Source organism: Pseudoflavonifractor sp. An187 (assembly GCF_002160275.1).
Taxonomy (GTDB): Bacteria; Bacillota; Clostridia; order Oscillospirales; family Oscillospiraceae; genus Enterenecus; species Enterenecus faecium.
The window spans coordinates 1-54,332 of record NZ_NFKG01000008.1; the positions used below are offsets into that span (position 1 = coordinate 1).

The window sequence follows — 54,332 nt, forward strand, 5'->3', positions numbered from 1 at the left end:
AGTTGTGTATAAGAGACTGGTTGAGGGGTAGGGGCTGGCGTGGGGGTTGGTGCAGGGGTCGCCGTTGCCTCCGGTTCCCCCTCTGTGGCCCCACCGTGACCACTTATGTAGGACTGCCCCAGGTCCTGCTGCTGGCTCAGAAGGGTCACCTGCTGACCGGCTGCGTTCCCGCTCCCCTGGTCGGTTCCCTCCACCAGCTGCTCCAGCCACGCCGCTCCAGGCAATTTCTCCCCTGCCCAGGCCGCTGCCTGCTGCATCCAGCCCCCCAGGTCCATGTCCGCTTGCAGCATCTGGCGCACCGCCTCCACCTGGCCGGGAAACACCCCTCGCCCGATAAACACCAACAAAAACAGCATGCCGCTGGCCACCAGCTGAATCCCCCAGCGGGCCGCTCCCGGCGCGGCCGCAGGCTTTCCCCGCCGCGCCCCCGCCGGAGTGGAACGCCGTCTCACCCCTGTGTCCATACGCTCCCTCCCTTGTCCAAATCAACCTAATGCACCCTATGCTCCGGCGAGCTGGAATATTCCCCCGGTGAATTTGTCGATTTTGTGAACTTTTTGAAAAGCCATTGACAACCGGGACTGACGCGCCTATAATTCCTTATGTTTCTTAATTATGTTACTTAACCTTTTTGAGGGTTCAGTATCAAGATGGGAGGTTATAACATTGAAGGATCAGCAACACCCACGTGCGCTGGAGCTGCTGCGGGAGATGGACCTGCTGCGCCGCACCTGGAAGCTGGCCATCCCCAACACCGGAATCAACAAGTCGGAATTTTTCACCCTGTACACCCTGCGCTGTCCCAATGGCCAGGCTCTGTCCTGGGGTGAGGGCTGCTCCCAAGAGCCCGCCCCCATGACCCTGTCCACCCTGGCCAAGGCCATGAAGCAGAGTATGCCGGCGGTGAGTCAGCGCATCACCAAGTTGGAGGAACTGGGCTATGTCCGGCGGGAGCCAGACCAGCGGGACCGCCGCACCGTGTGGATTCACCTGACGAGCGCAGGCAACGAACTGCTCCAGACCACCGGCTCTGAGATGTTGGGGAAGTTGGAGCGGGTACTCCACCGGCTGGACACCCAGGACGGGGTCAACGCCCAGCTGCTCATCCAAGCCTTCCACTGCCTGGCCCTGGCAGTGCAAGAGGAATTTTCCCAGGGCAAACCGTAACTTCTAGGAGGGAACCAGATTTTATGCTGAAACTCAAGCGTTATTTGAAGCCGTATGCCGTTCTGTTGCTGATGGGCATTGTGTTTCTCTTTGGCCAGGCCATGCTGGAGCTGTCCCTGCCCAACTACATGAGCGACATCGTCAATGTGGGCCTGCAACAGGGAGGCATCACCTCCCCCGCTCCCCAGGTGATCTCCGCCGACGCCTTTGGCCTCATGGAGCAGTTTATGTCCCAGGAGGACCGGGATGTGGTGGAGGAGGCCTACGTGGCCCTGGCAGACCACCCGGACTATGAGGACCTGTCTGCCACCTTTCCCAAGGCCGCAGACACCGACCTGGCTCTGAACACCCAGGACACCCAGGCCGTGGAGACCGCCTTTGGCCGGGCCAGCTACGCCTTGACCCAGGTCATGAGCCAGGCCTCTGGCTCCAGCGAGGACGACCAGGCCTCCATGGCCGAGGGATTCCAGGCCCTGGGCCAGATGTTGGCCCAGCCTCAGGCTCAGGCGCTCATCCAGCAAGCCATTGACGTGGCGGCTCAGACCCCTGACACCATGCTGGAGCAGACAGGTGTGGCCATGGTCAAGGCCTTCTATCAGCAGCTGGGCGCTGACACCGATGCCATTCAGACCCACTACATTCTCACCACTGGTGGACGTATGGCCGTGTTGGCGGTGCTGCTCACCCTGTGCGCCGTGGCCGCTGGCTACTGCATGGCCCGGATGGGCGCCGGGGTCGCTCGGGACCTGCGCCGGGATGTGTTCACCAAGGTCACCTACTTCAACAACGATGAGATGGACCGTTTCTCCGGGGCCACCCTCATCACCCGTTCCACCAACGACATCACCCAGGTGCAGAATTTCCTGAGTATGGGTCTTCGGCTGCTGTGCTTTGCCCCCATCATGGGCATTGGTGGCCTCATCATGGGCCTGTCCACCTGCGTCAATCTGGCCTGGGTGCTGGCTCTGGCCCTCATCGTCATGCTGGGCCTGCTGCTGGTGCTCTTTGCCGTGGCCATGCCCCGCTTTAAGAAGATGCAGGCCCTGGTGGACCGCCTCAACCTGGTCAGCCGGGAAGAGATCGGCGGCCTGATGGTGGTTCGGGCCTTCTCCAACCAGAAGTTCATGCAGGACCGGTTTGAAAAGGCCAATGACGACCTCACCTCCAACACCCTCTTCGTCAACCGGGCCATGGCCACTATGATGCCCGCCATGACCCTGGTGATGAATGGCCTGTCCCTGCTCATCGTGTGGTTCGGTGGCAAGCAGATCGCCGCCAGCAACTTGCAGGTGGGCGACATGATGGCCTTTATCCAGTACGCCATGCACGTCATCATGAGCTTCTTGTTCATCAGCATGATGTTTATCATGGTGCCCCGGGCCTCCGTGTCCGCCGAGCGTATCAACGAGATTCTCCAGACGGAGGCGCAGGTCAAGGACAGCGACCACCCCACCCACCTGAGCCAGCCTGTGAAAGGCGTGGTGGAATTCCGGGATGTGTCCTTCCGCTACCCCGGCGCCGACGCCGACGTGCTGGAGCACGTGAGCTTTGTGGCCCGGCCCGGACAGACCACCGCTTTCATTGGCTCCACCGGCTCGGGCAAATCCACCCTCATCAACCTCATCCCCCGCTTCCACGACGTCAGCGAGGGCAGCATCACCATGGACGGGGTGGACATCCGAGATCTGCCCCAGAAGGAACTGCGGGACGCCATCGGCTACGTGCCCCAGAAGGGCCTGCTGCTCCGGGGCACCGTGGAAAGCAACCTGCGGTACGGCAATCCCGACGCCTCCCAGGACACCATCGACACCAGCGCCCGCATCGCCCAGGCCTCGGAGTTCATCTCCCACCTGGACCAGGGCATGCAGACCCCCATCAGCCAGGGCGGCACCAACGTCTCCGGCGGACAGCGGCAGCGTCTGTCCATTGCCCGGGCTCTTGCTAAAGAGGCCCCGGTGTATATCTTCGACGACACCTTCTCCGCTCTGGACTTTAAGACCGACGCCCAGCTCCGGGCCGCCCTGAAGGAGTACACCACCCAGGCCACCGTCCTCATCGTGGCCCAGCGGGTATCCACCATTCTGGACGCCGACCAGATTCTGGTGCTGGACCAGGGCAAGGTGGTGGGCTGCGGCACCCATCAGGAGCTGATGCGCACCTGCAAGACCTATCAGGAGATTGCCCAAAGTCAGCTTTCAAAGGAGGAATTGGCATAATGGCAGGACCTATGAGACACGGCCCCATGGGCGGCCGTAACCCGATGGGAGAAAAGGCAGCCGATTTCAAGGGCACCATGATCAAGCTGCTGGGCTACATGAAGCGCTATCTCCCCATGCTCATCATCGCTCTGGTGTGCGCCATTGCGGGCACCGCATTTTCCATCCTCGGTCCTAAGATTCTGGGCCAAGCCACCACCAAGCTGTTTGAAGGCTTGATGGCTATGATTGCCGGCACGGGCTCCATTGACTTTGACGCTCTGGCCCAGATTTTGCTGTTCCTGGGCGGCCTGTACCTGTTCAGCGCCCTACTCAACTACGTCCAGGGCTGGCTCATGGCTGGTATCGCCACCAAAGTCAGCTACACCATGCGCACGGACATCAGCCAGAAGATCGACCGTCTGCCCATGTCTTACTTTGACAAGGTGTCCCACGGCGAAGTGCTCAGCCGTATCACCAATGACGTGGATTCCGTCACCCAGACTCTGAACCAGAGCCTGTCCCAGGTGGTCACCCAGGTTACCCTGCTGCTGGGCGTGCTCATCATGATGCTGTCCATCAGCCCCTGGATGACCCTGGTTGCCCTGTGCATCCTCCCAGTGTGCCTGATCATCGTCACCAGCGTCATTCGCCACAGCCAGAAGTTCTTCCGCAGCCAGCAGGAATATCTGGGCCATGTCAACGGCCACGTGGAGGAGATGTACGGCGCCCATGTGGTGGTCACCGCCTTCAACGGCCAGGAGGACTCCATCCGAGACTTCAACGAGATGAACGAGAAGCTCTACCACAGCGCATGGAAGAGCCAGTTCCTCAGCGGTCTAATGATGCCTTTGATGAACTTTGCCAGCAACCTGGGCTATGTTGCCATCTGCGTGCTGGGCGGCTTCCTAGCCCTGAACCAGGCCATCACCGTGGGTGACATTCAGGCCTTCATCCAGTACGTGCGCCAGTTCACTCAGCCCATCAACCAGCTGGCCAACATCTCCAACCAGCTCCAGCTCACCGCTGCCGCCGCCGAGCGGGTGTTCCTCTTCCTGGAGGAGCCGGAAGAGGAGGCCGACCCGGTGCCTGCTGTAGACCCTGAATCCATCGACGGCTCGGTGCAGTTTGCCCACGTAAACTTTGGCTATCTGCCGGATAAGACCATCATCCACGACTTCTCCGCCTCCATTCAGCCTGGCACCAAGGTGGCCATCGTAGGCCCCACCGGAGCCGGTAAGACCACCATCGTCAAGCTGCTTATGCGCTTCTATGACGTCAATCAGGGAGCCATTCTCCTCAGCGGCTACGACGTGCGCCAGTTCGCCCGGGGCGAGATGCGGGACGCCTTCGGTATGGTGCTTCAGGACACCTGGCTGTACAACGACACCATCATGGAGAACATCCGCTTCGGCCGTCTGTCCGCCACCGATGAAGAGGTGCTCCAGGCCGCCAAAGCCGCCCAGGTGGACCACTTTGTGCGCACCCTCCCCCATGGCTACGACACGGTGCTCAACGAGGACGCCAGCAACATCAGCCAGGGCCAGAAGCAGCTGCTCACCATCGCCCGCACCATCCTCTCGGACCCCAAGATTCTCATTTTGGACGAGGCTACGTCCAGTGTGGACACCCGCACCGAGGTGGCCATCCAGACCGCTATGGACCGCCTCACCCAGGGCCGCACCAGCTTCATCATCGCCCATCGGCTGTCCACCATCCGCAACGCCGACGTCATCCTGGTGATGAAGGACGGTGACATCGTGGAGACTGGTACCCACCAGCAACTGCTGGATCAGAACGGCTTCTACGCCAATCTGTACAACAGCCAGTTTGCCACCACCTAACCCAAGCAAAAAAGAACGGCACAGGTTTTCTCAAAGAAACCTGTGCCATTCTTTGTATCCATCAATATCCCAGTTCCTCGCCCACCAGAATCACCTTGATGCGGCCGGGCACCCGCTGCTGGCGGTGAATCACCGTGGTGCAGCAGATGCGGTCCGGGCTGTGGCAGTCCTCACAGCGTCCGGTGACGGTGCAGGGGGTCTTTCTGTGCAGCCGTACCGCGTTGGCCGGAGCGGCCACCTGCTCCACCCGGGCCACTGCAGCCTCCAGGTTGGGCACGATCTTGTTGTAACCCACCACACAGATGACGCTCTTGGGACCATAGGTCATGGCGGCTACCCGGTTGGCGTTGCCGTCCACATTGTACAGCTCTCCCTGCTCGGTTACGGCGTTACAGCTGGTGAGATAACAGTCGGCAAAAAAGGCCTTACGCAGAACCAGGTCGATTTCCTCCTGAGGCACGGCCTCCCGGTCATAGAACTCGTAGTCACCGCTGCGCAGAAGGTCCATGATCCCCGCCTCACTCAAGGTCATGCTGCCTCCACAGGCAACCGTGCACCCCTTGGGCAACAGCTCCTGCACCAGCTTTCGGGCGTCCTCCAGGGTAGGCGCATAGTAGGCAGTCATCTGGTTCTCTTCCAGCTTCTTGGCGGTGCGCTCAATGAGCTTTCTCCGCACCAGAGCCATAGGTTCGTGATTGGTCATGGCGGCCTCTCTCCTTTTTGTCAAATAGATAGTTCTATTGTACTCCATTTCCCCCAGGGTGTACAGGGTCTTTTCTTCTCCGCTCGTCTTTCAAAATTCTTAATAAAACCTTGATGATATTCTCAATCCCCCATGGTATACTCAGGGAGAATTTGATAAACCTGCATTCTTTTTGGAGGTGGGTACATTGACTGATTCCTTCACCTTTTCTCTCTCCCCCCTGGACACCGAAGCCCTGCTCCCCCAGCTCGCCGCGGCGCTGGAAAAGCGAGTGGAGCTTTACTCCCGCCAGCGACTCCCCGGCCTGTGGCAGGTCACCGACAAGCTCTCGAACGCAGAGCGTGGCTCCCAGCCTGTGGCAAACCATCGCAAACGTCTGCGCCAGTTTTTAGGGCTCCTACTCTGGGTGCTGGGCCTACTGATGTTGGCCCCCGGGTTCATCGACCCCCAGGAACTGTTTGTCCCGCTGATAGCAGGAGCCTGTGCCTTCTTCTTGGGCCAGCTGACCCTCTGGCTCTACCAGCGCACCCTGCTGGCCATTCTGGACCTGGCCTGCGGTCTCTTCCTGTGCATGTCTGCCCTGGGCGCTCCCAATCAGATGTTGGGCCTGCTGTGGGCAGCGGTTCCCTGCCTGCTGGTGAGTGTCGCCGTCCTGCCCTCTCGGCGGCGTCAACGCACCACCCTCTTTGAGAAAGAGGCACGGAACCTTCTTGCCAAGTACCAGGACTTCAAGCCCCACACCATCCAAGCGGTGTTTGACCACCAGGGCCTCACCGTGTCTCAGCCAGAGGGCAACCCCAGCGTATACCCCTATTCCACTGTGTCCTTCTTTGTGGAGACCCCCGATCTGCTTCTCCCCTTTTTCCAGGATACGGTGCTTCTCCTGCCCAAGTACGATCTGACCACTGGGACCATGGACCAGCTGCGCACCCTGCTGGCCCAACAGGCCCCCTATGAAATTCTGGAATAATCCCTGGATTTTTGGTTCTCTCCCTAGAGCAATTGGAGCAAGGACACGCAGAGCCATCCATGGACTATGCATATTACTTTTCCGTGGTCTTCTCATAATACTATCATATACGTTTTCAAGCCACCTGCCCTTCTCTCTGGGGCAGGTGGCTCATTCTATTTTTCTATCTACTCTCTCCCCTGATACTCGCTTTTCACGATTTCAAACATCTCCTCTGGGGTCTCCTGGCATCCCCCTTCCAGCCACAGCTTGATGATACTGGTCAGACCGCTTTTGAAAAACTCCATGTGATAGCGAATAAAGCGGTTTTGGAAATGTCTTTTTGCCAGCTCCATATCATAGGCAATGATTTTATAGTTGTTGTCATACCCCAGTTTAAAATAGGTACGGTAGAAAATCTGGTTGGCCTGAATGTGGCGGAACAGTTTGAGATAGTCGTTGCTGTTGACGCCTGAGGTAATCTCCTCTTGATATAACTCGGCCAAGTTGGTCTCCAGTTTGTCCCGGATGGAGTCCGCCAGAGCGTAGATATCCGCAAAGTTGGCATAGAAGGTAGTGCGGTTCACCTCCGCCCGCTTGCACAGCTCAGAGACGGTGATCTGACCCAGTTCCTTGGTCTGTAACAGGTCCAGGAACACCTTCTCCATGCGTTCCACCGACTCCCGCCTGCGCTTATTGTTGGGTGTATTCATATGCCCTCCTTTATCTCAACACTTGTTGTGACATTGATGATTGTTTTCTCCTCTGGCGGAAATTATACTACACTTAGACCAAGGCAACAACTGTTGTGTTAATGAATTTTGGAGGTGTAAATCATGAAGAAAAGTACGTTTGTGGCCATGCTGCTGGGAACCATAAGCGGCGTACTCTTTGCCCTTGGCATGTGCATGGCGCTCATTCCCGACTGGTATTCCTTTGGCCCCGGTGTGGCGCTGGGTTGTGCCGGCATCGTGCTTGGACTGGTCACCGTGGCGGTATGGCGGCACATGGAGCACAAGCAGCCCATCCAGATTTCCCGAAAAGCGGTGGCATCCGTGGTCGTGGGCATTGTGGGGGCCTTGACCCTGGGGGTGGGCATGTGCTTTACCATGGTATGGAATCAGCTGGTTCTGGGGATTGGCATCGGCCTTGTGGGGATTGTGGTACTGCTCTGCTTGGTCCCCCTGACCAAGGGCATCCGGGCTTGAGACCCCTACGTCATCGTTTCTATACGGCCCCCTTTTTTCGTTCCGCCGTGCTCCCTCTGGTGGGAAACTGCCTGTATGCCCTGTACCACGGTCTCTTGGGCTTTGTCTATGCCTCCCTGTGGTATCGGTCAATGTGTATCTTCTACAGCATCTTGGCTGTGGCTCGGTTCTGTGCTCTGTTAACCGGACGGGCAAGTGCAAGAAGAAATTGCATCGTATCCTGGCGATTTGTGATGGTGGTATGCGGTATTCTGCTCCTTGTACTCAGTGGCAGCCTGACCTGGATCATAGAGATCAGCCTCTCTCGGCACATTGCCACCGCCTATGACACGGTGACGATGATCACCATAGCCACCTATACCTTCTATAAAATTACGGTGGCCGCGGTCCAAAGAGTTCGGCATTGGGACACCTCTCCCCTGTCGGTGGTCATCCGCAACATCCGATATGCGGAGGTGGCGGCTTCGGTATTGACGTTGCAGCGGTCCATGTTGGCCTCTGTGAAGTTCCATTAGAGAACACAAAGCAAATACCCTCATATCCGAAGATGCAAGGGTATGCTTAACGGTCATGGGTTTAGGTATTTCTTCATCTCTGCCTTTATCTTTTCTCTGGCGGCAGTTACAGCACGACCTACGGATTGTTGGCTGCAATGCTCGATTCTCCCTATCTCCTTATAAGTCATCTCATACTCATAGTGGAGCAGGAAACGCCGCCTTTGCATTTCTGGCAGGTTGCTGATAATTCTCTGGAGCAGTTCTGCCCGTTCTTCCTCAAGAATAATCTCCTCAATACTTTTGGGCTGTCTTACTGCCCGCCAGTTCAAGGTTTCCTCCATAATCTCCGAAAACTCTCTGTGACGGTAATCCCAACCTTCTAATTTCCGTTCATCAAGTTCCAGTCTCCGAAACGCCATGTAAAAGTCATAGGAGACGCACAGTTTTTGGATTTTTCCCTGCCCGTCACGAAAACTGATATGATAGCTTGTTCCTGCCTCTGTCACTACCTCCCGAAGCCAGTATGACCGTTTAGGTATCGCCATTGCCTTTTCCTCCTGCTAAAAAATGGGTGAGAGGGGTTGTCCTCTCACCCAGTAGCCCGTAGGAAACAGCAGGGCTTTAGATACTACAAGAGTTTTCTCAGCTTTTTCCGCAGATGGTCTAACCTCGCATAGACAGCACCCGCCGATAAATCAACCATCGGCGCAATCTCCTTTAGGGAATATCCCTGCATTTTCAGCAGGACAATTTGCAGGGTACGCTTGTCCACCGTAAGCAATGCACGGTACAGTTTTTCGTCCTCGATTTCATTCAGCATATCCCAGACTGTGTTGACCTCCATAGGCGGCTCCTGCATGGCAGTTTCTGCTATGTATTCCCCAACATCATTCAGGCGTGTGTAAAACCGTCTGTCGGAATTAAATTCTTCCCTATCAAAAGTGCGGATTTCCTCAATCGTTTCTTCATCAATGCCGCACTCCCGTAAAATCTTTTCTTCTTTCTCTTTCCAGAGCCGCCATCTGCGCTCTGCCTTTCCGTGGTTGTATGCCACTGTTCTTTACCTCCAATCTGAATTTTTTGAAAATCCAGATTGGCAGGCGGGGAACGACACCCAACACCTAAAACAGGCTTGTCCTGTGTCCTGACAAAAAACGACAAAAGAAAAACCGCAAAGGCTGTCAGACCATTGCGGCTATCAGAAGTAAAAGCTCTTTTATGTAGATATTTGTCCTCTGCTTTTAGCGCATAAAAGAGCCATATCAGAACAAGGATTTTTTAACAGATTATCCTCGTTTCTGTCTGGCAATATGTAGAACGCCGCACGGATCAGCGGCAGAATAGAAAGTGAAAAAAGACGCAAAAAATCCCTTCAAACTCAAAACGGGTTTAGAGGGAGCGTTAGGGCATAACAATACAGTCCGTCAAAACTCCGTTTTTTTATATGGCGGACTGATTAGCACTATCCGAAAAAGAAAGAGCCGATGATCCGTGAGGTAACTCACAAGTTCATCGGCTCTGCGTCTGTGCGTCTGGCTCTTTGATAATTATCATTTTTTGATTCTGTATATCAATTAGTGTTTCTTGTTTGCATTTTGGGCAATACAACGGAAAATTTTTTAATATCGTGTCAAAGCATATTTGTATTCGGGTTTTATTACCACAAACAGGGCATAAAAGCCACTTCCTATCGTTCGTAACATCACCGCCTTTGATTTATTGATTAGTTGTGGACGATTTTTTCTTACAAATTGTGCTTGCTAAAATTTCCACAATTACTATTGTTCCGAGTATGCCCCACGGGATTATCCATGAAAGATTAGCGGGCATTTCAAAACGATAAAATGTCGCTATTCCAAGCATTATAGCTAATACCCCCATACCACTGCCCACAACTCTGCATAATCTTTTCTTATCATATCTTTGCTTTTTCTCTTTACTCGATGTATTGTAACCAGCGATTAAACAACTGCCTTTTCCAGCAAGTAAAAGTAGAGAAAATACAGCAAGCATAATAACAACAGCCCAGCATAACAATATTGGTGCATTCATTTTCATAACCTCCTATTCATCGTTCTCATGCTTGGCGTTATACTGTTTTTTTAGCTTATACACAACAAAAACAGATATAAACATTAACCCATAAATAATTCCCAAAGCGGTTTCTGTAATTTTACCATCGACAACTATACCAGACTTTCCAACTATCAAATCGTAAATACAATCTATGAGAGCCACAAAACCAAACAATCCCAAAAAATATATTAAATGTTTCTGCTTATTTTCTGTTAACGGATATATGTCATATAAAATAAATTCGATACTGCATAGAACAATGGTAAATAGAATAATTGTTAATTCAGCCCATTTCCCCGATGCCCATTCTATTCCTTGCGAATATAATAGTGTATTAAGTAGTAGTAAGCCTATAAGGCAAAACATACCATGTTTAAATATATTTCCTCTTTTTAATAATTGAAGTTCATCTAATTTCTTTATTTTTCTCACAATCTATTCCTCCCAAAATAACTCGTCTAATGTTTTCCCTAACACCTTACATATCTCTATACAGAGTTTTACAGACGGATAGTAGTCACCTTTTTCAATAGCATTCATAGTTTGACGGCTAACACCAATAGCCTCAGCTAAATCTTTTTGAGTCATATCCCGTGCAGCCCGTGCAGCCTTAAGTTTCAAATTTTTAGCCATAATACTTATCCTACTTTCATAAGTGCATATCCCACTCCTCATTCTACTTCACAATTAAGGTTAGCATAAATCGCCCTGAAAAGTCAAGTAACTTTGACTTTTATTCAAAATATATTTACATTCAATCTCGCTTATCTCAATGAAAAAATAATTTCCCTCTCCACAATCTCCCTTGCACACGCCCGTATGTTATTCATTCTCTGCACCCATTCTAAGGCGTTTTCCGCCTTTAGCTGCTCTGTGATACCCTGCGCCCGTTCCATCTGCTCCGTGAGCCTTTCCATGCGCTCCTGCGCCTGTCTGTCGATGTCGGCAAGGTAAGCGTTCAGCCTGCCGCTTGTGAGCAGGGTTATGTTCTCTAACAGAAGTTCACATCCTTCAGCACACCGGAACACACACCTTCCCAGTGGATGAATGCCCTGACCGGTGCTGCCGTATGTGCCTTCATTCTATCTCTAGGCATTTATCTAATCTGGAAATCGAGAAAGGAAGTTAAACCATGGCAAAATCCAAACTTGTAAACGCAAATGAAAAAATCGCAGAAAAAGTCACCGCCACCTTTGGCGCCATTCAAGACCGCGTGGTAGGTGGCTACACCAAAATGGAAGACGCCTTTGTGGACCGCTATCTCACCCGGGACGGGGAGAGCGTGGAGGAGGCAAAGGCACGGCTGAAACGGGAGCCGGAGGAGTCGAAGCGGTAAGTTGCCCCGCCCCCCTCTCCATTCCGCCTTCAAATTTAGGATGAAACCAGGGCCCTGATGTGGTACAATACCTGTATCCTGCAACAGAAGGGAAATCATTGAAATGACAAAGATCTTGTTTGTATGTCACGGCAACATCTGTCGAAGCCCCATGGCGGAATTCGTTATGAAACATCTGGTCAAAGAGGCCGGGGTGGCGGACCAGTTCTCCATTGCCTCCGCTGCCACCAGCACCGAAGAGATCGGCAACCCCGTCTATCCCCCTGCCGCCCGCACCCTGGCCGCCCACGGTGTCCCCTGCTCCGGCCACGCCGCCCGCCAATTGCGCAAAGCGGACTACGAGACCTACGACCTGCTCATTGGCATGGATGACGCCAACATCCGCAACATGCAGCGCATGTGTGGCGGCGATCCCCAGGGGAAAATCCACCAGCTTCTGGACTACACAGACCGTCCGGGAGAGGTGGCAGACCCCTGGTACACCGGCAACTTCGAGGCCACTTGGCGGGATGTGTGGGAGGGCTGCAACGGCCTTCTGGCACAGCTGCGCCAGCACTAATATCACCTAGGCAACATAAAACCGGCTGCGGAGAGTTCTCCGCAGCCGGTTAATTTCATCTTATGGGAGTTGGTTTAGCCCTCGTCCTCAATGAGGCCGTATCCGCCGTCGTTGCGCTGATACACCACGGAGAAGGCACCCGTGTCGTCATTCTTGAAGGCGAAGAAGGTGTGGCCCAGCAGATCCATCTGCAAGATGGCCTCGTCCACCGTCATGGGCTTGATGGGGAACTTCTTGGTGCGAACCACCTCGAACTTGCTCTCCTCCACCACGTCGGGTACAAAGGTGGACTGCTCCTCCTGGGGAATCACACGGGTGAAGGCGTCCTGACGCAGACGCTTCTCCAGACGGGTCTTATGCTTGCGCAGCTGACGCTCCATGGACGTGACGGCGGCATCCACCGATGCGAACATATCGGAGGTGCTCTCCGCCACACGCAGAATCGTGGCCCCGGAGCGGATGGTCAGCTCTACCTTGTTCCGGTCCTTCTCCACCGAGAAGACCAGATTGGCCTCGCTGTCCGTCTTGAAGTAACGCTCCAGCTTTCCCACCTTTTTCTCTGCATAGTTGTGCAGAGCCTTAGGCAGATGGACCTTCTTTTCCGTAAAGGTAAACTTCATGTGCTTCAGCTCCTTTCGCCCCCCACCAGGAGGGCGTATCATTGGGAGGTTCTCTCCTTGTTAAAGAGTATAACACATTTCCTTTGCGGACGCTATACCTTTATGAAAATTTCACAATTTCTTTTTCTCGTTACAGTGTGCCACAGGCATGGCGGGTGACATGACAGCCCAGGTTCACCACACAGGGCAACCCGGCAATGTGGGTGCCAAAGGGCTCGATGGCCACCGTGAGGGCGGTGGTGGAACCGCCCATACCCTGGGGCCCAATGCCCAGACGGTTGATGCGCTCCAGAAGACGCTGCTCCATCTCCCGATAGAAGGGGTCGGCATTCCACTCCCCCGCCGGGCGCAGCAGTGCCCGCTTGGCCAGAATAGCGGCCTTCTCCGAGGTGCCACCCAAGCCCACGCCCACCACCACAGGGGGACAGGGGTTGGACCCGGCCTGAGACACCGCCTCCGCAATGAAGTCCTCCACCTGCTCCTGGGTCACAGAAGGGTTAAACATCTTCATCTTCGTCATATTCTCGCTGCCAAAGCCCTTGGGCGCCACGGTGATCTCCACCTGGTCCCCGGGCACCATCTGCAAATGGAGGATAGCAGGGGTGTTGTTCTGGGTATTTACCCGGCGCAGGGGGTCTCCCACCACAGACAGGCGAAGGTGGCCTTGGACGTAGCCCTCCGCTACACCCTGGTTCACTGCCTCCTCCAGGCTGCCGCCTGTGAGGTGGCAGTCCTGGCCCCAGTTGACAAACACCACGGCCATGCCGGTGTCCTGGCAGATGGGCAGCCCCTTCTCCTGGGCGAACTCGTAGTTCTCCCGCAGGTCGCCCAGAATAGCCTGTCCCACGGGAGAGGCCTCCGCCTTGCACGCCTCACAGATGGCATTGCGCAAATCCTGGGGCAAAATGGTATTGGCCTGAATGCACAGCTCCCGCACCAACTGGGAGACCTGCTGGCTTGTAATTTCTTTCATCATCTCTCCACCTCTCGTCCGTCAATGAATACATGGGTTACATGGCTGCGCCAGTCCAGGGGAGGACCGTCCAGCACCACCAAATCCGCATCCTTGCCCTGGGTGATGGACCCCATGCGGTGGTCCACCCCGGCAATACAGGCAGCGTTGATGGTGATGGCCGCCAAAGCGTCCTCCTCTTCCATCCCGTGTCGGGCTGCCATAGCCGCACACAGCAGCAGCTGGGGCGCTGTGGTCTCTGGGTGGTCGGTGCAAATGGCCACCCGCACACCGGCACGGGTCAGCAGCGCCGCGTTCTCCAAGGTCATCTGGCGCAGCTCCCCCTTGGAGCGGTCGGTGAGGATGGGGCCGGTAATCACCGGCACCTCCTCCCGAGCCAGGTAGTCAGCAATCAAATACCCCTCGGTGCCGTGGACGATGGCATAGTCCAGCCCGAACTCCTTGGCAATGCGCACCGCCGTGGCGATGTCGTCGGCCCGGTGTACGTGGAAATGGGCAGGCACCTCCCCCGCCACCACCGGGCGCAGGGCGTCCAGACAGGGGTCGAAACTGGGCATCTCCTCCTGCGGGTCGGCCTGAGCCGTCGCCCACTTCAACTGATACTCGGATGCCCGGGCCAACAGCTCCCGAATCACTGCCGCCGTGCCCATACGGGTAGCTGGCCATCCGTCCCGCCCCTTGGGGTTTTCCCCCAGGGAGAATTTCATGGCCGCCGGGGCCTGCACCACCATCTCGTCCACAATGCGGCCCGCCGTCTTCATCAGCACCGCCTGGCCCGCAATGGGGTTGGTAGAACCGGGGTGCACCATCACGCAGGTCACCCCCGCCTCCCGGGCCTCCTTCACATAGGGGTCCATGGGGTTGACCCCGTCCAGCACCCGGATGTTGGGGGTACATACCTGGGAGGTCTCATTGAGGTCCTCCCCGTCGCACCCACATAGCCCCAAGTGGCAGTGGATGTCCATCAAGCCCGGCAAAACATGCCCTCCTCGGGCATCCACAGCGTTCTCCAGCTCGGCCCCATCGGGCAGCTGGTCCATACGCCCCACCTGCTGGATTTTTCCGTTCTCCACCCGGATATAGCCGCTGTCGATGGTCTTTCCCTCCATAGTGTGGATGACTCCGTTGAGAATCATCAAGGCGCATCCCTCCTCTCGACCGAATTCTTCCTCTGGGTTTGCTATACTCTCTTGTGCGGTATCACCGCAGCATGGGAACCCCCATGCAGTCATTCCATTCTCCCGCGCAACAAAACCTCTGGGCTTCCCCTCTCCGGGGAAGCCACTTTTTATGCAAAAAAACAGGGCGGGCTTTGGCGCCCGCCCCTATGAGAGCATGGAATCAGCGGCGGCCTCGACGGCTGCTGCGCTTTTCATTCATATGCAGCTCAGACAGCTTGCTGTCCGAACTGGCCATAAACTGTTTGAGCTGATCCTCAAAGCTCACGGGCCCCTTGGGCTGAGGCGGTGCTGCCTGGAAGCTGCTCACGCCAGGTCGGCGGCTGGGACGGCGCTCCCCACCGTTCTCACTCCGATGCCCCGCAGGCCGGGCATTGGGACGGCGCTCCGGACGGGCCGGAGGAGGAAGCACTTGCTTCATCGACAGGTTGATACGATTGTTTTCGTCAATGCCGATGACCTTCACCGTTACCGCCTGGCCCTCATTGAGATGCTCGTGAATGTCGTTGACATAGGTGTAAGCAATCTCAGAAATGTGGACGAGGCCGGAACGATTCTCCGGCAGCGAAACAAATGCGCCAAACTTGGTGATCCCAGTCACCTTTCCTTCCAGAATGGATCCAACTTCAAACCCCATAAACTTTTCTTTTCCCTCTCCCTGTGATTTCAGGACGCGGGTTTGCGCCCCGTTTTTATTTGGACGTATCCACAAAGCAGATCTCGCCCGGCTCCATCAGCCCCAACATGGCTCTGGCAATGTCCGCCAAGTAATTGGGGTCACTGCTGTGCTGAATGTCGTCGGTGAGCGCGGCGTTTTCCTCTTTCTGCTGCTGTACCTGCTGGGCCAGCTCGTCTCTTTTGTCCTGAGCTGCCATCAGCTGGCTTCTCATGGACAGCAGTCCGATGGCGCCAGCGACCAGGAGCACCAGCACCAACAGTTTTGTACCAATGCCTGCTCGTTTGACTTTCACTATGGTCGGCCTCCTTTTCTGCCTGTGCATCAACGTCATATACGATGTTTATTTTATACCATTTCAACCATTTTTGAAAGTCCTTTTTTTGATTTTTCAAAACTTTTTTTGTTTTCCCAGCCGCACACACGGCAGGTGTCAAAAAAAATCGAACAATCCCGTGAATCCACCGAAAACTTCGAACAAAAATGGGGAGCAAAATGCGGCTGGCCGTGGTCAGGTACACCACGCCGCCCAGCAAAAATGCCCCGCCATGGTAGATGCGCACCACCCCGTTGCCCAAAACCAGGGCGTGGACAAACACCGCCACCGCCGTCCCAATCCAGAATGTGACATCCAACAGAAACCACAGCCAGCGCCACGGACAGCTCCGGCGTATCCCCCGCATGGCGTCATATAATACACCCAGGCCCAGGCCCAACAAGAAACCTTGTCCGAGCACCTGGGCCTGGGTCATGACATTGATCCCCATACCTTATCGAAGCAGCCGGGAGAAAAAGCCTCCTACATTTCGCTCTGCCCGCTCCTCATAGCTCAAGGCGTCGATCTTCCCTTCCACCTTCAGATCGCCGCCGTCCAGGGACAGCTTTTCAATGTGAAGCCCTTCTCCACTGACCACCAACATCCCCTGGGTGGTGGAGAGCACGATGTTGGTGTCGTCAAACCGCTCCACATCCTCCACCCCGGACACCGTCAGGCCTCTGCGGTCCTCCATCGTCACGTGATGGCGGGCCGCTGCCGCTACCTCATATCCCATGCAACCACTCCTCTTTCCTTGGATGGTTCATGTATATGGGGTTTGTCCCGGGATTATGCCTCTCCAGACTCCTGAGGATCTTCCACTTCTTGCAGCTCCTTCCCCGGCAGACGCTGGCGCAGGTCGTACTTCAAAATGGTGTACACCACCGCCGTGAGGGGGACACTGATGACCAGGCCGATAAAGCCCAGCAGGCTGCTGCCCACCGTCACCGCGGCCAGCACCCAGATGCCGGGCAGGCCAAGAGAGGTACCCACCACCCGGGGATAGATGAGGTTTCCCTCCAACTGCTGGAGCACCGCCAGGAACACCAAAAACCAGAACGCCTTGATGGGGCTGATCATGGCCAGCAGCAGTGCTGCCAGTACAGCTCCGATGTAGGCGCCTGCCACCGGAATCAGCGCAGAGACGCCGATGATCACCGAAATCAGGGGGGCGTAGTCAAAGCGGAACACCACCATCCCGATAAAACACAAGCTGCCCAAAATACAAGCCTCAATGAGCTGACCGGAGACGTATTTGGTGAAGGTATCTGCCGTCAGACGCACCACGGCCAGCACACGCTTGGCAATGGATTCGGGCAGGTACACCACCACCAGGCGGCGGCACTGCGCGGTGAGCTTGGGGCCGCCGGAGAGCATATACACGGAGAACACAAAGGAGATCACCGTGGTCACCACCGCCGACACCAGAGAGCTGGTGGCAGAAATCAGGTGCGGCACCGTGCCCGTCAGGGTATCCAGTACCTGGTTGAGGGCATCGCCCAGGATATCGTTGATCTTATCCGGTAGATTCAGCTTGGCCAGATTCTCCAGAGACAGCCGCTGGGTGATAAAATCAATCACTTCCTGCAAGTTTTCAGCATAGATGTTCATGTTGCCCACAAAGCGCTGGATGCTGCGGGTCAGCTCCGGCACCACCAGGGAGATGAGCACACCGATGACGGCAAACAGCATCACATAGGCGGTGACCACCGCCAAAGGCCGGGCCAGCTTCTCTCCCCGCTTGCCCAGCCCCTTGGCATAGAGGCGGGCAAAGAAATTACAGGGGCGGCTGAGGATAAAGGCGATGGCAAAGCCGATGAAAATGGGACGGAAGGCCAGCAGCACACCGGAACACCAGTCCAGCACCACGTCGATCTTCACAATCACCACCACCAACGCCACCGCATAGGTGATGAGCAACAACAATTTTCGAAACACTCCGTTGTCCAACGTCAGCACTCCTTTGCTTTCATTGTTCTCTCACAGTGTACCATTATACCTCTCTTGCGTCAATGAATACCAGAAGATGCTAATCTTGCCGTCAGAACGAGTTGTGCACGTCGTCGCCTCGGGCCTGTTCCAGATTCATCAGCTTCTTGCGGGCTGCCGAGTGGGTGAGCATGGCGGCCAACAGCTCGTTGTCCTGGGTCTCAATGGCCCGGCGATAGGCGGCCAGGCGGCCCTCCAGCCGTTTCACCGTCCGGCTCAGAGCCTCCCGATTCAGAGAAAACAGCTGGGTCCACAGCGCCACATCCAGAGCTGCCACGCGGGTGCAGTCACGGAAGGAGCCGCCCTCAAAGCCCCGGCAGGAGAACAGCTCCTCATCGTCGCACACCGACAGGGCTATGATATGCATCAGCTGGCTGGTGTAGGCAATCATCTCGTCATGGCGCTCCGGGGTGGTACGTATCACATCCCGGAACTGACAGAACCGGGCCATGCGCTCCACTAAGTCCACGTGCTCCTGACTCACCCCTTCCGGGGGTGTCATGATAAAGTGAGTGTTCCGGAACAGCCCCGCTTCGGCGTTGTCAATGCCGGAGACCTCCTTACCAGCCATGGGGTGGCAGCCGATGAAGTCCACGTTGTCGGGCAGACACTGGGCTCCGTCCATAATGGCCCGCTTGATGCCGCACACGTCCACAATGACACTGCCCGGTTTAAAGTGGCTGCGGTGCTCCTCCAAAAAAGACACAATGCCCTGGGGGTCCTGGGCCAGAATCACCACGTCCGCCCCGGGAAGTTCTTCCGCTGCGTCATAGGTCACCCGGTCCGCTGCGTGCCGCTCCACCGCCTTCTGATAGGTGGAGGCAGAGCGCACCACGCCCACCACCTCATAGTCCTCAAATCCCTGTAAGGCCATGGCCATGGACCCGCCAATCAGGCCCAATCCCACCACCACAATTCGTTTCTCTGCCATCGGTATTCCTTCCCTTCTGATGCGTCTTCCCCATGATGGGACCATGGGTGTTTTCTTTCTTTGCAGTTTAGCACTTTCAAGCGTCAAAGTCAATGGACAATCTCACTTGCACCTCGCCGTTTCCTATGCTACTATATTTGTACCCGATTTTCATAGAAAAAGGAGCGTCTTTCATGGCTTTTCACATCACCACATCCGAATTTTCTCAGACCATCCAACAGGCTCTGGACACCCTGCACCCCAACTGTGATCCTGAAAAGCCCAATTTGCACCTGTGTCCCCGTCTCGTCTCCTGCGACGGCCCCTCCCTCTCCGTGGAGTTGGAGTACGACACCAAGGCCTGGACTTCCAATCCCATGGGCATTGTGCACGGCGGCGTGCTGGCCCTCATGCTGGACAATGCCATGGGCCTGACCTGCTACTGCATCTACGGCCACTTCACCCCCACCATCTCCATGAATCTCACCTATTCCCGGCCCGTGGCCCTCAACGAGACGGTTCGGCTCCGGGTCACTACCCTCTTGGCCGGCAGTACCACCGCCCAGCTCCAGGCCCAAATCTATCTTCCCGGCCAAGAGGAGCGGGTTCTGGTCTCTGCCACTGGCGTGTACTGCTCCCGGACTCGCTCATAACGTCCCATGCTGGTTATTGACTTCTCTGCACTGTGGTGGTAACGTATTTTAGGAAATTATGACGATTTGTTTCAGGAGCTCTTCATATGGACAGAGAACATACACAGGGAACGTCATCCCCAAAATCAGAGGCAACCAAACAGCTTCTCTCTGAAATCTCCTATCAGTTATTTAAGGAACAGGGCTTCGAGCAAGTGGGCGTGCGGGACATTGCCGCCAAGGCCGGAATGACCACCGGAGCCTTTTACTATTACTTTAAAAGCAAAGCCGATATTCTCAATCACCACGCCAAAATGCGGGCCCGATGGCTGTTCCATCAGGTCCCGGGTATGCTGGAGGGGCTCTCTCCCCTGGAAAAGATCCGACAGTTTTTAGGCAGCTATCTGTGCGAGGTCTTTTTGGATGAGGGCTGGGAGCTGTGCGAGAGCCGCATGTTTGCCCGATACTATGACAAGTGGGAGAGCTCGGGGCTGGCCTCCACCATCCGCCTATACTGCGAAGAGGCCAAAGAGCAGGGGCTCTTAATCCCCGACTGTGACGTGGACCAGATGGCTAGCGACCTGGTACTGGCGTGCCGGGGCGTGGAGTACGACTGGTGTCTGCGCCACGGCGGCTATGACATCCATCAGCGGATGTTCCGTCTGGTGGACATGGTACTCAGCCACTACACAAAAGCTTAACCAAAATAGACAGCACCCTGTATCCTGGAGCAATCTGGATACGGGGTGCTGTTTCATATTATCGTCTTTTTTCTGTGCGGATGCGCTCCACGTCATAGGTACGCACAAACCCCAATACGTCTGCCCCGGTCTCCACACAGCGGAAGAAGATCTCTCCGCAAGCTCTGCTGTCGCTTCCGGCATGGTGGTGGTCCAGCTCCAGGCCAAAGTAATCGCACAGGGTATTGAGCTTGTGGTTGGGGGACTGGGGAATGAGCCGACGGCTCATCTGACAGGTGCAGGCGTAGGGCACCCGCTTATGCCAGGTCAGGCCATAGTCCCGCAGGCACTTGGCCAACACCGACATGTCAAAGGGCGCATTGTGGGCCACCAACATTCCCTGTTCCAAAATGGGGCGAATGGTCTCCCACAGCTGGGGAAAGGTGGGCTCATGGGCCACCATCTCCGGGGTAATCCCGGTGAGCTCCACGTTGAAGGGCTCAAACTCTTCCTCCGGATTGACCAGGGAATAGAACTCCTCCACCACCTGCCCCCGCTCCATCACGGTGATACCAACGGCACTCATACGGTCGTTGAGGGAGTTGGGGGTCTCTACATCAAAGGCAACAACTCTCTGGGACATCTCTCACAGGCCTCTCTTTATGTTTTTTCACTGCCGGCCATTCTACCACAGATTTTCCGTCCCGTCTACCTCACAGCTGTTCCTGCCACTGGGCTTCCCGGAATCCCACCAGCACAAATTTCTCTCCTATCACCAGGGGACGCTTGACCAGCATGCCGTCGCTGGCCAGCAGCTGATACTGCTCCTCCTCAGACATGGTGGGCAGGCGGTCTTTCAGCCCCAGGGCCTTGTAGGCCAGACCGGAGGTGTTGAAAAACTTCTTCAAAGGCAGGCCGCTCTTCTCATGCCACGCCTTCAACTCCTGCGCTGTGGGATTCTCCTCCTTGATGTTCCGGGCCTCATAGGTCACGCCCCGCTCATCCAGCCAGGCCTTGGCCTTCTTACAGGTGGTACAGGGGGGATATTGCAAAAATAAGACACTCATAGGTTACGCTCCTTTTTACTGGCTCTCCCGCCCCTGATACGGGGGACAGAGATACCGCTGTTTGTTTCGGGTGGCCTTTCCGTACTCAATGGCCTCCACGGGGCACTTGGAGATACAGGCCATGCAGTGGGTACACTGGGCGCCCCACACGGGCTTTCCATTCTCCAGATGGATGTTGTTGAGGGGACACACATGTTGACACTTGCCGCAAGAGATACAGGTGTCCTTGGCATAAAACTTCTTGGCCTTGGCATAGAAGCGGTAAAACGCCTGATTGACCACGCCAGATTTCAGGCCGTCCCACTTCCCAGTGGAAATAGGCGGGAAGGACTTGCCCTCCTCCATCCACTGTTCCCCCTGCTGCAATGTGGCCACCGCCTTTTGCCGCATGGTCTCAGCCTGGGCAGGGTCGGGGGGCGTAAACATCACCAGATAGTTATCCGGCATCACCACCGGCAAGGTCCCCCGATACGTCAGAGCCTTTCGCTGGCACAGTTCCTGGAGTTTGGGCTCTGCATTCCCCACCTCTCCACCGCAGGTCATGACGAAGTAGGCGTCCCGACTGCCGCTGAAATGGCCGCGGATGATAAAATCTTCCACAATTCTGGGAATCTGCCAGCAGTAGGTGGGCATGACAAACACCCAGGGCTTCTCTGATTGCAGCTCGGCTGCCACGCCGTGGCGAATATAGTAGAAGGTGTCCAGCAGGTCATCCTTTCGGTGGTCCGCCAGCCACTCCGCACAAAATTGGCTGTTTCCTGTGGCCGAAAAATAAACAAGCATATTCTTTCCTCCAAGGGATCCTTCCCTCTCTCCTTACGCACACAGTAACCGAATTTGGCCCCGGTGTCAATGTTCCAAAGAGAAAAAACTACACATAAACTTCCTGTGAAACCGTGTGAAATCTGTGCGTATCGGGAGGAATATTTCCGTTTCGTTCAGAGTTCGGCCTGTATATGGGTTTGCAGCACCCCTGCCACCGCCGCCAAAGTGTCATCGGGCAGCATTCCATACTCCCCATACTGGGCAGCGGCAGCGTCTCCCGCCGCCCCGTGGAGGTACACCGCCCAGGCCACCAGCTCCCCGGGACAGAAAACACATCCCGTCAGCTGTTTTTGACCCAGCAGTGAGGCAATCATCCCCGCCAGAATGTCCCCGCTGCCCCCCTTGGCCATGCCGGGATTTCCGGTGGTGTTGCGCCACACCCTGCCCTGAGGGTCCACGGTGAGGGTCTCGTGGCCCTTGAGCACCACCACGCAGCCCGTGTCCTGAGCCAGCTCAGCCGCCTGCTCCACCCGGTCGTTAAGCGGCAGCGAACATCCAGCTAAGCGGGCAAACTCTCCATCGTGGGGTGTGAGGACGGTGAGCCCCGTTCGAGCCCTGAGCCGTTGGGTCTGTCCTTCCAGGGCATTGAGGCCGTCCGCATCCAGCACCAGCGGCCCCTCCACCTCTTTGATCAGGCGGAACACAAGCTGCTGGGCCCGTGGGCTGCGCCCCATCCCTGGGCCCGCCAGCACCACATCACAGCTACGGGCTCGCTCCACCAGTTGCTCCGTATCGTCGGGCAGCGGGAAGGGCATGGCGCTGGAGCACCGGGTGGCTACCATGGGATACACATCTCTGGGCACACCCAGATACACCAGACCTGCTCCACTGCGCAGTGCTCCCTGGGCGGCAAACACCGGAGCCCCGGTATACCCTTCACTGCCCGCCACAATCAGAAGCTTTCCGTAGTCCCCCTTGTGGCTGTCCCGCTCCCGCCGGGGCAGCCGGACCATCTCATTTGTCACCAATCGTTCTTCTCTCACGGCTTCTCTCCCCCTTCCATGAGCTTGCCCACGATATAGGAATAGTTCTCCCGTCGGTGCGGGAGAAGGCAGGCGCTGCAATCCTTTATACCTCCGGGGGTATAGGTGAAGTTTCCTCCGCACTTCTCCCCCATGAGATACAGGGGGCAGTAGCAGAACAGGCAGTTAAAATTCTCCGGGTTTTGGGTGGGATGACAGGGAAAGAACTCACAGCTGGTATGTGAGAAAAACTCATAGTTATGCAAAGGCTTATTATTACTCATTGTAGTCCCCCAAACATCTCGCCCACCAGCTGCATCTGCTCCTGGGTAGGCTCCCAGCCGAAGGCGATCTCCACCACACAGTCCTGGTAGCACAGCAGATAGGTCCGCAGGCGTACCCCATCCGTCTTTCTATATGCTTCCTGGGCCAGCCAAGGAGCGGCGTCTACCTGCTCATGGTCTGCCCACAGCATCTCATCCCGGCACAGGTCGTACAAAATGGGGAGTTTCACCAAGGTCACCGTATACATCACGGTGTCCATGTCCTCTTCCGGCCCGGTCTCTTCCTCCGTAATCTGCCAGCCCTGATACTGCCCTAGGACCAGAGATTCCTCCCCGTCCCGGCTGACCCAAAACTCCTGGTCCCCCACATCTCCCCGCAGCTGCTCCACCGTCAGGGGCAGCCCATCGGGGAATTGGCTCCACCAGCCGTCTGCCGCCATGGGGGACAACCAATCCAGGCGCATATAGCCAAAGGTTATGACACTGGTATAGGCCATAATAAGGAAGAAGTACAACGCCGATGTCACCAGCTCATTGGTACCCCAGGATGCCTTTCGTCTTCTCAACACATCCCGCATCCACAGCACCAAATTCCACCCGATTCCAAACGATAGCGCCGTAACGAGGAAAAACAGACGGGCATTGGCCCATGGTTTCAACACCAAGGTAGCCACAATTCCAGTAAGCCACAAGACGACATACGCCACTAGGACCCAACGGACGACCTTGCCCCACGGCCCAGTATCCAGCCACTCCCCCTGGGCCGCCAGCTTCTTGGCCTTCCGGTGCCACAGTTCATATGGGACCAATTCCGCTCCGATGGCCACAAAGAGCAAAAGGTCCTCCAGGACCCACTCCGCCCGAGTGGAGAGAACCCACAAAGGCAGCTCCAAAAAACTCCAAAGGTTGAGCAGCAGTATCGCCAGCGTCAGGCCAAAACAGACACGGTAGACCCTCAACGCCCCCTGTTTCAAGGCCCGGTGCATCCCCTCCACATAGGCCACCGGATCGGTCTCCATGGGCAGAGGGTGCGCCGACCAGTTATAAAACACCTGCATGGTGGGGGTCTCCACCGTCAGCTTCCACCCCGTGTGCTCCCCCAGCTCTGCCAGGTCCTCCACCTGTTGGCTGGGCTGGGGCTCATACGCATCCTGATCGAGATAGGTAACCCACACATGCGCGGTGCGGGGTTCCACTCGCCGGAACGTCCACCAAATGCCAAAGACATTCTCCAGCACCCAGCCCTCCCGGGCTTGTTTCTCCAAATAGCGAATGGTCGCACCGGAATCGAAAAACGCCAATCGCTTCCAGGTTCGTTTCCGTGTTTTCATGAGCGCTCCTCCTCTCCCATGATCTGTCGGTAGTCCCGGGCCTGGGCACAGATGCGGGCATATTCCTGGTCCAACATCTCCTGCCCCTTGGGGGTGATGAGATAGCTGCGCCGCCGCCCCTCCACCCGGGTCTCCACAATGCATTCCGCCTCCAAAAACTGCTCCAACAGATTGTACAGCGTCCCCGACCCCACATGCACCCTGCCCTGGGTCATGGCAGGCACCTGGTCCAAAATGTCGATGCCGCACCGCTCCTGGCGTAGGCAGAGCAGCACATAAAACATCTGCTCGGACAGGGTCTGAAACTTGGCCCGTGCCATCCTCTCACCTCCTTATCTCGAACATCGAGATTCCTCACCCTCATTGTATTCTCGATGTTCGAGATTGTCAAGAAGATTCTACTTGACAGGAAACCGTACTACTCATATAATACAGTTAGAAAGTGTACTACACCTATAATACACTTTGGAAGGAAGTGATACACCATGGTGCGCTTTGACGACCTGCGCCTCCGGGATGGGGCCCCCATCTACCTACAGATTATGGAGCATCTGAAGGCGGGCATTGCCGCCGGAACCGTGCAGGATGGGGACGAGCTGCCCTCCCGGCGCACCCTCTCCGCCCTGCTGGGGGTCAACCCCAACACCATTCAAAAGGCCTTTCGTCTGCTGGAGGAGGAGGGGCTCATCTCCTCCCGAACGGGAAGCAAGAGCTGTGTGTGTCTCTCCGATCAGCAGTCTCAGGCCATGCAGCAGCAACTGCCCAACACCCAGACCTTGGAGTATATTGAAAAAATGCGGGCCATGGGTCTCACCCGCAGCCAGACCATCGCCCTCATCGAGACCCTATGGAAGGAGGATGTCCCATGAGAAAAACTGGTTCCCTTCTCTATCTTACCGTCGCCGCCTCCTTTTGGCGGGTGCTGGTCATTCTGGCGGGAATGGCCGTGGTCCAGCTGGGGGTTGCTGTGGGGATACCCAAGGTCCTCCCGGAAAGCTACGGCGCACCTTATGTGTTTTCTCACCTCGCGTTCCGCCTCCCCGCCGCGGCGGCCTTGATTCTGGTGATGTACACCCTGATACGCTCCCATGGCAGTCGCCCTACTCAGACGGGTTACACCATGCTGCGCCTTCCCGTTTCCCCCACCCAGGTGTTTCTCAGCTATCTTGTGTACGCCGTGGCGGTCCTGCTGCTGTGCTGGTTTGCCCAACTGACGGTGGTGGTGGCAGCCACCCAACTGCTGGCCGCCCTGTACCCCGCTTTTGACTGGGGGGAACAGACGCTCTTCCTCACCAGTGTTCAGAGCGGGTATGTCCACGTCCTGCTCCCCCTGCTGGATGGGTGGAGTTGGGCCAGTACCACCATGATCTATGTGGGTCTCGGGTTCATCACTGCGGTGGGCATGGTGCGGAGCTGGCAGGGCAAGCTGCTGGTGTGGTCCTTCATCTTCCCCCTGGCCTTGTCCATCACGCCTCTGGAGCTGAGAAGTCATTCCTGGTCCACCGTGATGGCAGTGCTGCTCGTTGTGGGCTGCTGTGTGGAAGGAGGCCTTCTGGTTTTGAATCTGCGGAAAGGGGTGGGAGAATGAAATGGAAGCGCTATCTCCCTGTGGAGGCCAATGCCACCGTCCTTCGCCGGGGTTTTGTGGCTCTAACTGCATTCTCTCTGGTGTGCAGCCTGTCCTTTTTCAACGCTTACGCCCGCGCCCTTCCAGGCATCGAGCGCACCGCCGCCTCGTTCCCCGAGGTTCAAATGCCCCCCTTCTCTCTGCTGCTGGGGCCCAGCCTCTACGGCTTCTGGGTCTCTGCCCTAGCTATGGTGCCCCTGGCCGGGTACTTCTGGGCTCTGCACACCCGTCTGAGCCACAGTGTATACCTCATGCGGCGGCTCCCGGACCGCTGGGAGCTGGCCCGCCGCTGCCTCACCCTCCCTGTGTTGGCGGCGCTGTTCTTCCTGGGTCTATCCCTGGCGCTGTGGCTGCTGGACTTCGCCATCTATTGGACTGTTACCCCGGACCGTTTTCTCCCCTCCTCCCTCTGGGAGGCCCTGTGGAGCTAAGGAGGTTATCGTCATGCTGCAACTGAACCGTGTAAGTAAGACCTATCATCTGACCACCCATGCCCTGCACCAGGTCAACCTCTCCATCGCCCCCGGCGAAATCGTAGGGCTGTTGGGGGAGAACGGAGCGGGCAAGACCACCCTGCTCAAGTGTATTCTTGGCCTATTGTCCTATCAGGGCTCCATCACCCTGGACGGGGTACCCATCGGCCGGGACAACATCGCCCGTCTCAGCTTTGCCACCTGTGAGCACTCCTTTTTCCCCACTCTCACCCCCCAGGAGCACCGGGTCTTCTACCGGGAGCACTTCCCCACCTGGCGGGATCAGCGGTTTGAAGCCCTCATGGACTTCTTCCGCCTGCCGGGAAACCGTCCCCTGCGTGCCATGTCTGTGGGCCAGCAAAACCAGGTGGAGGTGATTTTGGCCCTGTGCCAAGGGGCGGACTACATTCTCATGGATGAACCCTTTGCCGGAAACGATGTATTCAACCGAGAGGACTTCTACAAAGTACTGCTGGGGATTCTGGAGCCCACCGAGACAGTCATTCTCTCCACTCACCTGCTCTCCGAGATCAACCACTTTGTCAGCCGGGCGGTGCTGCTGTGGGATGGTCAGATTGTGGGGGACGTCTCCACGGCCGACCTGGATGAACAGGGATTGTCCATTCTGGACTATGTGAAAGAGAAGTACCACTATCAACCGGATCGGGTGAGCAACGCTCTTTCCCAGCTCAGCGGAGAGGAGGATGGCCTATGCGGAAATCGTTAGCGGCTTTTGGCCTGGTATTTGCCCTGTTGGCCGGATTATTCGGCTACACGGTAGTGGAGACCTGGGATGCCCAGGATGCCGTGTCCTTCACCGTGGAGCAGCCGATAGGGGACCCTGCTGCTGCCCAGGGATTCCAGTTAAACATTCCGACCTTTCAAAATTATGATATGGCCTGGGACACCACGCTAACCTTGGGCTCTACCCCCACCTGGAGCACAGACTATCGCTATGACCCCGGAAATATCAGCTGGTATACCCCTCAGGAGAGTTCTCCTATGCTGTCCATTGCTGTGGGAGACACCTCCATGTTCTATATTTCCGGTGACGATTGGTCCACCAACGTCATCGGCCAAGCCTATCGTGAGATCATTGAAGACGTGTCCAGCCGAGCCCCTGCCAAGGGAAGCTACTCTGAAACCGTAGTACTGAGCGACTATCTGGATTATTATCCTGTGATTTTGTCTGATATCCCCCTGCCCGACTCTTACAGTTCCGGCTGGGAAACCTGGGATTTGACCCAAGCCCTCCGCATTCCTGTGGGCCAGGGAGATACCATACAAGTGGATTTGGAACTGGACCAGAATTTCGTCATCTCCTCTATTTACCTCTCCACGCCTCAGGCTCCCTCTCTATACAGCGAAGCAATCCTATCCAACGGCTATTATTATGTGCTTTTTAGTCCCGAACAACAGGATGGCACTCCGGTATCGGGTGCCTCTCCCTATGGGCTATACCGCATCCCCGCCTCTGGCGGCCAGGCTTTAGCTGCTCAAAACTGCACTCTGTGCTACCAAACCAGCGGCAAACCCCAACACCTGGCTTTGTCAGACGGCGGATACCACCTTCTCCTCATTGAAAACCTGGCGGAAAACAACTATCAATTTCTTCTTCTGGACACCCTCACCTATCAGCCGCTGCAGGAGATCCCCATCCAACTCCCAGATGAAAACCATACCTTTATCATCCAAGATTCGTATCTGGGGGCACTGTCCTTATCAGACGATTATCCCGCCCCGCTGGTTCAATCCCTGAACCTTTGGGCCAAAAATGACTTTGGCCTGTATGTACCCGTATTGGACTGCGACCTGACCCAGGCTCAATTTCCCCTCGGTGTATCGTTCCAAACCTACTACGATGGAGAGCGTCTGGTAATGGCCTCCTACCTTCAGACCTCTCCCTCTGGCTATATGGTCACTCCATCTGTGTCGATAGCAGTATGTAACTCGGACGGTCTGGCGTATTCTGCCCGCTTTATCCACAGCCAGAGCATCACAGGATTGATTCAGGTCCAGGACTATCGGCTCACCCTGACTCCGGTTTCCTGAAAAAATTTCCCCACACCGCTGTTTTTCTCCAGCAAGACGTGGTATAATAACAGCGGTACCAAAGGCACCCAATATACATGAATCGGAACAGGAGGTTTTCCCATGAACACTCGATTCCTGCGCTGCAAGCACTGCGGCAACATTGTCGGCATCATCCACGACGCTGGTGTCCCCATCTTTTGCTGTGGACAGCCCATGGAGGAGCTGACCCCCAACACCGTAGAGGCCAGCGGCGAGAAGCATGTCCCCGTAGCCAGTGTAGAAAACGGCGTTCTCACCGTCCAGGTGGGTTCTGTGGAGCATCCCATGACCCCTGAGCACTTCATCATGTGGGTCTATGTGAAAACCGAGCACGGCGGCCACCGCATCCAGCTCAAGCCCGGCGACGCCCCCCGCGCCGTGTTCCATCTGGGCGACGAGAAGCCTGTGGCTGTGTACGCCTACTGCAACCTCCACGGCCTGTGGATGACCGAACTGTAACAGATACTCTCCCCCCTTAGATAAAAGAAGCGTGGACTGGCAGTTTCCTGCTGGTCCACGCTTCTTTTTTATCATTGTCCCGTCATAATCCGCAAGATTTCCCGATCGGTCTCCCGCATACCCAGGCGTCCCAGGCGGGCCACCATGTTCAGGGTATTCTCCACTCCTTTTTTCACAATGCCGTCCCCATCGTAAAATTCATGTCCGGCCTTGTACATCTCGTAGCCCATCAGGCCCGCCTCCAGAGCCAGAGAGATTTTGGCCGCACAGGAGGCCTTGGCCCCATCGCACACCATGCCGGACACCACAGCCAAGGAATTGACCAGAGTGTGTGCCACCCCGTCCAGACCCATGCCGTCCAGGTAGGCAATGGCAGCGGCAGCGGCACAGGCCGCATTCACCGCCCCGCAAAAGGCGGACAGACGGCCCAAATTGGTCTTTTGGTGGACGGTGAGCAGATTGGACACCACCATGGCCCGGTACATCTGCTCCTCCCCAATGCCCTTTATGGCCGCATATTCCATCACAGGCAGGGAGGCCGTGAGCCCCTGGTTTCCACTGCCTGAGACAATGACCACCGGCAACTCGCAGCCGCTCATACGGGCGTCAGACCCGGCCGCCGCCCGGGCACGCAACCGAGCTTTCCAGTCGTTTCCCGCCTGGGCCATCAGCTCTTTTCCGATCATGGCCCCGTAACAGCCCTCCAGTCCCTCCTGGGAAATAGCCCAGTTCAGCTGGGCCTGCTGCTGGATGGGCTGGCGGATGTCCTCCAGGTCCACGCTGTCGGCAAAGTCCAAAATGCCCTCCACCGTGAGCAGCTGCTGCAAAGGGTTTTCCTGCATCCCCTGGGGGACCTCCCGCTCTTGCAGCACCTGGCCGTTGCGGCTGACGTGCACCAGGTTGGTGTGCTGGTCCACCATCCGCACTCGGGCCACATCCTCCCCGGCTCGGACCTCCACCAGGATGTCAAAGGGGTGGGTGGTGTCCAGCGGCACAATGGCCACCCGCTCCTGGGCCAGATATTCCTCCACCGCTTCCATATCCTGTTCCGTCACATGGGAAATGCACTCCAGCTGGGCCTGGGCCTGGGCGGCCACGGTTCCCACCGCTGCCGCCACCTCCAGGCCACGTCTGCCCCCGGTGTTGGGCACCACCACACTCTTGACATTTTTGATAATATTGCCGCTGACGTGAAGCGTCACCTGCTGGGGCAGCTGCCCCAGGGTCTGGCGAGCCACCGCACAGGCATAGGCCACCGCAATGGGCTCGGTACACCCCATGGCAGGCTTCAACTCCTCTCGGAGGATTTGCACATACGCTTGATATCTCTCATCGGTCCGTTGCATGGAGCTGTCTCTCCTTATCTGGTGTTTTTCTTCATTCTACCACAGGTCCCGCTCCACAGGAAGGGGCATTTCCCAATCACTCCATCAGCAGCCCATACTTCTTGCGCATGCGTCGAATCTTTTTCAGCATGGGGTTGGCACAGAGCGATAAAAACACCACGGTGGACACCCCGTGGGTGATGTTTACAGGCACTCCCGCCACGTAGCAAGCCAGCACCGACTGCCAGGTCAGCCCCTCCAACACAGATAGGGCGGTGGAGGTATCCAGCAACAGGCCGTAGATAACCACGGTGGCCAGAAACCCATACACGCACACACCCACCAGAGGAACATTCCCCCGCCGCATCCGCTTTTCAAAGAGCAGCCCCGCTAAAAAGCCAATGACTCCAAAGGCGAACATCTGCCAAGGGGTCCAAGGCCCCTGCCCAAAGAAAAAGTTGGACACAAACCCGGTCATGGCTCCGGTTAGAAACCCAGCCTCTGCCCCCAGCCCAATGCCCGCTACGATCACCAGAGCAGTCACCGGTTTGAAGTGGGGGAGCATGAAAAACACCGCCCGCCCCGCCGTGGCGATGACCACCAGAGAGGAGATGAGCACCAATTCCCTGGCTTGGGGTCGGCGGTCCTCAAAGGCAGCAAAGAACGGGAGCATCGCCGCCACAATGACGCAGATGGAGATAAAATAGTAGCTACGTCCCTTCAAAAACACAATGCCAAAGGCGATAAGCAGCGGAACAAACACCAAAATCACCCCAGCGGCCAACCTGGTCCGCCGTCCCATGCCCCGGACGGTGGGCACTGAGGCCAACTCCACCCGCTGGGTGTTCAGCAGCCGCCCCGCTCCCAAAAGAAGGGCCAGCCCTGCCGCCCCCTGGCCGCAGGCAAACCCGGTCAGCTGCATATGGCTGAACACCGTCAGGTCCCAGAAGGTGTTCCCCTGCCCCAAGGCGGCATTGAGCACCCCGCTCAGACGGGCGAGCACCACCGCCGCCCCCGCCACCGAGAGCAGGGCCAGGAGCGCAGACAGCCGCACCGCCGCCGTGGCGCATTTCTTGCGCCGCCAGGCCAGCCCCGCAGCGAGGAGCAGAATAGGGATGGACAGCCCTGCTGCCAACTGGGTGGCCCGCAGCCCCACCAGCATCCCCTCGTCCAGGGTCAGCAGCTGGGGCGCCTGCACCAGATACAGCTGTCGGGCCAAGTCCACGCTCTCCCCCGCTCGCCACAGGGTAAACTGGTCTGTCAGCCCCTGATAGGCCAGCTCCGGGATAGAGAACCAGGGGGCAAAGGCCGCATTGACCGCCATGGCCACACACAGCCACACCGCCGCCATTACCCAGCTGTCCGCCCCGGTGCCCATTTTCACTTGTCTTGCGTACATGCCCGCACCACATCCTCCACCGTCACCGCCTGGGGAAAGACGTCCCGTGCCATCTGATTGGCGGCGGTGGTGTAAAAATGATTGCCCAGGAAGAAGTCCCGGGCTGGCTTCTGGCACACCAGCTGGCCCCGGAACAGCAGCCCGCAGGTATCCGCATAGGCGGCGCAGAACTCCACATCGTGGGAGACCATGAACACCGTCTTGCCCTGCCCGGTGAGCGCTCCCAGAACCTGAGCCAAGGTCTGTTTATAGCATCCGTCCAGCCCCTTGGTGGGCTCGTCCAACAGGAGAATCTCCGGGTCCAGCAGCAATACCTTGGCCAGAGCCGCCCGCTGCTGCTCCCCCCCGGACAAATCATAGGGGTGCTGGCCCAGCAGGCCCTCCAGCTGGGTCACACGGATGGCCTGTGTAAGGCGGTCCTCCCGCTCCGTTCTGGACAGGGGAAGCTCGTCCAGCAGCTCCTCCAGGTCCGCCCCCACCGTGTCCCGGACAAAGAGACACTGGGGATTCTGGGGCAGCACCCCCAGCACCCCCCGCTCCAGAGGCCTGCCCCGCTTTCTCACCTGACCGCCGATGCGGATTTGGCCCCGGTAAGGGCGATGTTCCCCAGAGAAGAGGGAGAGGGCGGTGGTCTTGCCCCCGCCGTTGCCACCCATGAGGGCGTACAGCTGTCCTCTGGGTACCTGGAGGTTGAGCCCCTGGAGCACATCCGCCCCGTGGCGGTCATAGCGGAACCACACCTCCCGGGCCTCCAGGGCAAAATCCCTGGGAGCGGGCTGGGCGGGGGGCTCTACGGGGAGCTGGGGCTTGTCCCGGTACTGCTCCAGCCAGGTCCGCCCCTCCTTCACTGTCATGGGGCAGGCCTTTCCCCCCTCCACTCGATTATAAATCTGCATGGGCACCGGGCAGCACACCCCCAGGAGGTGGTGGGCCAGAGCCTGCCCCACTTGCCGGGGGGAGCCGTCACAGAGGATTTTGCCCTCCTCCAGCACCACCACCCGGTCCGCCATGGGGAACACCTGGTCCAGGCGGTGCTCCACCACCACCACCGTCAGCCCCAGCTGCTGGTTGAGCCGCTGGAGGGTGTGGAGAAAGTCGGTGGCCGCCATGGGGTCCAACTGGGAGGTGGGCTCGTCCAGCACCAGCACCTGGGGGTGCATGGCCATCACCGAGGCCAGGTTGAGAAGCTGCTGTTCTCCGCCGGACAACTCCTCCACCTTCCGGTCAAACCAGCCCTGGAGGCCAAAATAGCTGGCCATCTCCGCCACCCGCAGCCGCATGTCTCCCAGCTCCAGCCCCAGGTTTTCCAGGCCGAAGGCCATCTCATGCCACACCTTGTCGGTGACCAGCTGCTGCTGGGGATTTTGCATCACAAAGCCAATCTCCCCCGCCTGGGTGCGCAAATCCACCTGGTGCAGCGGGGTTCCCTTGTAGAAAATCTCTCCGGTTTGGGTCCCGTGTGGGGTCAGTGCGCTTTTGAACTGGCGGATGAGGGTGGATTTCCCGCACCCGGACCGCCCGCAGATCACCACGAATTCCCCTGCCTCAATCTGGAGAGACACCTCTCGCAACGCAGAGGCCGACGCGTCGGGATAGGAGAAGGTCAGATTTTGCACATCCAATAACGCCATTTCAAATCCTCCACCAAGTTGAGTATCAAAGGCAGGGCGCACAGCACCCCGTAGAGGGCATAACACACACAGGCCGGGACGGTGGCCCCGTTCAGCCGCCACACCGGAAAATACAGCATGTTCAGCTGTCCCGTGACCACGCCCGCCGCCACACATCCAAAGCACAGGGCCATGCCTGCCGCCAAGGCGGTGGAATGCCCATCCCATCGGAAGGGGTGGTATAGGGTGCGCCCCCGCAGGCCATAGCCTCGGGCTCGCATGGAGTCAGCGGTGTCCACCGAGTGCTCCAAAGACCAGGTGACCAGGATGGACAACACCCGCACCCCCTTTTTCAGCCGCTGCCATGGGGTCCCCTCCCCCACGTCCCGGCCCACACACCGCTGGGCGGCCATAACCCGCTTGGCCTGGGTCAAAAACAGGGGGAGAAAGCGCAGCACCATGGAGAAGATGAGGGCTAGGGCGGGAAAGCCCTTGCCAAAGAGGTACACCACCTTGTCCTCCGTCATCACGTCCTGCCAGGTGGCACACCACAAGATCACCACCCCCATCATCCCCCCGGTGCATAACCCGTACACCACAGACTCCAGGGTCACCGGGTTCCCCGAGGGCAGATAGCCCAGAATGGTGAGGCCCTGGTGGGAGAAGAGGGGGTTGACCACCGCCGAGAGCACCACCACCGGAAGGGCCAGCAGGCACACCCGAACAAGCCCCCTCCCGCCCCGCAGACGGAACAGATAGGCGGCGGCAGCAACCCCCGACACCACCAACAGCACCGGGTGCATATAAAAGAGGGTAACCCCCAGCACCAGAAGGTAAAAGATGAAATTGATACCTGGATGACAGCGGGAAAACTCGTCCTTCACGCCGCCCTCTCCTCCTCTCTTACAAATCAAAGCCCAGATCGCAGGTGTACTTAAATTCGATGATGTCTCCATTCTTCACCGTGTACTTGCTCACTCCGTAGTTGGGCTTGGTCCCATTGACGTAGTACATCCAGCCGGACCCGGCCCCACAGTCGAACTCATAGAGGTTGTTGATGCCCTCAATGTAATGGCTGCCAAAGCCGGGGGTGTACTCGTACTCCATGTGGATGCCGTAGGTTTGGGTGGCTCGGAGGAGTACGTCAAACACCGACTCTCCCTCCTCAAAGGAGATGGCCTTGCGGGACAAAATCACCCCGTCTGAGGGCACCAAGCTCTCCTTCCCTGGAGTCAAATCCTCCATACGGCCCAAAATGGTTTTGCACTCAATGGAGAGATAGCAGGTGTTGACCTTGGGCGTGGGGGTCGGTTTGGGGGTGGGAGCGGGTGTGGCCTTCACCGCCGGCTTCTGGGTAGGCTTGGGGGTCGGCGCCGGCGTGGCTGCCGCTGTAGACGACTCTCCCCGGTCCTGACTCTGGGCGGGCTGCTGGGTCGCCGCCGGGGCCTCACTGGCCTGGGGCTCCCCAGAGGGCTGCTCGCTGGGGGCGAGGCTCTCCTCCACGCCCACGGTGGGGGACACTGTGGGGGTGACCACAGCGCCCTTCTCCCCCGTGTTCCCGCAGGCCGCCAAGGTCAGCAGCAGCAACAGGGAAAACAGGCACATCCATCGTTTCAAATGCTTCATAGGCTCTCCTCATACGCCGGAGGCTTTTTAGCCCCGGCTCTTTCTCTTACGGTCGGTCCAAACAGCGGCACACAGCCCCGCTGCGCTCATGCCCAGAATCACCAGAGATTCCACCAGGGGGCTGGTATCTCCGGTCTGGGGCACCTGGGGCTCCTCCTCCCCGCTGCCCGGATTCTCTCCGCTGTCTCCATCCTCTGTGGGGGGCGCGGGGGTCCACTGGGTCAGGTCAAAGAGGGTGTTCTCCCCTGCCACAAAGCGGCGGTAGGCCTCCAGGGCGTAGCCGATCTGCACGGTGCCCATGCCGTCGGGCTGGTCACTGCTCATAAAGGTGGTAAAGCCAGACTCCCGCTTGAACTGATCCAGTTTGGTGACCAGATTATAGTTGCCATGGGTGAACTCGTTGTCCGGGTCCAGAGGGTCGATGCCCGCCACCGCCAGGGCGGTGAGCACCTGGGCGGCGGTACAGCCGTTGTCATCCCCCTCATTGATGTAGCCGCAGTCGCTGGTCATCTGGCTGCGCAGGTACTCCAGTGCCCGGTCAAAGGCCAGGCCAACTTGCTCCATGTCCCGGTAGGGGGCCAGGGCCTGGAGGGTCATGGCGGTGACGTCCACGCTCACCGTGTCCGCCGAAGACAGGCCAAAGCCGCCGTTGGCATTTTGGAAGGTGAGAAGTTTCTCAATGAGGGTCTCCCGGGTCCACCGGGCATCCTGGGGCACCTCATAGTCCTTGGTATCCAGGGCCAACAGGGTGTAACTCATCATGTTGGAGGTCATGCGGTCCAGATTGGGGTAGTTGTACAGGGTCTCAATGAGGTCCATCCCCGCCACATCGGTGGGGTCCTTCCCCATGGCCAGCAGCGCCACCACCACCCGGAAGTAGTCGGTGGGCAGCATTCTTCCGCCGCTTTCCAGCTGCTGGGTGATGCTGGCGTAGTAGCTGTCCAAATCGCTCTGGCTGAGGCTGGCCCCGGCCCGGAGCAGCGTAAACAGGCTCCACTCGGCCCCATAGGTGTAGTTCCCCTCCAGCTGGCTGTCCAGGTAGGACAAAGCGTGACGGATGTTGCCCGTGACATATCGGTCAAAGTCCAGGTCCTCCACAGCGTCCGGCTGGGTCACCGTCACGGTGAACTGGATGGGCTTGGCTCCCTGGGTGTCGTCCAGGGGAGTGCCCGTCACCGTCACCGTGCCCTGCTCCAGGGCGGACAGGGTGTGAGTGGTGGTCATGGTGCCGGGGGTGCTGGTGGCATAGTCGTTGACCTTCACAATCCCGTCCTGGCTGTAGGTCCAGGCAAACCGCTGGTTGGTGGCGTTTGCAGGAGTCACCAGCAGGTCCAGGTTCATGGACTCATACTGGGCCAGAGTGAGGGCGGTCTCCTCCATCTCCACCTGCTCCAGGGGATGCTTATACTCAAAGCGAATGGTGAGGTCCTGGGTGGCTGCGGGGTTGTCCACGCTGGTGACGGTAAACCGGGCCGTGCCCGCCTTCTTGGGAACGATACCGTTGCCATACGTGGCCTGGAACTCCGCCACATCCGGGTCGTGGGACACCCACACCACGTCCTTGACGGTGGCGTTGTGGGGCTCAATGTTGATCTCATACCGCCGTTCCGGGTCGGTATCATGGGAGGTAATGCCCACGTACTGGTTTCCCAGACCGTTCCACCCCTCGATGTAGAACACCTCAGGATAGGTCACCGTCAGACCGGTCACGTCAATGCGCTGGGCGGTGGCCTGGAAGCTCACGGTGACCTGGGGGTTATCCGCCAGGGACACGGTAAAGGTGTGCATGGACTGGTCCTCGGAAAAGAACTCCAGGCCGTTCTCCCCATCCAGGGTATAGATATAGGAGCCCTCAGTGGAGGTCATCTCCAAAGCCTGATTGGGGATGGTGATGTACACCCCGTCCAGGCAGCCCTTCACCGTCAGCTGCTGGGGCTGGGTGCCGCTCAAATGGAGGGGCTCCTCCCCGGTGACAGGCCAGCCATCCTGGTACAGCTTCAGGTCGGTGATCTGGGTGGGCACCACCTTCAAGGTGAAAGTGGCCAGTTCCTGGGCCACATACCAGTCGGGATTCTTGTCGTAGACATAGGCTTGATACTCGCCCACAGAAGGATAAAACTTACCGCCGGAGGAAATGTGGATGGTGGAGGACTCCGAACCTCCGTTTTGCTGGCTGCAGCTCCAATAGGTGCTCTGTCCCTCGGCTACACCCTCCAGCACAAACCGCCCCTCATCCAGCGCGGAGAGGGTGAAGGTGTGAGTATCGTCCCACTGGGTGATGCGCCCGTCCGTGTGGTAAAACACCACCGTGGGGGTGGTGGGCACTTCTCGAGGGGTGACGGTGACGGTGCACACAGCGCTGCAATCGCCAGCCGTCACCGTAATTTGGGCGCTTCCCGCCTGGTGGGCTACCACCAGGCCGCTGTCATCCACGCTAACAATGTCGGGGGCACTGCTCTGCCACACCACAGCGTCGGTGGAGTCGGCCGGGGTTACCGTGGCGGTGAGCCGCCCCCCTTGGCCCTCCTCCAGGTCCAGCTGAGTCTCACTCAGGGTAACAGACTGGGCGGCAATGCCCGTCACGGTCACCATCACCGTGGCCTTCACCGTCTCGTTGGCCTGGGCGGTGATGACGGCGGTGCCCTCTCCCACAGCCCGGACCACGCCCTGATCGGTGACCTGGGCCACATGGGTGTCCTCACTGTACCACACCACGGTGTCGTTGCTCTCCTCCGGGGTAACCGTAGCCGCGAGGGTCTGGGTCTGTCCCACCATCAGGGTCACTTCCCCAGGGGTCACGGTGATATCGGTGGCGGGGACCTTCTGGGCCAGCAGTTGGGAGACAATCTGGGTCTGCTCATTCACCTGCTCCTGGGTGGCCGTCCCGTCCACCGCCACCTGCAACGCCTGCTCATAGGCCTGGGCGTTGGCGTCAATCTGTGCCTGGGTGAGCTGGGCCAGGCTGGACACCAGCTTGTCCTTGTTGATCCCCAGAGCACCCTGTCCGCCCTCTGCGGCAGGCGGGATGTAGTCCGGGGTGCCCTGAGCGCTGTCCTGGACGTAAATGAGGCGAATCACCTCACCGGGCTGCACCTGGTACTTGTTACCCACCTTGACGCTGTCCACAAAGGGCCACCAGGCTTTTTTACCCCAGTTCACCTCACCCACCGCTTGGCCATCGTTGGGAGTGACAGTAAAGCCGTATAGGGTGCTGTAGGTCACGCTGCCCCGGTCCTGATAGCCCCGTTGCAGCACGTCCACCAGGATATCTCCCTCCTCCAGTTCCACTTGGGTGGGGGGCAGATAGTACATGGTGTGGCCACTCTCGTCGGTGTACTCCATGGTCACCGTCACGGTCTGCGCTCCGCTCCGGCTGACGTTCAGGGCCAACGCCCCGGATACCAGGGTCCACACCATGGCCAGGGTCAGCAGCAGACTCAGCCACCGCCGCCCCCTTCTTCTCGATTCTGCTCTCATGTTCTCAAGTCCTTTCCTGGGAAATGAATATCAAAAAGCGGCTGCAACCCATGGTTGCAGCCGCTTTCAGGCAACACAAAAGGAAGGCCCGCCCATCGCCTTGGGCGCACCTTGGTCCCATCATATGCAGGTCTTCTGGCTCTGGCCTCATCGCCCTGGCCGTCTTCCCAGAAACTTCCGTTTCCAGTGACATATTGGCCAGCACTCTTCCATTACAGCGGCGGCTCCGCACAGGTTTTGCACCTGTTTCCCTTTTCAATCTGCCCGATCTCAGATCACACATGTGGTTTATGCAATTACCTCTATTATACATGGCAGGCAGGCAAACGAAAAGGGGAATTTTGCACCCAGGCCATTTCTAGTGATTTTATCCCCATACCCTCCGTTTACCTGGACCAAACTGTTCTATTTCCACATAATACATTTTTCCATGACATTCTCCTTTTCTCTTTTGCAAAATTCCGGTATACTAAAAGCAAGAACCATACACTTCACGAGCTACAGAAAGAAGGTCACTGTATGCCATCTTATTTGGCTGACTACCATACCCACACCCACCTGTCCGGCGACTCCAAATCCCAGCTGTGGGAAAACCTCAACGCCGCCTGTCAGGCGGGGATTCCCGAACTGTGCATGACCGAGCACTGGAACCTCTTAAACCAGCGGGGAGAACGCCTGCCCACCCACTACGACTTTGATGCCGTACTGAATCAGTGGGCAGCGCTCAAGGACGACTGGTCCCACCGGGTGGAGGTACGGGTGGGCATCGAGCTGGGCAACAGCACCGTGGACACCGCCGCCGTCCAGGCCTGTCTGGACTTTCCCGAGCTGGACTTTGTCATCGGCTCCCTCCACTCGGTGAGCCTGGACCTGGGAGGCATCGGTATTTTCACCTATGCCAAATCCTGCACCGACCCCCAGCGGGCCAACGCCGTTTTGGAGGACTACATCCGGCAGATGGAGGAGCTGGTGGAGGACGGCACTTTTGACGTGCTGGGTCATATCATCTATCCCCTGCGCTATTTCTCCCCGGACTTCCACCTCACCCTGGACCCTTGGCAAGATCGGCTGGACGAGATTCTCCGCCGGGTCATCCACAACGGCAAAGGAATCGAGCTGAACACCACCCAGGGCACCACCGTCCGCCAGTGGATGCCCCTGCTCACCCGCTACCGCCAGCTGGGGGGCGAAATCCTCACTTTGGGCTCGGATGCCCACCGCCCCCAGTTCATCGGGGCCGGCTTCCAGGAGGCCGCTCAGATGCTCCAACACCTGGGCTACCGCTACGTGTGTACCTATCGCCAGAGAAAGCCCCAATTTCACTCCATCCGCTGACCTCACCCCTACCATCAGACAAAAAGGAGGTATCTTCATGGAACTCAAGGAAATCATGGCCCTGTCCCGCTTCGCCGTTTTGGGCGATACCCTCAACCCGGAAAAATACGCCTATAAGATCAAGCACGCCCTTCTGGAGAAGGGCTACACCGTCTATCCCGTGGGCAAGGAGCTGGCCTCCCTCAACGACATCCCGGACGACATTGATGTCATCGACCTGTGCATCCACCCCACCAAGGGTCTGAACCTGCTCCAGGAGTGCAAAAAGCCCTTCCGCTGCGTGCTCATCCAGCCCGGCGCTTCCGACGAGGCCCTGCTGGCCTACCTCCAGGAGCACCACATTCCCTACCTGGATGGCTGCGCCCTGGTGGGCCTCCGGCTGTACAGCAAATAAGCCCCATCCCCATGACAACAACCGCCCCGGCTCTCGTTTCTCAAGAGCCGGGGCGGTTTTCGCATCTTCATTCATCTGTCAGAGGGAGCAGTTGGGAGGGCGGCAGCTCAATCCACACCCCCTGGGCATGGTCCACGGCCTGCCAATCCCAGTTGGACACCTCCATTTGCAGCGCTCCATCTCCACACGCCAGGGACACAGACACCGAGAATGGCCCCTGGTCCACCTGGGTACAGGGGCAAAACATCCGATTCTGACCGGGGCCATCCACCAGACGGATGTGGTGGGGCTGGATCGCCACATAGGCGGCATTTCGGGGCACCTGCACTGGTAGTCCCCAGGCTGTGGCATACGCCACTCCATTCCCCCGATGCTCCACCGGGGAGATATTGGGGCAGCCCATGAGACGGCAGGCCGACAAGGTGCGGGGATGATTGAAAAACTCCTCCGTGGTCTGCATGGGCTGGGAGGCCCCGTGGTGGACCACACACACCTGATGGCACAACCGCCGAACCTCATCCCGGCTGTGGGTGACCATAAGGCAGGGACCAGAGAACTGCTCCAGAAACCGGGATAGTTCCCCCTGAATCTCCCCTCTCAGGTGGGTGTCCAGGGCTGAAAAAGGTTCATCCAGCAGCAAAACCTGGGGCTGGGCGGCCAGAATCCGGGCCAGGGCCACCCGCTGCTGCTGTCCCCCTGAGAGCTGACGGGGGCGCTTGTGTCGGTGCTCCTGCAACTGAAAGCGGTGCAGCAGCTCCTCCACCGCCCCTCGGTCCTGGGCAGCCACGGCGATGTTCTGCTCCACGGTGTAGTGGGGAAAGAGGGCGTACTGCTGGAAGAGATACCCCACCTTCCGCTGCTGGGGCGGCAGGTTCACCCCCTGTCTGTGGTCAAACAGCACTCGACCCTCCAGTTCGATGTGTCCTGCGTCCGGGGTGAGCAGCCCGGCAATACACCGCAGTGTCACCGTCTTGCCGCTGCCTGAGGCACCCAGCAGTCCGGTCACCTCCTCCAAAGGGGCAGTAAAGGAGACCCGGAGCCGAAACTTCCCCAGCTGTTTTTCGATGTCTACCATCAGGGACATGTCCGTCACCTCTCCTTGCGCTCCAACAGATTGATGGCCAGCAGCACCACCCCAGAGATGGCCAGATTCACCAGCACCCAGCGCAGCGCCATAGTATCGTTACCCGTGCGCCAAAACTGGTAGACCGTGGTGGAAATGGTGGCGGTCTTTCCCGGGGTATACCCTGCGATCATGGAGGTGGCTCCGTATTCCCCCAGGGCCCGGGCAAAGGCCAGCACCGTCCCCGCCAAAATCCCCTGGCGGCAGCAGGGCAGCTGAATGTGCCAGAAAATCCACACATTTCCCCGTCCTAAAGTGCGGGCGGCATCGGTGAGGGTGGTATCATAGCTCTCAAAGGCCCCCCGGGCGGTGCGGTACATCAGGGGGAAGGCCACCACCGCCGAGGAAAACACCCCCGCATACCACACCATGGTCAGGCGCACATCCAGCAAGCGGGCCACCACGCTCCCCACTGCCCCGTTGGGCCCCAACAGGCACAGCAGCAGATACCCCACCACCGTGGGGGGCAGCACCAGGGGCAGGGTGAGCACCACGTCCAGAACCCCCTTCACCACCGGATGGCACCGGGAGATCACCTGGGCTGCCCACAGGCCCACAAAGAAGATGAGGGCGGTGGACAGGGCGGCAATGCGCAGAGAGTTGAAGAGTGGATACAGGTCCATCAGTTCTCCCCTTGGGCGATCAGGGTGAAGCCCACATCCTTCCAGACTGAGATGGCCTCCTCATTAGTGTAGAGGTAGGTGAGGAAGTCCTCCGCTGCGTCATAACTGTCCGCCTGTCCGCTCTTCATCACGGCGGCAGGATAGATCACCTGCTGGCACATCTCTGGCGTGGCGGCATCCACCACGTTGAGGCCATAGGTGCTGGCGTCGGTGGCATACACCATACCGGCGTCCACCACTCCCTCCTGCACCTGGCGGGCCACCTCCGAGACGTTGGAGGCGTAGGTCACCTTCCCCTGGTCCTCCAGCTGGTCCAGAGAGTAGCCCAGGTGGTCCAAAATCTCCAGGGAGTAGGCTCCCACCGGCACGTCATCGTTGCCAATGCACAGCAGATCGTCCCCGGACGCAAGGTCGGTAAAGGAATTGATCTTGCCAGGGTTCTCCGGGGGCACCGCCAGCACCACCTGATTTTCCAGCAGGTCGATGCGGGTGTCCGAGTAGACAAAGTCCAGGCCGTCGGTGTTGGCCCCCGTGGTGTCCTGGCTGTCCAGCTGATTCATCTGCTTCTGGGCCGCCGAGAGGAACAAGTCGCACACCGCCCCCTCCTCAATCTGGGTCTTTAAGGTCCCAGAGGAGTCAAAGGTAAAGGTGAGCTTGACATCTTCGTGCTGGGCCTCATAGGTCTGAGCAATCTGGGTCAGGGCGGATTCCAGAGAGGCAGCGGCAAATACCACCACCTCCGTCTGCTCTGAGGTGGTAGGAGCGGAGTGACAGCCCCACATGGGCAGCAGCAGGGCGCTCATGAGGCAGGTGCATACCAGTGGTTTCCGTTTCATGTTCTCTCCTCCGTTCGGGCACAGTTTCCGCTCTGCCCTGTCAAAATTTCCAGCCCGTGGGCCAGGGGCGGCAGGATGTACTCCAGGCACTCCCTCACCGCCTTGGGACTGCCCGGCAAATTCACAATCAGAGTCTGGGCTCGGATGCCTGCCGTGGCACGGCTGAGCATGGCCTTGGGGGTGATTTGCAGGGAGTGGTAGCGCATACCCTCCGCAATCCCCGGGGCGGGGCGCTGAATGGCCTGGGCAGTGGCCTCTGGGGTCAGGTCCCGGAGAGAAAATCCGGTACCCCCGGTGGTGAGAATGAGGTCTGCCCGGCTCTCATCGCACAGCTGGCACAGGGTGGTGTACAGGGGCTCGATCCCGTCGGGGAGCAGCTGGGTATACACCACCTGGTGTCCCTCCTGTTCCACCATGCGGGCAATGAGGGGTCCGCTCTGGTCCTCCCGTGTCCCGGCATAGCCGGAATCACTGAGGGTCAAAATGGCAACTCTCATGCTTCTCCCTCCCAGATGGTCAGCGCATCCCCCACAGAGATGATCCCCCCGTGGAGCACCCGGGTGAATACCCCCTCCCGGGGCATGATGCAGTCCCCCATGACTTTGTAAATTTCGCAGTGGGCGTGGCACTCCTTCCCCACCTGGGTCAGCTCCAGCACCACGTCCCCACAGCGAAACTTAGTGCCAATGGGTAGGGTTTTGAAGTCAAAGCCCGACACCACCAAGTTCTCTCCAAAAGCCCCGTGGTCCACCACAGCGCCCCGGGCCCGAAAAGCCTCCACCTGCTCATGGGACAAAAGGGACACCTGTCGATGCCACTTCCCGGCGTGGGCGTCCCCCTGGATACCCCAGTCCTCCACAAAGGTGGCGGTGTTCACATTTTTCTTCTGGGTCCCCTTCTTCTCGCTGATACACACAGCCATCACTTGTCCCATGGGCCTCATCCTCCTATTTGGTTCATGTTGTGTTTCTCGTCTCCCGCCTGGGTCTGGGTGGAAAAGTGGTGCCCGACGGGTTTGTGGTACATGGCCTGTTCCAGGGCCCCATCCAATGCCGTGGGAGAGACACCCTCCGCCAGATATGGCTTTACATCCACCCCGTCTTGATATTGCAGGCAGGTTTTCAAGTGACCATCGGCGGTCAAACGCACCCGGTTGCACTGGTGGCAAAACTGGTGGCTCAATGCACTGATAAATCCCACCTGTCCTGCAAACCCAGAGAAGGTGACATAGGTCCCAGGCCCCGCTCCCTTAGGGTTGGCACAGGGCATAGGAGTGCCAAAGGCACCGGTCAGCCGCTCCATCACCTGCTCCTGGGACAATCCGTGGCGGTCCCGCCCCAGTCCGATGGGCATCAGTTCAATGAACCGCACGGAAATCTCCCGTTCCTGGGCCAGTCTGGCCAAGGGCACCACCTGGTCCTCATTGAACTGGGTGGGAACACAGTTCACCTTTACCGTCAAACCGGGGGTGCCTGCCGCAGCCTCCAGCCCTTCCAAGACCTGGGGCAGCAGCCCCTCCCGGCGGGTGATGGCTGCAAACTGCTGAGGGTCCAAGGTGTCCAAACTCAGGTTTACCCCGTCCAGCCCCGCCAGGCGCAGCTGGGGCAGCTGCTGGGCCAACAGCACCCCATTGGTGGTGAGGGCCACGGATTCAATCCCCTCCACCCCTTTGACCATCTCCACCAGGCGGTACAGCTGGGGGCGCACCAGGGGCTCTCCTCCGGTGAGGCGGATGTGGCGCACCCCCAAACGGGCCGCCGCCTCCACCACCTGGGTGATCTGCTCATAGGTGAGGATCTGGCTGTGGGGCATCCACGCCACCCCCTCCTCCGGCATACAGTACACACACCGCAGGTTGCACCGATCGGTGACCGAGATGCGCAGATAGCAGATGTCCCGCCCGTACTGGTCTCTCATGTGCTCCGCCCCCTCTCCAGGTATTTCATCAAAAAGTCCGCCACCCCTGCCGGGTCGTTGAGGGACAGGGTGGGTATCCCCGGCAGACACAGCGTGGTGTCCGTGACCAAGGCCAGCAAGGTGGCGGGGTCACACACCGACTGGGTGGAGTTGCCCGCCCGCACCAGCTCCAGCTTGGGCCAAGGGCTGTGCTTCCCCCCTTCCAGCAGAATGAGGTCCGCCTGGGGAAAGAGCTCCAACAGCCCAGGCAGGTCTGGCGTCTGACGCCAGATCACCTTGGTGGTCTCCCCGTCGTAAATGGCGGCCCCCAGGGCCCCAGCCTGGAGATATCGTCCCGTGTCCGTGTTTGGCGGGTCGGGGGGAAAGGTGTGGCCGTCATGCTTGATCACCGCTACCTGTACCCCAGCCCGATGAAAGTGGGGGAGCATGGCGGTAATAAGGGTGGTCTTTCCGGAGTTTTTCACCCCGGACACCGCCACCACTGTGGGCTTACTGGCCACGCTCATATACCCCCGACTTGCCCCCCTCTTTGTGCACCAGGTGGATGTTCCCCAGCTCCATACTCTTATCCATGGCCTTGCACATGTCGTAGATGGTGAGCAGGGCCACACTGACCCCGGTGAGGGCCTCCATCTCCACCCCAGTCTTTCCGGTGAGCTTGGCGGTACACCGGGCCTTCACCGCGCTTTGCTGGGGCATCAGCTCAAAGTCCACGCTGACGTGGCTCAGCGCCAACGGGTGGCACAGGGGAATGAGGTCGCTGGTGCGCTTGGCGGCCATAATTCCCGCCACCCGAGCCACACCCAGCACGTCCCCTTTGGCGGCGGTGCCGCCAGAAATGGCCTCCAGCACCGCCTGGGAGACCCGGATGGTACCCTCCGCCACAGCGGTACGCAGGGTGGGCTGTTTTTCTGAGACGTCCACCATAATGGCGTTGCCGTCGCTGTCAAAGTGATTGAATTTGGGTTCCATGGTATCTTCCTCCCGGACTCACAGATAGACGGTGTACTTCTCCCCTGCCTGCACGTTTTGGCTTCCAGCGGGCACCTCCAACAGGCAGTTGCACCCCACCAGGGAGCGAAGCGACCCGGAGGAGTGATCCTTGGGCAGTCTCACATGCCCGTCCTGATACACCCCACGCAAAAATCGGCGCATGCCGCTGGGTCGGTCAAAGGGGGTATCCAGCACCGCCCGGCGTGTCTCAAGCTCAAATTGGGGCGCAGGGCACAAGGCGTGGAGCATGGGTCGCCCCAACAGCTCAAAGGTGGCAACCGCGGCAAAGGGATTGCCGGACAGGGACAAAATGGGTTTCCCCTCCACCAGAGAATACATGGCCGGGGTACCCGGCTTCATCTGCACCCGCCAAAACACTTGCTGTGCCCCGGCTATAGGCAGGGCCTGGTGCAGTACATCCCGCTCCCCCACCGACACCCCTCCAGTGGTAATGAGGCAATCGCAATGCTCCAACATCTTTCTCATCTGCTGGGCCGTCTCCTGGGGGGCGTCCCCCACGGTGGCACAGGTCACCTCTTCCACCCCCAACTGGCGCAGCCGAGCGGAGAGCAGATAGGAATTGGCGGTGTAGATTTTCCCCGGCGGGAGCGGGCGTACCTGGGGCGGCACCACCTCGTCCCCCGTGACCAGCAGGGCCACCCGGGGACGGCGGTACACCCACACCCGGTCACACCCGGCGCTGGCCAACAGGCCCAGAGCGGCGGCGTCCAACCGGGTCCCAGCAGAGAGCAGACAGGTCCCGGCGGTGTAATCCTCCCCCCGCCCAATGAAATTCTGATAGGCCAACACGGAGGCATAGACCTGCACCACTGTCTCTCCCAAATCGGTGTCCTCCTGCCGCACCACGCAGTCACATCCCTGGGGCAACGAGGCCCCGGTCATAATGCGCACAGCGGTGCCGGGGGTGACCCGCTGGTGGGGCACCTCTCCGGCACACACCCGCTCCACCACCCGAAGTGAGACGGGGTGCTCTGGACACGCTCCTTGGACGTCCCGGCTTTGCAGGGCGTAGCCGTCCAAGGGCGAGCGGTCAAAGGGGGGCTGGTCTATGGAGGACCACACATCCCGGCTCAACGTCCGGTCCAGAGCGTGGTCCAGGTCCACCTGCTCCTCCCCCAGAGGACGGAGTGGGGCCGTGATCAGCGTCCAGGCCTCCTCCAATGAAATGCGTTCCCGCATCCTATTCCCTCACAGTCCTGTGCCAAAGGGACAGATGGGGTAGTGGCACTGGGCACAGCCCAAACACAGCCCACCGTGGCCCATTTTCTTGATGTCCCGGCGGTCAATGGGCAGTCCTGCGGCAATGCGAGGGAGCACCCGGTCAAAGATGGTGGCCTTGGCGTACATCACACACCCAGGCAGGCCCAAAATGGGGGTCCCATCCTGGAAATACCCCAGCAGGAACATGGCGCCGGGGAGCACCGGGGCACCGTAGGAGATGATCTCCGCTCCGGTGTCCTTGATGGCACCGGGAGTCTTATCGTCAGGGTCCACGCTCATGCCGCCCGTGCACAGAATCATATCCACACCTTTGGCGTGGAAGTCTAAGGCGGCAGCGGTGATGGCCGCCCGATCATCGCCTGGCAGACAGTGGTGGGTGACGGTGATGCCGTAGGCAGCCAGCTTCTCCTTCACCACCGGGGTAAAGCTGTCCTGAACAAGCCCCTTTGCCACCTCGCTGCCTGTGGTGATCACCCCGCAGGTGCGCACCTTCCAGGGAGTCAGAGAGAGAATGGGGGTATCTCCTGCCCCCTCCTCCACCCGGCGCAGCCGCTCTTCCTCGATGACCAGAGGGATAATGCGGGTGCCCGCCAGCTTATCCCCACGGCGTACCGGGGTATTGGTGTGGCGAGTGGCAATGATGATGGCATCATCGTCGTTGATGGCCTCCAGTCGGGCTACATCCACCTGGAACAGGCCGTCACAGTCTGCCAGTAACTCGATTTTCCCCTCCTTCACCGGAGTGGTGGTCATGTGCTCGTTGCGGCACAGCTTACACAGGCGCTGGGCCGCCTCATTTTCATGGAGCATCCCCTCCTGCTGCTCCCACACGTAGAGGTGCTCTTTGCCCATGGACAGCAGCACAGGGATGTCCTCAGGGGTGACGATGTGGCCCTTGCGGAACCGGGCATCCTTGGTGACACCGGGGATGATCTGGGTCAGGTCATGGCACAGCACATGGCCCACTGCCTGACGAGTTTCAATGAGTTTCATGGGGCGTACCTCCAATCAAAAAAAGAGTGCCGTCTGAAAAGACAGCACTCCTCCAAAAGCACGACACACAAGCCCCTTTCTTTCAGAAAGGGACTGGGGCTGGAGCAGCTTCTTTTCAAACACGGAAGGCCATTCCGTTTCCAGCATGACCCTGGCCAGCGGTTCATAGGCATATAGCCCTTAGAAGCACTGGCTCGAAGCATTTCTATGGTATTTACTCCAGTGTATCATAACAAATCAAGAAGTACAATATGTTTCTCAAGCCTCCTGCCCTTGCCTAATTACCTATTCTCTTGTATACTGGCATAGATGCCGCTGCATTTTTACAGCCATCTCACCAATGAAACAAGGAGTGATCTGTTGTGAACCATCAAACCATTCACGCCGCCCATGCCCCCGCCGCTGTGGGGCCCTACTGCCACGCGATGCTGTGCGGCGATACTCTGTATACCTCCGGCCAACTGGGCCTGATCCCCGAGACTGGCGTCTTGCCTGAAGGCGTTGTGGCCCAGGCCAAGCAGGCGCTGGACAATTTGGGCGCTGTGCTCCAGGTCGCTGGCATGGACTACTCCCACGTGGTGAAGACCACTGTATTCCTGGCAGACATCAACGACTTCGCCGCCATCAACGAGGTCTACGCCACCTACTTCACCGAAAATCCCCCTGCCCGCTCCTGCGTGCAGGCCGGTGCCCTGCCCAAGGGCGGCCTGTTTGAAATTGAGGCCATTGCCGTGAAGTAATCTCCCACAGGGCTCCGCCGAACAACGACGGAGCCCTATTCTTTTTCTCTGTACTGGACTATAGGTGGTATAATGGAAACCGTATCATATGACTAGGAGGTATGCGTGATGAAAGAGACCTTACAGGATTTGAAAGAGCGACGCAGCTGCCGGAGCTTTCTCCCCCAGCAGGTCAAGGAGGAGCAGCTCAATGCCATTTTGGAGGCAGGCACCTACGCCCCCACGGGTATGGGCATGCAGTCCCCGGTGATTGTGGTGGTACAGAAGCCGGAGCTGGTGGCCAAGCTGTCCAAAATGAATGCCGCCATCATGGGTCGGGACATGGACCCCTTTTACGGCGCTCCTTGCGTCCTCGTGGTTCTGGCAGACACCCAGCGCCCCACCTATCTCTACGACGGTGCCCTGGTCATGGGAAACCTGATGAACGCCGCTCAGGCTGTGGGGGTGGACTCCTGCTACATCTTCCGGGCCAAGGAGATGTTCGCCAGTGACGAGGGCAAAGCTCTGCTGCGTGAATGGGGCATTCCAGAGCACTATGAGGGCATCGGCAACTGTGTTCTGGGCTATCGTGCCCCAGGAGGAGTGAAGGAAGCCGCGCCCCGCAAGGGAAACTACATCGTACGGGTTTGACCATGATCGGTCCCAGTTGAAACGAGCCAGGGGAACCAAGTGCATGCACCGGTTTCCCTGGCTCTTGTGTAAGTTCTGTTCTTTAAAACCAATTTACCATTCTCTTGGGCATATCTTGGTCCTCCAGAATTCTCCTTGGATTCTTCTCCAGCAATGTATACGCCACCTCCTGGGAAAACTCCTCCTCCAGCATCTCTCGTACATCTGCCATCCACGGAGTTCTCTGGGACGCTGAATGGGCGTCGCTGGCCACCACATCCGCATACCCTCGGTCCACCATAGAATAAGAGAGCTCTTCTGCGCGGTGTCCAAACCGCCCCAGCAAACTGCCCCGGTTAATTTGAAATAAACATCCCATCTCCCCCCAAGTGTTTAGGAGTTCTGGCTGCTCCTGTACATAGAGATAGCGTTCAGGATGCGCCACGATGGGACGATAACCATGCCTCAGAATCGAGTCAAGAATCTCAGTCTCTTCCTGACCACTTCCCGTAAAATGGAACTCTACCAGAGGATAGCGGGAATCATTCAAGGTCGCCAGCCTACCTGCTCTCAGCTGTTGACCCACATCATAGCTTCCCATAATCTCCATTCCAAAGTACAGTTTTAATGGAATCTGGTATTCTCGGAGCATGTTCTGGAGGCGGCGTTTGTGCTCAATCAAATCTGGCGTGTAGAAATTCTGGTATCTCATGTTACAATGCGGCGTGACAATCATGGCAGACACGCCTCCGTCCACTGCCATCTGTGCCATATGCACAGCCTCATTCCAATTGGATGCTCCATCATCTATTCCCGGCAAAATATGTACATGAATATCTATCATATCTGTTTTCACTCACTCTACTCCCCCGGGCAATTGCGAAAACCATCCAAATCGGTTGATTCTATTTGCAGGGAATTCCTTCTCAACACGCTATTTATTCTTTGACTATCCGACCTGTTGTCCACTTGGCTCGCCCAGCCGCTGAACTGCCTCACGGTTCACCTCTTCCGGGTCTCGATAGGTGGGCACCAGGTACCGCATCAAAGCCACCAATTCCTCTTTGGGCCGCTGGGCAGAGACAAAGTTATCCAGAGACTTCAACCCGCACCGAATTTCATAGCCCGAAATCACTTGCTGCTCTTCCACAAATATTTTTTTGTTTTCCGTGGTGAGCAAATGCTCGCTTTTCATCAAAAGCTCCTCGTATAATTTCTCACCAGGTCGCAGGCCAATTTCCTTGATTTCGATGTCTTTATAGGGCTCCAGGCCAGACAGGCGAATGAGGTTTTCCGCCAGCGTGAGAATTTTCACCGGCTGTCCCATATCCAGCACGAAAATCTGGCTCTGTTTGGCCATAGCGCCCGCCTCCAGCACTAACATGGCTGCCTCAGGAATGGTCATAAAGTAGCGGATAATCCTTTTATCCGTAATGGTTACCGGTCCACCATTGGCAATCTGCCGTTTAAAAAGCGGAATCACGGAGCCATTGGAGCCCAAGACATTCCCGAAACGCACCGCGCAGTATTCCGTCCGGCTCTCCCGTTTACTTTGCAAAATCATCTCACAGAATCGCTTGGTAGCTCCCATCAAGTTCGTGGGATTCACCGCCTTGTCGGTGGAAATCATCACAAACTTCTTCACGCCATACTTCTCGGCAGCGCGCACCACGTGGTAGGTACCAAAAATGTTGTTCTTGATGGCCTCATCCGGACAGTCCTCCATCAAAGGCACATGCTTATGAGCTGCAGCGTGGAACACCACATCCGGGTGATACCGATCAAAAATCTGATAGATACGTCTCTTGTCCCGGATCGAACAAATTTCCACTCTCAGATCCAGTTTTACCCCATACAGTCGCTTTAGCTCCTGCTGAATATCATAGGCGTTATTTTCGTAGATGTCCAAAATGATGAGGCGTCGAGGATGACAGGTGGCGATTTGCCGACACAACTCGCTGCCGATGGACCCACCGCCACCGGTCACCATGACCACCTTGTCCTCCAGGAAGTCGGATACCACCGCTTTGTTCAGCTGCACCGGAGTGCGTCCCAACAGGTCCTCTACCTGAACATCCTTCACGGCGGAAAGGCTAACCTCACCGTTGAGCATCTGGTAAAGGCCAGGGAGCACTCGAAGGCGGCAACCCGTCATCTTACAGATATTGAGAATTTCAGACTTCTGGTCCGGCTCAATGGTAGGGATAGCAAAAATAATCTGAGTAATGCCATACTGTTTTACCGCAGACTCAATCTTATCTCGTCCCCCTACAACGCGCACACCGTCTATATATTTTCCGTGAATTCTGGGATTGTCGTCAATGACGCAGCACAGTTTTCCCTCTACCCGGCTGCTTTGACGCAGTTCACGGGCTAGAATTTGACCTGCTTGCCCGGCTCCAATCAGCATAATGCGCTGTCCATCTGGCCCGTGTGACCGAAAGAAATGATAGCATACCAGGAAAAATCGCAGCGAGCAACGCATTCCCACCAAAAACACCAGTTGGAAGATCAGCATCAAAAACCAAATGCTGCGGGACAGCGGCAGCTGTATAAAACTACAGCATACAAAACTCACAGCATACGCAATCAGCACTGACACACACATCTGTGTTACGTCCAGCACATTGATGCTGCGCCACACATACTGGTACATGCGCCGCCACGCAAATACAGCAATGGTAACCACGATCTGTACCAGTAGACAATACCCCATTTTGTCCAGATACTCTGGGGGCACTTGGCTAAGGGCGAAATCAAATCGGACCAAAATGGCCAGTCCAGCTGCTGCTCCCAGCGACAGGGCATCCATCACCGCAATCACCAGCATACGCCAAAGCTTGTGCAAATTCATATTCATCTCTCATTTCTCTATCATTTTCTCGTTTTCCTACCGAATTTCTAGACATTTTATATCTTTATCGGTTATTAGTATACGCTTCACGCCCCACAACTGTCAATTCCCAGTACCTATTTTTGGGGAGTTTACCTTAAATTCTCCACCCGGCATTGCGATTTGACCAATTTTATACTATAATGATCCAAACTACTTTCGCTTCCCTGTTCTACACCACAAATATATACACAAGGGGATGACAATACTATGAATCAGCGATTTTTTTCTCGCTCTGAAAACCAAGAGGTAAGCTGCATCATCAACCGTATCGTTTTGGTGCTATTCACGCTCCTCTCTCTTGCGCTTGTGTTTGTCGCCATCACCAGCAAGATGCTCACACCGCTGCTCACTGGAGTCCTCATCGGTATGGTGGTGATCTTACTGCTGCTGGTCTGGCTTTTAAGCCTTCTCCACCCCACCAAGGTCCGCCGCACCATAGCTACCATACTGGCTCTCATCTTGTCCGTAGCTTTTGCTGCCGGCATCTACTATGCTCAGATTACCGTCAATGCCCTGAAAAACATTACCTCCGGTGGTGTGGAGACCGCTGAGATGGTGGTGTGTGTCCGAATTGACGACCAGCGGGAACTGTCGGACTTGTTGCGGGAGCGGTTCGGTGTACTGGAGGAGTTGGACCCCCACAACACTAAGGCTGCTCTGCTCAAGATTCAGGACGAGTTCTACGTCACCGCCAACACCAAGTCCTACGCCTCTGCCTCGGAGCTGGTAGACGCCCTACTGAACTCAGACATCAATGTCATGCTCATCAACCGTGCCTATTTGGACATGCTCTCCGAACTGGACGGCTACCAGGATTTAGATACCAAGATTCGGGAAGTACGCACCATCTCTGTCACCAGCGAAGATGATACAGATACGCCTTCCCCGGTACCTCTGCCGGAGCACTCCAAAGACCCGGAGGAGGACGACGAGGTCTTTACCGTCTACATCAGCGGCAGCGACTCCCGCAGCAGCGATGTGCTGGCCACAGGCCGCAGCGACGTGAATATCATTGCCACCATCAATCCCAATACCCGTCAAGTACTTTTGCTTTCCACTCCTCGTGACTACTATGTCCCTCTGTCCATCGCTGATGAGGGTGATCTCCCCGACAAACTCACCCACGCCGGTATTTATGGCATTGATGTCAGCAAGGACACCCTGGCCCAGTTCTATGACATTGATATCGACTACTACTTCCGGGTCAACTTCACCGGCTTTGAAGACATCATTGATGCTCTGGGCGGGATCGAAGTGAATTCCCAGTATGATTTCAAATCGGGCGGATATCACTTCACACAGGGCATCAACCATATAGACGGAGCCATGGCCCTCTCCTATGTTCGAGAGCGGTACGCCTTCCCCAATGGGGACTATCAGCGCGGCATCCATCAGATGCAAGTGATCACTGCCGTCATTCAGAAGGCCATGTCCCCCGAAATCCTCACCAACTATAATTCTCTCATGAACGCCGCTCAGAATAGCTTCGTCACCTCGGTCCCCTATGACCTCGTCGGCACTTTGGTGCGCAGCCAGCTGTCCAACGGCGGAGCATGGACCATCAACAGCTACTATGTGTCCGGCA

At 57.7% G+C, this 54,332-nt stretch carries 63 protein-coding genes, 2 pseudogenes and 2 riboswitches (1 of these 67 running past the window's edge); of the genes and pseudogenes, 21 read left to right on the plus strand and 44 right to left on the minus strand.

Annotated elements, in window-relative coordinates:
* A pseudogene (locus B5F22_RS05305) lies at positions 1-464 on the minus strand (hypothetical protein); the annotation flags it as partial.
* 202 nt (positions 465-666) lie between these two features.
* Between B5F22_RS05305 and B5F22_RS05310 the strand changes: the two are divergent.
* Genes B5F22_RS05310 through B5F22_RS05320 form a run of 3 tightly spaced genes read left to right on the plus strand, consistent with a single transcriptional unit; the run spans position 667 to position 5,206 of the window.
* Complete coding sequence (locus B5F22_RS05310) at positions 667-1,167, plus strand: MarR family transcriptional regulator (RefSeq protein WP_087370617.1); 501 nt, start codon at positions 667-669, stop codon at positions 1,165-1,167.
* Between the two features lie 23 nt (positions 1,168-1,190).
* Positions 1,191-3,383: an ABC transporter ATP-binding protein gene (locus B5F22_RS05315; RefSeq protein ID WP_087391599.1), complete on the plus strand. Its 2,193-nt coding sequence runs from the start codon at positions 1,191-1,193 to the stop codon at positions 3,381-3,383.
* A complete protein-coding gene (locus B5F22_RS05320) occupies positions 3,383-5,206 on the plus strand; it encodes an ABC transporter ATP-binding protein (RefSeq protein WP_087391601.1) in 1,824 nt (607 codons plus the stop codon). Before B5F22_RS05315 ends, B5F22_RS05320 begins: the two co-directional genes overlap by 1 nt.
* 61 nt (positions 5,207-5,267) lie before the next feature.
* Here the strand turns inward: B5F22_RS05320 and B5F22_RS05325 are convergent, their stop codons facing one another.
* Positions 5,268-5,909, minus strand: coding sequence for a lactate utilization protein (locus B5F22_RS05325; RefSeq protein WP_087391604.1), 642 nt, complete (start codon positions 5,907-5,909; stop codon positions 5,268-5,270).
* Between the two features lie 187 nt (positions 5,910-6,096).
* Between B5F22_RS05325 and B5F22_RS05330 the strand changes: the two genes are divergently transcribed.
* Positions 6,097-6,879, plus strand: coding sequence for a YcxB family protein (locus B5F22_RS05330; protein WP_087391606.1), 783 nt, complete (start codon positions 6,097-6,099; stop codon positions 6,877-6,879).
* 167 nt (positions 6,880-7,046) lie between these two features.
* Here B5F22_RS05330 and B5F22_RS05335 read toward each other — a convergent pair whose 3' ends face one another.
* On the minus strand, positions 7,047-7,571 hold the full coding sequence (locus tag B5F22_RS05335) for a TetR/AcrR family transcriptional regulator (RefSeq protein WP_087391608.1): 525 nt from the start codon (positions 7,569-7,571) through the stop codon (positions 7,047-7,049).
* A 123-nt stretch (positions 7,572-7,694) separates the two neighbouring features.
* Here B5F22_RS05335 and B5F22_RS05340 point away from each other — a divergent pair, with 123 nt between their 5' ends.
* Together B5F22_RS05340 and B5F22_RS05345 are read left to right on the plus strand one after the other, a co-directional pair.
* The gene (locus B5F22_RS05340) at positions 7,695-8,066 is read left to right on the plus strand and encodes a hypothetical protein (protein WP_087391610.1); all 372 of its coding nucleotides are present in this window, start codon (positions 7,695-7,697) and stop codon (positions 8,064-8,066) included.
* Between the two features lie 230 nt (positions 8,067-8,296).
* Entirely contained in the window at positions 8,297-8,581 is a 285-nt protein-coding gene (locus B5F22_RS05345; protein WP_143482192.1) for a hypothetical protein, read from the plus strand.
* 53 nt (positions 8,582-8,634) lie between these two features.
* On the opposite strand, the gene B5F22_RS05350 is transcribed toward B5F22_RS05345, so the two are convergent.
* The 7 genes and pseudogenes from B5F22_RS05350 to B5F22_RS05380 all read right to left on the minus strand — a co-directional run.
* Complete coding sequence (locus B5F22_RS05350; protein WP_087391614.1) at positions 8,635-9,108, minus strand: sigma-70 region 4 domain-containing protein; 474 nt, start codon at positions 9,106-9,108, stop codon at positions 8,635-8,637.
* A gap of 83 nt (positions 9,109-9,191) precedes the next feature.
* On the minus strand, positions 9,192-9,617 hold the full coding sequence (locus B5F22_RS05355; protein ID WP_087391616.1) for a sigma factor-like helix-turn-helix DNA-binding protein: 426 nt from the start codon (positions 9,615-9,617) through the stop codon (positions 9,192-9,194).
* A 455-nt stretch (positions 9,618-10,072) separates the two neighbouring features.
* A complete protein-coding gene (locus B5F22_RS05360; protein WP_074022020.1) occupies positions 10,073-10,279 on the minus strand; it encodes a cysteine-rich KTR domain-containing protein in 207 nt (68 codons plus the stop codon).
* Positions 10,280-10,621: a DUF3784 domain-containing protein gene (locus tag B5F22_RS05365; RefSeq protein ID WP_087391617.1), complete on the minus strand. Its 342-nt coding sequence runs from the start codon at positions 10,619-10,621 to the stop codon at positions 10,280-10,282.
* Between the two features lie 6 nt (positions 10,622-10,627).
* Positions 10,628-11,071, minus strand: coding sequence for a hypothetical protein (locus B5F22_RS05370; RefSeq protein ID WP_087391619.1), 444 nt, complete (start codon positions 11,069-11,071; stop codon positions 10,628-10,630).
* Positions 11,072-11,074: 3 nt separating this feature from the next.
* Entirely contained in the window at positions 11,075-11,272 is a 198-nt protein-coding gene (locus tag B5F22_RS05375; protein WP_071442552.1) for a helix-turn-helix transcriptional regulator, read from the minus strand.
* 131 nt (positions 11,273-11,403) lie between these two features.
* Positions 11,404-11,619, minus strand: a pseudogene (locus B5F22_RS05380) (TnpV protein); the annotation flags it as partial.
* Between the two features lie 152 nt (positions 11,620-11,771).
* On the opposite strand from B5F22_RS05380, the gene B5F22_RS05385 reads away from it, so the two are divergent.
* Together B5F22_RS05385 and B5F22_RS05390 are read left to right on the plus strand one after the other, a co-directional pair.
* Entirely contained in the window at positions 11,772-11,975 is a 204-nt protein-coding gene (locus B5F22_RS05385; RefSeq protein ID WP_087391621.1) for a hypothetical protein, read from the plus strand.
* A gap of 103 nt (positions 11,976-12,078) precedes the next feature.
* Positions 12,079-12,534 (plus strand): low molecular weight protein-tyrosine-phosphatase, encoded by a 456-nt coding sequence (locus B5F22_RS05390; protein WP_087391623.1) that lies wholly within the window; start codon positions 12,079-12,081, stop codon positions 12,532-12,534.
* Positions 12,535-12,608: 74 nt separating this feature from the next.
* Here B5F22_RS05390 and raiA read toward each other — a convergent pair whose 3' ends face one another.
* The 9 genes from raiA to B5F22_RS05435 all read right to left on the minus strand — a co-directional run bounded on the left by raiA (position 12,609) and on the right by B5F22_RS05435 (position 19,217).
* A complete protein-coding gene (gene raiA / locus B5F22_RS05395) occupies positions 12,609-13,154 on the minus strand; it encodes a ribosome-associated translation inhibitor RaiA (protein ID WP_087228489.1) in 546 nt (181 codons plus the stop codon).
* 130 nt (positions 13,155-13,284) lie between these two features.
* The gene (locus B5F22_RS05400) at positions 13,285-14,127 is read right to left on the minus strand and encodes a fumarate hydratase (RefSeq protein ID WP_087391625.1); all 843 of its coding nucleotides are present in this window, start codon (positions 14,125-14,127) and stop codon (positions 13,285-13,287) included.
* Positions 14,127-15,263: an amidohydrolase gene (locus B5F22_RS05405; RefSeq protein WP_242955066.1), complete on the minus strand. Its 1,137-nt coding sequence runs from the start codon at positions 15,261-15,263 to the stop codon at positions 14,127-14,129. The genes B5F22_RS05400 and B5F22_RS05405 overlap by 1 nt, the downstream gene beginning before the upstream one ends.
* 205 nt (positions 15,264-15,468) lie before the next feature.
* On the minus strand, positions 15,469-15,942 hold the full coding sequence (locus B5F22_RS05410) for a S1 RNA-binding domain-containing protein (protein WP_087228495.1): 474 nt from the start codon (positions 15,940-15,942) through the stop codon (positions 15,469-15,471).
* Between the two features lie 55 nt (positions 15,943-15,997).
* On the minus strand, positions 15,998-16,276 hold the full coding sequence (locus tag B5F22_RS05415) for a septum formation initiator family protein (RefSeq protein ID WP_087228497.1): 279 nt from the start codon (positions 16,274-16,276) through the stop codon (positions 15,998-16,000).
* A gap of 53 nt (positions 16,277-16,329) precedes the next feature.
* Complete coding sequence (locus tag B5F22_RS12440; RefSeq protein WP_204210528.1) at positions 16,330-16,638, minus strand: hypothetical protein; 309 nt, start codon at positions 16,636-16,638, stop codon at positions 16,330-16,332.
* A gap of 113 nt (positions 16,639-16,751) precedes the next feature.
* Positions 16,752-17,033 (minus strand): sporulation protein YabP, encoded by a 282-nt coding sequence (yabP, locus tag B5F22_RS05425; RefSeq protein ID WP_087228500.1) that lies wholly within the window; start codon positions 17,031-17,033, stop codon positions 16,752-16,754.
* A gap of 53 nt (positions 17,034-17,086) precedes the next feature.
* Positions 17,087-18,235, minus strand: a complete 1,149-nt coding sequence (locus B5F22_RS05430; protein WP_242955063.1) for an AI-2E family transporter — start codon at positions 18,233-18,235, stop codon at positions 17,087-17,089.
* 103 nt (positions 18,236-18,338) lie between these two features.
* Positions 18,339-19,217, minus strand: coding sequence for a prephenate dehydrogenase (locus B5F22_RS05435; protein ID WP_087370659.1), 879 nt, complete (start codon positions 19,215-19,217; stop codon positions 18,339-18,341).
* A 173-nt stretch (positions 19,218-19,390) separates the two neighbouring features.
* Here B5F22_RS05435 and B5F22_RS05440 point away from each other — a divergent pair, with 173 nt between their 5' ends.
* Entirely contained in the window at positions 19,391-19,849 is a 459-nt protein-coding gene (locus tag B5F22_RS05440) for a PaaI family thioesterase (protein ID WP_158096628.1), read from the plus strand.
* 86 nt (positions 19,850-19,935) lie between these two features.
* Positions 19,936-20,529, plus strand: a complete 594-nt coding sequence (locus B5F22_RS05445; protein WP_087391633.1) for a TetR/AcrR family transcriptional regulator — start codon at positions 19,936-19,938, stop codon at positions 20,527-20,529.
* Positions 20,530-20,587: 58 nt separating this feature from the next.
* On the opposite strand, the gene B5F22_RS05450 is transcribed toward B5F22_RS05445, so the two are convergent.
* From B5F22_RS05450 to B5F22_RS05480, 7 genes are all read right to left on the minus strand, one after another.
* Positions 20,588-21,151, minus strand: a complete 564-nt coding sequence (locus B5F22_RS05450) for a 3'-5' exonuclease (RefSeq protein ID WP_087228510.1) — start codon at positions 21,149-21,151, stop codon at positions 20,588-20,590.
* Between the two features lie 70 nt (positions 21,152-21,221).
* Positions 21,222-21,575: an arsenate reductase family protein gene (locus tag B5F22_RS05455; protein ID WP_087391635.1), complete on the minus strand. Its 354-nt coding sequence runs from the start codon at positions 21,573-21,575 to the stop codon at positions 21,222-21,224.
* 15 nt (positions 21,576-21,590) lie between these two features.
* Complete coding sequence (locus B5F22_RS05460) at positions 21,591-22,358, minus strand: EFR1 family ferrodoxin (protein WP_087391637.1); 768 nt, start codon at positions 22,356-22,358, stop codon at positions 21,591-21,593.
* A 155-nt stretch (positions 22,359-22,513) separates the two neighbouring features.
* Positions 22,514-23,383, minus strand: coding sequence for an NAD(P)H-hydrate dehydratase (locus tag B5F22_RS05465; protein ID WP_143482193.1), 870 nt, complete (start codon positions 23,381-23,383; stop codon positions 22,514-22,516).
* Positions 23,380-23,646 carry a cysteine-rich small domain-containing protein gene (locus B5F22_RS05470; RefSeq protein WP_087228517.1) on the minus strand — a complete coding sequence of 89 codons (267 nt, stop codon included), beginning with the start codon at positions 23,644-23,646 and terminating at the stop codon, positions 23,380-23,382. Before B5F22_RS05470 ends, B5F22_RS05465 begins: the two co-directional genes overlap by 4 nt.
* Positions 23,643-24,977, minus strand: coding sequence for a DUF2812 domain-containing protein (locus B5F22_RS05475; RefSeq protein ID WP_087391643.1), 1,335 nt, complete (start codon positions 24,975-24,977; stop codon positions 23,643-23,645). Before B5F22_RS05475 ends, B5F22_RS05470 begins: the two co-directional genes overlap by 4 nt.
* A complete protein-coding gene (locus tag B5F22_RS05480; protein WP_087228521.1) occupies positions 24,974-25,297 on the minus strand; it encodes a helix-turn-helix transcriptional regulator in 324 nt (107 codons plus the stop codon). The genes B5F22_RS05475 and B5F22_RS05480 overlap by 4 nt, the downstream gene beginning before the upstream one ends.
* A gap of 165 nt (positions 25,298-25,462) precedes the next feature.
* On the opposite strand from B5F22_RS05480, the gene B5F22_RS05485 reads away from it, so the two are divergent.
* From B5F22_RS05485 to B5F22_RS05510, 6 genes are all read left to right on the plus strand, one after another.
* The gene (locus B5F22_RS05485; RefSeq protein ID WP_087228523.1) at positions 25,463-25,846 is read left to right on the plus strand and encodes a GntR family transcriptional regulator; all 384 of its coding nucleotides are present in this window, start codon (positions 25,463-25,465) and stop codon (positions 25,844-25,846) included.
* The gene (locus tag B5F22_RS05490) at positions 25,843-26,565 is read left to right on the plus strand and encodes a hypothetical protein (protein ID WP_087391645.1); all 723 of its coding nucleotides are present in this window, start codon (positions 25,843-25,845) and stop codon (positions 26,563-26,565) included. Before B5F22_RS05485 ends, B5F22_RS05490 begins: the two co-directional genes overlap by 4 nt.
* The gene (locus B5F22_RS05495; protein ID WP_087391646.1) at positions 26,562-27,035 is read left to right on the plus strand and encodes a hypothetical protein; all 474 of its coding nucleotides are present in this window, start codon (positions 26,562-26,564) and stop codon (positions 27,033-27,035) included. The genes B5F22_RS05490 and B5F22_RS05495 overlap by 4 nt, the downstream gene beginning before the upstream one ends.
* 13 nt (positions 27,036-27,048) lie before the next feature.
* Positions 27,049-27,804: an ABC transporter ATP-binding protein gene (locus B5F22_RS05500; RefSeq protein WP_087391648.1), complete on the plus strand. Its 756-nt coding sequence runs from the start codon at positions 27,049-27,051 to the stop codon at positions 27,802-27,804.
* The gene (locus tag B5F22_RS05505) at positions 27,789-29,129 is read left to right on the plus strand and encodes a hypothetical protein (RefSeq protein ID WP_087391649.1); all 1,341 of its coding nucleotides are present in this window, start codon (positions 27,789-27,791) and stop codon (positions 29,127-29,129) included. The genes B5F22_RS05500 and B5F22_RS05505 overlap by 16 nt, the downstream gene beginning before the upstream one ends.
* A gap of 102 nt (positions 29,130-29,231) precedes the next feature.
* The gene (locus B5F22_RS05510; protein ID WP_087391651.1) at positions 29,232-29,609 is read left to right on the plus strand and encodes a desulfoferrodoxin family protein; all 378 of its coding nucleotides are present in this window, start codon (positions 29,232-29,234) and stop codon (positions 29,607-29,609) included.
* Between the two features lie 71 nt (positions 29,610-29,680).
* Here the strand turns inward: B5F22_RS05510 and B5F22_RS05515 are convergent, their stop codons facing one another.
* The 6 genes from B5F22_RS05515 to B5F22_RS05540 form a co-directional block, all read right to left on the minus strand.
* Positions 29,681-30,955 carry an L-serine ammonia-lyase, iron-sulfur-dependent, subunit alpha gene (locus tag B5F22_RS05515; RefSeq protein ID WP_087391652.1) on the minus strand — a complete coding sequence of 425 codons (1,275 nt, stop codon included), beginning with the start codon at positions 30,953-30,955 and terminating at the stop codon, positions 29,681-29,683.
* Positions 30,956-31,031: 76 nt separating this feature from the next.
* Positions 31,032-32,333, minus strand: coding sequence for an ECF transporter S component (locus B5F22_RS12545; protein ID WP_242955064.1), 1,302 nt, complete (start codon positions 32,331-32,333; stop codon positions 31,032-31,034).
* Positions 32,315-33,964 (minus strand): ABC transporter ATP-binding protein, encoded by a 1,650-nt coding sequence (locus B5F22_RS05525; protein ID WP_087391653.1) that lies wholly within the window; start codon positions 33,962-33,964, stop codon positions 32,315-32,317. The genes B5F22_RS12545 and B5F22_RS05525 overlap by 19 nt, the downstream gene beginning before the upstream one ends.
* Positions 33,937-34,827: an energy-coupling factor transporter transmembrane component T gene (locus B5F22_RS05530; RefSeq protein WP_158096629.1), complete on the minus strand. Its 891-nt coding sequence runs from the start codon at positions 34,825-34,827 to the stop codon at positions 33,937-33,939. Before B5F22_RS05530 ends, B5F22_RS05525 begins: the two co-directional genes overlap by 28 nt.
* Before the next feature lie 19 nt (positions 34,828-34,846).
* A complete protein-coding gene (locus B5F22_RS05535; protein WP_087391657.1) occupies positions 34,847-35,569 on the minus strand; it encodes a DUF4430 domain-containing protein in 723 nt (240 codons plus the stop codon).
* A 27-nt stretch (positions 35,570-35,596) separates the two neighbouring features.
* A complete protein-coding gene (locus B5F22_RS05540) occupies positions 35,597-39,046 on the minus strand; it encodes an Ig-like domain-containing protein (protein WP_087391659.1) in 3,450 nt (1,149 codons plus the stop codon).
* 107 nt (positions 39,047-39,153) lie between these two features.
* Positions 39,154-39,344, minus strand: a riboswitch (cobalamin riboswitch).
* 221 nt (positions 39,345-39,565) lie between these two features.
* On the opposite strand from B5F22_RS05540, the gene B5F22_RS05545 reads away from it, so the two are divergent.
* Positions 39,566-40,381 carry a histidinol-phosphatase HisJ family protein gene (locus B5F22_RS05545; protein WP_087391662.1) on the plus strand — a complete coding sequence of 272 codons (816 nt, stop codon included), beginning with the start codon at positions 39,566-39,568 and terminating at the stop codon, positions 40,379-40,381.
* A 37-nt stretch (positions 40,382-40,418) separates the two neighbouring features.
* Entirely contained in the window at positions 40,419-40,775 is a 357-nt protein-coding gene (locus B5F22_RS05550) for a CoA-binding protein (RefSeq protein WP_087228547.1), read from the plus strand.
* Positions 40,776-40,842: 67 nt separating this feature from the next.
* Here the strand turns inward: B5F22_RS05550 and B5F22_RS05555 are convergent, their stop codons facing one another.
* The 10 genes from B5F22_RS05555 to B5F22_RS05600 are packed head-to-tail and all read right to left on the minus strand — an operon-like array spanning position 40,843 to position 48,502.
* A complete protein-coding gene (locus tag B5F22_RS05555; RefSeq protein ID WP_087391663.1) occupies positions 40,843-41,859 on the minus strand; it encodes an ATP-binding cassette domain-containing protein in 1,017 nt (338 codons plus the stop codon).
* Positions 41,860-41,864: 5 nt separating this feature from the next.
* A complete protein-coding gene (gene modB / locus B5F22_RS05560) occupies positions 41,865-42,521 on the minus strand; it encodes a molybdate ABC transporter permease subunit (RefSeq protein WP_087391665.1) in 657 nt (218 codons plus the stop codon).
* A complete protein-coding gene (gene modA / locus B5F22_RS05565) occupies positions 42,521-43,357 on the minus strand; it encodes a molybdate ABC transporter substrate-binding protein (protein WP_242955065.1) in 837 nt (278 codons plus the stop codon). The genes modB and modA overlap by 1 nt, the downstream gene beginning before the upstream one ends.
* Positions 43,354-43,854, minus strand: a complete 501-nt coding sequence (locus tag B5F22_RS05570; protein ID WP_204210525.1) for a MogA/MoaB family molybdenum cofactor biosynthesis protein — start codon at positions 43,852-43,854, stop codon at positions 43,354-43,356. The genes modA and B5F22_RS05570 overlap by 4 nt, the downstream gene beginning before the upstream one ends.
* On the minus strand, positions 43,851-44,291 hold the full coding sequence (locus B5F22_RS05575) for an MOSC domain-containing protein (protein WP_087391667.1): 441 nt from the start codon (positions 44,289-44,291) through the stop codon (positions 43,851-43,853). Before B5F22_RS05575 ends, B5F22_RS05570 begins: the two co-directional genes overlap by 4 nt.
* Positions 44,292-44,296: 5 nt before the next feature.
* Positions 44,297-45,274 carry a GTP 3',8-cyclase MoaA gene (moaA, locus tag B5F22_RS05580; protein ID WP_087391669.1) on the minus strand — a complete coding sequence of 326 codons (978 nt, stop codon included), beginning with the start codon at positions 45,272-45,274 and terminating at the stop codon, positions 44,297-44,299.
* Positions 45,271-45,780, minus strand: coding sequence for a molybdopterin-guanine dinucleotide biosynthesis protein B (mobB, locus tag B5F22_RS05585; protein ID WP_087391671.1), 510 nt, complete (start codon positions 45,778-45,780; stop codon positions 45,271-45,273). The genes moaA and mobB overlap by 4 nt, the downstream gene beginning before the upstream one ends.
* Positions 45,764-46,246, minus strand: a complete 483-nt coding sequence (gene moaC, locus B5F22_RS05590; RefSeq protein ID WP_087391673.1) for a cyclic pyranopterin monophosphate synthase MoaC — start codon at positions 46,244-46,246, stop codon at positions 45,764-45,766. Before moaC ends, mobB begins: the two co-directional genes overlap by 17 nt.
* 18 nt (positions 46,247-46,264) lie before the next feature.
* Positions 46,265-47,467: a gephyrin-like molybdotransferase Glp gene (glp, locus tag B5F22_RS05595; protein WP_087391675.1), complete on the minus strand. Its 1,203-nt coding sequence runs from the start codon at positions 47,465-47,467 to the stop codon at positions 46,265-46,267.
* 9 nt (positions 47,468-47,476) lie between these two features.
* Complete coding sequence (locus B5F22_RS05600; protein ID WP_087391677.1) at positions 47,477-48,502, minus strand: molybdopterin-binding protein; 1,026 nt, start codon at positions 48,500-48,502, stop codon at positions 47,477-47,479.
* Between the two features lie 93 nt (positions 48,503-48,595).
* A riboswitch (molybdenum cofactor riboswitch) is annotated at positions 48,596-48,714 on the minus strand.
* Positions 48,715-48,864: 150 nt separating this feature from the next.
* Here B5F22_RS05600 and B5F22_RS05605 point away from each other — a divergent pair.
* Both B5F22_RS05605 and B5F22_RS05610 read left to right on the plus strand, forming a co-directional pair.
* Positions 48,865-49,242 (plus strand): RidA family protein, encoded by a 378-nt coding sequence (locus B5F22_RS05605; protein ID WP_087391678.1) that lies wholly within the window; start codon positions 48,865-48,867, stop codon positions 49,240-49,242.
* Between the two features lie 108 nt (positions 49,243-49,350).
* Positions 49,351-49,872 carry a nitroreductase gene (locus B5F22_RS05610; protein ID WP_087228571.1) on the plus strand — a complete coding sequence of 174 codons (522 nt, stop codon included), beginning with the start codon at positions 49,351-49,353 and terminating at the stop codon, positions 49,870-49,872.
* Between the two features lie 82 nt (positions 49,873-49,954).
* Here the strand turns inward: B5F22_RS05610 and B5F22_RS05615 are convergent, their stop codons facing one another.
* Together B5F22_RS05615 and B5F22_RS05620 are read right to left on the minus strand one after the other, a co-directional pair.
* Entirely contained in the window at positions 49,955-50,707 is a 753-nt protein-coding gene (locus tag B5F22_RS05615) for a CpsB/CapC family capsule biosynthesis tyrosine phosphatase (protein ID WP_143482194.1), read from the minus strand.
* A 93-nt stretch (positions 50,708-50,800) separates the two neighbouring features.
* Positions 50,801-52,681: a nucleoside-diphosphate sugar epimerase/dehydratase gene (locus B5F22_RS05620; protein WP_158096630.1), complete on the minus strand. Its 1,881-nt coding sequence runs from the start codon at positions 52,679-52,681 to the stop codon at positions 50,801-50,803.
* A 273-nt stretch (positions 52,682-52,954) separates the two neighbouring features.
* Between B5F22_RS05620 and B5F22_RS05625 the strand changes: the two genes are divergently transcribed.
* Positions 52,955-54,332, plus strand: partial view of an LCP family protein gene (locus B5F22_RS05625; RefSeq protein ID WP_087391684.1) — the 5' portion only. Its footprint extends 134 nt past the window's final position; only the first 1,378 of its 1,512 coding nucleotides appear in the window; it begins with the start codon at positions 52,955-52,957; the stop codon falls past the right edge of the window.

What these genes read in the sequence shown, in the direction of transcription:
- B5F22_RS05485 (WP_087228523.1), top strand. Translation starts at nt 25,463, where the DNA reads ATGGTGCGCTTTGACGACCTGCGCCTCCGGGATGGGGCCCCCATCTAC.
- modB (WP_087391665.1), bottom strand. Translation starts at nt 42,521, where the DNA reads ATGGACCTGTATCCACTCTTCAACTCTCTGCGCATTGCCGCCCTGTCC.
- yabP (WP_087228500.1), bottom strand. Translation starts at nt 17,033, where the DNA reads ATGGGATATGAGGTAGCGGCAGCGGCCCGCCATCACGTGACGATGGAG.
- B5F22_RS05535 (WP_087391657.1), bottom strand. Translation starts at nt 35,569, where the DNA reads ATGAAGCATTTGAAACGATGGATGTGCCTGTTTTCCCTGTTGCTGCTG.
- B5F22_RS05620 (WP_158096630.1), bottom strand. Translation starts at nt 52,681, where the DNA reads ATGCTGGTGATTGCGGTGATGGATGCCCTGTCGCTGGGAGCAGCAGCT.
- B5F22_RS05540 (WP_087391659.1), bottom strand. Translation starts at nt 39,046, where the DNA reads ATGAGAGCAGAATCGAGAAGAAGGGGGCGGCGGTGGCTGAGTCTGCTG.
- modA (WP_242955065.1), bottom strand. Translation starts at nt 43,357, where the DNA reads ATGAAACGGAAACCACTGGTATGCACCTGCCTCATGAGCGCCCTGCTG.
- B5F22_RS05515 (WP_087391652.1), bottom strand. Translation starts at nt 30,955, where the DNA reads ATGCAACGGACCGATGAGAGATATCAAGCGTATGTGCAAATCCTCCGA.
- B5F22_RS05545 (WP_087391662.1), top strand. Translation starts at nt 39,566, where the DNA reads ATGCCATCTTATTTGGCTGACTACCATACCCACACCCACCTGTCCGGC.
- B5F22_RS05510 (WP_087391651.1), top strand. Translation starts at nt 29,232, where the DNA reads ATGAACACTCGATTCCTGCGCTGCAAGCACTGCGGCAACATTGTCGGC.
- B5F22_RS05570 (WP_204210525.1), bottom strand. Translation starts at nt 43,854, where the DNA reads ATGAGAGTTGCCATTTTGACCCTCAGTGATTCCGGCTATGCCGGGACA.
- B5F22_RS05365 (WP_087391617.1), bottom strand. Translation starts at nt 10,621, where the DNA reads ATGAAAATGAATGCACCAATATTGTTATGCTGGGCTGTTGTTATTATG.
- B5F22_RS12545 (WP_242955064.1), bottom strand. Translation starts at nt 32,333, where the DNA reads ATGTACGCAAGACAAGTGAAAATGGGCACCGGGGCGGACAGCTGGGTA.
- raiA (WP_087228489.1), bottom strand. Translation starts at nt 13,154, where the DNA reads ATGAAGTTTACCTTTACGGAAAAGAAGGTCCATCTGCCTAAGGCTCTG.
- B5F22_RS05445 (WP_087391633.1), top strand. Translation starts at nt 19,936, where the DNA reads ATGGACAGAGAACATACACAGGGAACGTCATCCCCAAAATCAGAGGCA.
- B5F22_RS05475 (WP_087391643.1), bottom strand. Translation starts at nt 24,977, where the DNA reads ATGAAAACACGGAAACGAACCTGGAAGCGATTGGCGTTTTTCGATTCC.
- B5F22_RS05490 (WP_087391645.1), top strand. Translation starts at nt 25,843, where the DNA reads ATGAGAAAAACTGGTTCCCTTCTCTATCTTACCGTCGCCGCCTCCTTT.
- glp (WP_087391675.1), bottom strand. Translation starts at nt 47,467, where the DNA reads ATGCGGGAACGCATTTCATTGGAGGAGGCCTGGACGCTGATCACGGCC.
- B5F22_RS05320 (WP_087391601.1), top strand. Translation starts at nt 3,383, where the DNA reads ATGGCAGGACCTATGAGACACGGCCCCATGGGCGGCCGTAACCCGATG.
- B5F22_RS05500 (WP_087391648.1), top strand. Translation starts at nt 27,049, where the DNA reads ATGCTGCAACTGAACCGTGTAAGTAAGACCTATCATCTGACCACCCAT.
- B5F22_RS05450 (WP_087228510.1), bottom strand. Translation starts at nt 21,151, where the DNA reads ATGTCCCAGAGAGTTGTTGCCTTTGATGTAGAGACCCCCAACTCCCTC.
- mobB (WP_087391671.1), bottom strand. Translation starts at nt 45,780, where the DNA reads ATGAGCGTGGCCAGTAAGCCCACAGTGGTGGCGGTGTCCGGGGTGAAA.
- B5F22_RS05385 (WP_087391621.1), top strand. Translation starts at nt 11,772, where the DNA reads ATGGCAAAATCCAAACTTGTAAACGCAAATGAAAAAATCGCAGAAAAA.
- B5F22_RS05340 (WP_087391610.1), top strand. Translation starts at nt 7,695, where the DNA reads ATGAAGAAAAGTACGTTTGTGGCCATGCTGCTGGGAACCATAAGCGGC.
- B5F22_RS05480 (WP_087228521.1), bottom strand. Translation starts at nt 25,297, where the DNA reads ATGGCACGGGCCAAGTTTCAGACCCTGTCCGAGCAGATGTTTTATGTG.
- moaA (WP_087391669.1), bottom strand. Translation starts at nt 45,274, where the DNA reads ATGAGAGACCAGTACGGGCGGGACATCTGCTATCTGCGCATCTCGGTC.
- moaC (WP_087391673.1), bottom strand. Translation starts at nt 46,246, where the DNA reads ATGGAACCCAAATTCAATCACTTTGACAGCGACGGCAACGCCATTATG.
- B5F22_RS05525 (WP_087391653.1), bottom strand. Translation starts at nt 33,964, where the DNA reads ATGGCGTTATTGGATGTGCAAAATCTGACCTTCTCCTATCCCGACGCG.
- B5F22_RS05600 (WP_087391677.1), bottom strand. Translation starts at nt 48,502, where the DNA reads ATGAAACTCATTGAAACTCGTCAGGCAGTGGGCCATGTGCTGTGCCAT.
- B5F22_RS05575 (WP_087391667.1), bottom strand. Translation starts at nt 44,291, where the DNA reads ATGGGACAAGTGATGGCTGTGTGTATCAGCGAGAAGAAGGGGACCCAG.
- B5F22_RS05375 (WP_071442552.1), bottom strand. Translation starts at nt 11,272, where the DNA reads ATGGCTAAAAATTTGAAACTTAAGGCTGCACGGGCTGCACGGGATATG.
- B5F22_RS05400 (WP_087391625.1), bottom strand. Translation starts at nt 14,127, where the DNA reads ATGAAAGAAATTACAAGCCAGCAGGTCTCCCAGTTGGTGCGGGAGCTG.
- B5F22_RS05315 (WP_087391599.1), top strand. Translation starts at nt 1,191, where the DNA reads ATGCTGAAACTCAAGCGTTATTTGAAGCCGTATGCCGTTCTGTTGCTG.
- B5F22_RS05410 (WP_087228495.1), bottom strand. Translation starts at nt 15,942, where the DNA reads ATGGGGTTTGAAGTTGGATCCATTCTGGAAGGAAAGGTGACTGGGATC.
- B5F22_RS05470 (WP_087228517.1), bottom strand. Translation starts at nt 23,646, where the DNA reads ATGAGTAATAATAAGCCTTTGCATAACTATGAGTTTTTCTCACATACC.
- B5F22_RS05405 (WP_242955066.1), bottom strand. Translation starts at nt 15,263, where the DNA reads ATGATTCTCAACGGAGTCATCCACACTATGGAGGGAAAGACCATCGAC.
- B5F22_RS05435 (WP_087370659.1), bottom strand. Translation starts at nt 19,217, where the DNA reads ATGGCAGAGAAACGAATTGTGGTGGTGGGATTGGGCCTGATTGGCGGG.
- B5F22_RS05325 (WP_087391604.1), bottom strand. Translation starts at nt 5,909, where the DNA reads ATGACCAATCACGAACCTATGGCTCTGGTGCGGAGAAAGCTCATTGAG.
- B5F22_RS05505 (WP_087391649.1), top strand. Translation starts at nt 27,789, where the DNA reads ATGCGGAAATCGTTAGCGGCTTTTGGCCTGGTATTTGCCCTGTTGGCC.
- B5F22_RS05440 (WP_158096628.1), top strand. Translation starts at nt 19,391, where the DNA reads ATGGCTTTTCACATCACCACATCCGAATTTTCTCAGACCATCCAACAG.
- B5F22_RS05455 (WP_087391635.1), bottom strand. Translation starts at nt 21,575, where the DNA reads ATGAGTGTCTTATTTTTGCAATATCCCCCCTGTACCACCTGTAAGAAG.
- B5F22_RS05555 (WP_087391663.1), bottom strand. Translation starts at nt 41,859, where the DNA reads ATGTCCCTGATGGTAGACATCGAAAAACAGCTGGGGAAGTTTCGGCTC.
- B5F22_RS05610 (WP_087228571.1), top strand. Translation starts at nt 49,351, where the DNA reads ATGAAAGAGACCTTACAGGATTTGAAAGAGCGACGCAGCTGCCGGAGC.
- B5F22_RS05335 (WP_087391608.1), bottom strand. Translation starts at nt 7,571, where the DNA reads ATGAATACACCCAACAATAAGCGCAGGCGGGAGTCGGTGGAACGCATG.
- B5F22_RS05495 (WP_087391646.1), top strand. Translation starts at nt 26,562, where the DNA reads ATGAAATGGAAGCGCTATCTCCCTGTGGAGGCCAATGCCACCGTCCTT.
- B5F22_RS05460 (WP_087391637.1), bottom strand. Translation starts at nt 22,358, where the DNA reads ATGCTTGTTTATTTTTCGGCCACAGGAAACAGCCAATTTTGTGCGGAG.
- B5F22_RS05550 (WP_087228547.1), top strand. Translation starts at nt 40,419, where the DNA reads ATGGAACTCAAGGAAATCATGGCCCTGTCCCGCTTCGCCGTTTTGGGC.
- B5F22_RS05390 (WP_087391623.1), top strand. Translation starts at nt 12,079, where the DNA reads ATGACAAAGATCTTGTTTGTATGTCACGGCAACATCTGTCGAAGCCCC.
- B5F22_RS05350 (WP_087391614.1), bottom strand. Translation starts at nt 9,108, where the DNA reads ATGGCGATACCTAAACGGTCATACTGGCTTCGGGAGGTAGTGACAGAG.